Source organism: Mycolicibacterium canariasense, from assembly GCF_002101555.1.
In the GTDB taxonomy this organism is placed as follows: Bacteria; Actinomycetota; Actinomycetes; order Mycobacteriales; family Mycobacteriaceae; genus Mycobacterium; species Mycobacterium canariasense.
Genome location: NZ_LQOL01000049.1, coordinates 385,180 through 440,414, shown reverse-complemented (window position 1 = coordinate 440,414; position 55,235 = coordinate 385,180). Strand labels below are relative to the sequence as shown.

The 55,235-nt window shown below is 70.0% G+C and carries 52 protein-coding genes (1 of these 52 running past the window's edge); 35 read left to right on the top strand and 17 right to left on the bottom strand.

All coding sequences use genetic code 11. The features are described 5' to 3' along the window. Positions 1-312 precede the first annotated feature (312 nt). Positions 313-1,176: a lysophospholipid acyltransferase family protein gene (locus tag AWB94_RS14855; RefSeq protein ID WP_062656164.1), complete on the bottom strand. Its 864-nt coding sequence runs from the start codon at positions 1,174-1,176 to the stop codon at positions 313-315. Between the two features lie 48 nt (positions 1,177-1,224). Here AWB94_RS14855 and AWB94_RS14850 point away from each other — a divergent pair, with 48 nt between their 5' ends. Continuing rightward, a complete protein-coding gene (locus AWB94_RS14850; RefSeq protein WP_062656163.1) occupies positions 1,225-1,797 on the top strand; it encodes a TetR/AcrR family transcriptional regulator in 573 nt (190 codons plus the stop codon). Here the strand turns inward: AWB94_RS14850 and AWB94_RS14845 are convergent. Both AWB94_RS14845 and AWB94_RS14840 read right to left on the bottom strand, forming a co-directional pair. Beyond that, positions 1,794-2,165, bottom strand: coding sequence for a hypothetical protein (locus tag AWB94_RS14845; protein WP_062656006.1), 372 nt, complete (start codon positions 2,163-2,165; stop codon positions 1,794-1,796). The two genes, AWB94_RS14850 and AWB94_RS14845, sit on opposite strands and share 4 nt — an antisense overlap. Before the next feature lie 70 nt (positions 2,166-2,235). Beyond that, positions 2,236-4,011, bottom strand: coding sequence for a hypothetical protein (locus AWB94_RS14840; protein ID WP_062656005.1), 1,776 nt, complete (start codon positions 4,009-4,011; stop codon positions 2,236-2,238). 47 nt (positions 4,012-4,058) lie between these two features. Between AWB94_RS14840 and AWB94_RS14835 the strand changes: the two genes are divergently transcribed. From AWB94_RS14835 to AWB94_RS14825, 3 genes are read left to right on the top strand one after another with little or no spacing between them, the layout of a single operon-like run. Then, positions 4,059-4,991, top strand: a complete 933-nt coding sequence (locus tag AWB94_RS14835; protein WP_062656004.1) for an NAD-dependent epimerase/dehydratase family protein — start codon at positions 4,059-4,061, stop codon at positions 4,989-4,991. A gap of 49 nt (positions 4,992-5,040) precedes the next feature. After that, on the top strand, positions 5,041-6,825 hold the full coding sequence (locus tag AWB94_RS14830; protein ID WP_062656003.1) for an N-acyl-D-amino-acid deacylase family protein: 1,785 nt from the start codon (positions 5,041-5,043) through the stop codon (positions 6,823-6,825). Continuing rightward, complete coding sequence (locus AWB94_RS14825) at positions 6,825-7,409, top strand: TetR/AcrR family transcriptional regulator (protein WP_062656002.1); 585 nt, start codon at positions 6,825-6,827, stop codon at positions 7,407-7,409. Before AWB94_RS14830 ends, AWB94_RS14825 begins: the two co-directional genes overlap by 1 nt. On the opposite strand, the gene AWB94_RS14820 is transcribed toward AWB94_RS14825, so the two are convergent. Genes AWB94_RS14820 through AWB94_RS14800 form a run of 5 tightly spaced genes read right to left on the bottom strand, consistent with a single transcriptional unit; the run spans position 7,403 to position 14,946 of the window. Further along, a complete protein-coding gene (locus AWB94_RS14820) occupies positions 7,403-7,744 on the bottom strand; it encodes a DUF2304 domain-containing protein (protein ID WP_062656001.1) in 342 nt (113 codons plus the stop codon). The genes AWB94_RS14825 and AWB94_RS14820 overlap by 7 nt on opposite strands. Then, positions 7,741-8,448, bottom strand: coding sequence for a polyprenyl-phospho-N-acetylgalactosaminyl synthase PpgS (locus AWB94_RS14815; protein WP_062656000.1), 708 nt, complete (start codon positions 8,446-8,448; stop codon positions 7,741-7,743). The genes AWB94_RS14820 and AWB94_RS14815 overlap by 4 nt, the downstream gene beginning before the upstream one ends. Before the next feature lie 12 nt (positions 8,449-8,460). Then, entirely contained in the window at positions 8,461-9,690 is a 1,230-nt protein-coding gene (locus AWB94_RS14810; protein ID WP_036397693.1) for a polysaccharide biosynthesis protein, read from the bottom strand. Between the two features lie 7 nt (positions 9,691-9,697). Continuing rightward, on the bottom strand, positions 9,698-11,053 hold the full coding sequence (locus tag AWB94_RS14805) for a M1 family metallopeptidase (protein WP_062655999.1): 1,356 nt from the start codon (positions 11,051-11,053) through the stop codon (positions 9,698-9,700). After that, the gene (locus tag AWB94_RS14800) at positions 11,050-14,946 is read right to left on the bottom strand and encodes a Pls/PosA family non-ribosomal peptide synthetase (protein ID WP_062655998.1); all 3,897 of its coding nucleotides are present in this window, start codon (positions 14,944-14,946) and stop codon (positions 11,050-11,052) included. The genes AWB94_RS14805 and AWB94_RS14800 overlap by 4 nt, the downstream gene beginning before the upstream one ends. A gap of 121 nt (positions 14,947-15,067) precedes the next feature. Here AWB94_RS14800 and AWB94_RS14795 point away from each other — a divergent pair, with 121 nt between their 5' ends. The 4 genes from AWB94_RS14795 (at position 15,068) to AWB94_RS14780 (ending at position 19,364) form a co-directional block, all read left to right on the top strand. After that, on the top strand, positions 15,068-15,454 hold the full coding sequence (locus tag AWB94_RS14795; protein ID WP_201029520.1) for a hypothetical protein: 387 nt from the start codon (positions 15,068-15,070) through the stop codon (positions 15,452-15,454). A 123-nt stretch (positions 15,455-15,577) separates the two neighbouring features. Next, a complete protein-coding gene (locus AWB94_RS14790) occupies positions 15,578-17,134 on the top strand; it encodes an aldehyde dehydrogenase (NADP(+)) (protein WP_062656161.1) in 1,557 nt (518 codons plus the stop codon). A gap of 32 nt (positions 17,135-17,166) precedes the next feature. Next, on the top strand, positions 17,167-18,072 hold the full coding sequence (locus AWB94_RS14785) for a 5-dehydro-4-deoxyglucarate dehydratase (RefSeq protein WP_062655997.1): 906 nt from the start codon (positions 17,167-17,169) through the stop codon (positions 18,070-18,072). After that, positions 18,072-19,364, top strand: a complete 1,293-nt coding sequence (locus tag AWB94_RS14780; RefSeq protein WP_085122446.1) for a glucarate dehydratase family protein — start codon at positions 18,072-18,074, stop codon at positions 19,362-19,364. Before AWB94_RS14785 ends, AWB94_RS14780 begins: the two co-directional genes overlap by 1 nt. On the opposite strand, the gene AWB94_RS14775 is transcribed toward AWB94_RS14780, so the two are convergent. After that, positions 19,348-20,010: a TetR/AcrR family transcriptional regulator gene (locus AWB94_RS14775; RefSeq protein WP_062655995.1), complete on the bottom strand. Its 663-nt coding sequence runs from the start codon at positions 20,008-20,010 to the stop codon at positions 19,348-19,350. The two genes, AWB94_RS14780 and AWB94_RS14775, sit on opposite strands and share 17 nt — an antisense overlap. Before the next feature lie 56 nt (positions 20,011-20,066). Here AWB94_RS14775 and AWB94_RS14770 point away from each other — a divergent pair, with 56 nt between their 5' ends. After that, on the top strand, positions 20,067-20,990 hold the full coding sequence (locus AWB94_RS14770) for a LysR family transcriptional regulator (protein ID WP_062655994.1): 924 nt from the start codon (positions 20,067-20,069) through the stop codon (positions 20,988-20,990). Positions 20,991-21,001: 11 nt separating this feature from the next. On the opposite strand, the gene AWB94_RS14765 is transcribed toward AWB94_RS14770, so the two are convergent. Beyond that, entirely contained in the window at positions 21,002-22,015 is a 1,014-nt protein-coding gene (locus AWB94_RS14765) for a 2-hydroxyacid dehydrogenase (RefSeq protein WP_062655993.1), read from the bottom strand. Between the two features lie 330 nt (positions 22,016-22,345). Between AWB94_RS14765 and AWB94_RS14760 the strand changes: the two genes are divergently transcribed. From AWB94_RS14760 to AWB94_RS14720, 9 genes are read left to right on the top strand one after another with little or no spacing between them, the layout of a single operon-like run. Continuing rightward, positions 22,346-23,914: an ABC transporter substrate-binding protein gene (locus AWB94_RS14760; protein ID WP_062656160.1), complete on the top strand. Its 1,569-nt coding sequence runs from the start codon at positions 22,346-22,348 to the stop codon at positions 23,912-23,914. A 6-nt stretch (positions 23,915-23,920) separates the two neighbouring features. Then, positions 23,921-24,850, top strand: a complete 930-nt coding sequence (locus AWB94_RS14755) for an ABC transporter permease (protein ID WP_062655992.1) — start codon at positions 23,921-23,923, stop codon at positions 24,848-24,850. Positions 24,851-24,902: 52 nt separating this feature from the next. Continuing rightward, complete coding sequence (locus AWB94_RS14750; protein ID WP_234811743.1) at positions 24,903-25,829, top strand: ABC transporter permease; 927 nt, start codon at positions 24,903-24,905, stop codon at positions 25,827-25,829. Continuing rightward, positions 25,830-26,858 (top strand): ABC transporter ATP-binding protein, encoded by a 1,029-nt coding sequence (locus AWB94_RS14745; RefSeq protein WP_062655990.1) that lies wholly within the window; start codon positions 25,830-25,832, stop codon positions 26,856-26,858. Further along, positions 26,855-27,847 carry an ABC transporter ATP-binding protein gene (locus tag AWB94_RS14740; RefSeq protein ID WP_062655989.1) on the top strand — a complete coding sequence of 331 codons (993 nt, stop codon included), beginning with the start codon at positions 26,855-26,857 and terminating at the stop codon, positions 27,845-27,847. Before AWB94_RS14745 ends, AWB94_RS14740 begins: the two co-directional genes overlap by 4 nt. 5 nt (positions 27,848-27,852) lie before the next feature. Further along, positions 27,853-28,575: a sulfite exporter TauE/SafE family protein gene (locus AWB94_RS14735; RefSeq protein ID WP_062656159.1), complete on the top strand. Its 723-nt coding sequence runs from the start codon at positions 27,853-27,855 to the stop codon at positions 28,573-28,575. Beyond that, entirely contained in the window at positions 28,572-29,372 is an 801-nt protein-coding gene (locus AWB94_RS14730) for an IclR family transcriptional regulator (protein WP_062655988.1), read from the top strand. The genes AWB94_RS14735 and AWB94_RS14730 overlap by 4 nt, the downstream gene beginning before the upstream one ends. Next, positions 29,369-30,730, top strand: a complete 1,362-nt coding sequence (locus tag AWB94_RS14725; RefSeq protein ID WP_062655987.1) for an enolase C-terminal domain-like protein — start codon at positions 29,369-29,371, stop codon at positions 30,728-30,730. The genes AWB94_RS14730 and AWB94_RS14725 overlap by 4 nt, the downstream gene beginning before the upstream one ends. 1 nt (position 30,731) lies before the next feature. Beyond that, positions 30,732-31,700 carry a 2-hydroxyacid dehydrogenase gene (locus AWB94_RS14720; protein ID WP_062655986.1) on the top strand — a complete coding sequence of 323 codons (969 nt, stop codon included), beginning with the start codon at positions 30,732-30,734 and terminating at the stop codon, positions 31,698-31,700. On the opposite strand, the gene AWB94_RS14715 is transcribed toward AWB94_RS14720, so the two are convergent. From AWB94_RS14715 to AWB94_RS14700, 4 genes are all read right to left on the bottom strand, one after another. Continuing rightward, positions 31,685-32,821, bottom strand: a complete 1,137-nt coding sequence (locus tag AWB94_RS14715) for a serine hydrolase domain-containing protein (RefSeq protein WP_062655985.1) — start codon at positions 32,819-32,821, stop codon at positions 31,685-31,687. The genes AWB94_RS14720 and AWB94_RS14715 overlap by 16 nt on opposite strands. Positions 32,822-32,841: 20 nt before the next feature. Continuing rightward, positions 32,842-33,861 carry an allantoicase gene (gene alc, locus AWB94_RS14710; RefSeq protein WP_234811740.1) on the bottom strand — a complete coding sequence of 340 codons (1,020 nt, stop codon included), beginning with the start codon at positions 33,859-33,861 and terminating at the stop codon, positions 32,842-32,844. A 46-nt stretch (positions 33,862-33,907) separates the two neighbouring features. Continuing rightward, entirely contained in the window at positions 33,908-34,384 is a 477-nt protein-coding gene (locus tag AWB94_RS14705; RefSeq protein WP_409365963.1) for a 2-oxo-4-hydroxy-4-carboxy-5-ureidoimidazoline decarboxylase, read from the bottom strand. A gap of 74 nt (positions 34,385-34,458) precedes the next feature. Then, positions 34,459-34,947, bottom strand: a complete 489-nt coding sequence (locus AWB94_RS14700) for an inorganic diphosphatase (RefSeq protein ID WP_062655983.1) — start codon at positions 34,945-34,947, stop codon at positions 34,459-34,461. An 84-nt stretch (positions 34,948-35,031) separates the two neighbouring features. On the opposite strand from AWB94_RS14700, the gene dacB reads away from it, so the two are divergent. Genes dacB through AWB94_RS14675 form a run of 5 tightly spaced genes read left to right on the top strand, consistent with a single transcriptional unit; the run spans position 35,032 to position 41,318 of the window. Then, positions 35,032-36,417: a D-alanyl-D-alanine carboxypeptidase/D-alanyl-D-alanine endopeptidase gene (gene dacB, locus AWB94_RS14695; RefSeq protein ID WP_062655982.1), complete on the top strand. Its 1,386-nt coding sequence runs from the start codon at positions 35,032-35,034 to the stop codon at positions 36,415-36,417. After that, on the top strand, positions 36,414-37,496 hold the full coding sequence (locus AWB94_RS14690) for an Rv3626c family coenzyme F420 biosynthesis-associated protein (RefSeq protein ID WP_062656157.1): 1,083 nt from the start codon (positions 36,414-36,416) through the stop codon (positions 37,494-37,496). Before dacB ends, AWB94_RS14690 begins: the two co-directional genes overlap by 4 nt. Beyond that, entirely contained in the window at positions 37,475-38,443 is a 969-nt protein-coding gene (gene tilS, locus AWB94_RS14685) for a tRNA lysidine(34) synthetase TilS (RefSeq protein ID WP_062655981.1), read from the top strand. The genes AWB94_RS14690 and tilS overlap by 22 nt, the downstream gene beginning before the upstream one ends. Before the next feature lie 43 nt (positions 38,444-38,486). Continuing rightward, positions 38,487-39,077, top strand: coding sequence for a hypoxanthine phosphoribosyltransferase (gene hpt / locus AWB94_RS14680; RefSeq protein WP_201029519.1), 591 nt, complete (start codon positions 38,487-38,489; stop codon positions 39,075-39,077). 18 nt (positions 39,078-39,095) lie between these two features. Then, positions 39,096-41,318 (top strand): molybdopterin-dependent oxidoreductase, encoded by a 2,223-nt coding sequence (locus AWB94_RS14675; RefSeq protein WP_062655979.1) that lies wholly within the window; start codon positions 39,096-39,098, stop codon positions 41,316-41,318. Here the strand turns inward: AWB94_RS14675 and AWB94_RS14670 are convergent. Continuing rightward, positions 41,315-42,049 carry an SIMPL domain-containing protein gene (locus AWB94_RS14670; protein ID WP_062655978.1) on the bottom strand — a complete coding sequence of 245 codons (735 nt, stop codon included), beginning with the start codon at positions 42,047-42,049 and terminating at the stop codon, positions 41,315-41,317. The two genes, AWB94_RS14675 and AWB94_RS14670, sit on opposite strands and share 4 nt — an antisense overlap. 53 nt (positions 42,050-42,102) lie before the next feature. Continuing rightward, entirely contained in the window at positions 42,103-43,026 is a 924-nt protein-coding gene (locus AWB94_RS14665) for an alpha/beta fold hydrolase (protein WP_062655977.1), read from the bottom strand. Between the two features lie 148 nt (positions 43,027-43,174). Between AWB94_RS14665 and ftsH the strand changes: the two genes are divergently transcribed. From ftsH to AWB94_RS14610, 11 genes are all read left to right on the top strand, one after another. Further along, positions 43,175-45,436: an ATP-dependent zinc metalloprotease FtsH gene (gene ftsH, locus AWB94_RS14660; protein WP_062655976.1), complete on the top strand. Its 2,262-nt coding sequence runs from the start codon at positions 43,175-43,177 to the stop codon at positions 45,434-45,436. Next, positions 45,433-46,032 (top strand): GTP cyclohydrolase I FolE, encoded by a 600-nt coding sequence (gene folE, locus AWB94_RS14655; RefSeq protein ID WP_062655975.1) that lies wholly within the window; start codon positions 45,433-45,435, stop codon positions 46,030-46,032. Before ftsH ends, folE begins: the two co-directional genes overlap by 4 nt. A gap of 32 nt (positions 46,033-46,064) precedes the next feature. Further along, the gene (gene folP, locus AWB94_RS14650) at positions 46,065-46,862 is read left to right on the top strand and encodes a dihydropteroate synthase (RefSeq protein ID WP_062656156.1); all 798 of its coding nucleotides are present in this window, start codon (positions 46,065-46,067) and stop codon (positions 46,860-46,862) included. Continuing rightward, the gene (folB, locus tag AWB94_RS14645; protein ID WP_062655974.1) at positions 46,855-47,235 is read left to right on the top strand and encodes a dihydroneopterin aldolase; all 381 of its coding nucleotides are present in this window, start codon (positions 46,855-46,857) and stop codon (positions 47,233-47,235) included. The genes folP and folB overlap by 8 nt, the downstream gene beginning before the upstream one ends. Further along, the gene (gene folK, locus AWB94_RS14640) at positions 47,232-47,747 is read left to right on the top strand and encodes a 2-amino-4-hydroxy-6-hydroxymethyldihydropteridine diphosphokinase (RefSeq protein ID WP_062655973.1); all 516 of its coding nucleotides are present in this window, start codon (positions 47,232-47,234) and stop codon (positions 47,745-47,747) included. The genes folB and folK overlap by 4 nt, the downstream gene beginning before the upstream one ends. Continuing rightward, positions 47,747-48,223 carry a DUF3180 domain-containing protein gene (locus AWB94_RS14635; RefSeq protein ID WP_062655972.1) on the top strand — a complete coding sequence of 159 codons (477 nt, stop codon included), beginning with the start codon at positions 47,747-47,749 and terminating at the stop codon, positions 48,221-48,223. The genes folK and AWB94_RS14635 overlap by 1 nt, the downstream gene beginning before the upstream one ends. A gap of 77 nt (positions 48,224-48,300) precedes the next feature. After that, positions 48,301-49,599, top strand: coding sequence for a DUF6779 domain-containing protein (locus AWB94_RS14630; RefSeq protein ID WP_201029518.1), 1,299 nt, complete (start codon positions 48,301-48,303; stop codon positions 49,597-49,599). An 81-nt stretch (positions 49,600-49,680) separates the two neighbouring features. Continuing rightward, a complete protein-coding gene (locus tag AWB94_RS14625; protein ID WP_062656155.1) occupies positions 49,681-50,643 on the top strand; it encodes a Rossmann-like and DUF2520 domain-containing protein in 963 nt (320 codons plus the stop codon). Beyond that, complete coding sequence (gene panC, locus AWB94_RS14620; RefSeq protein ID WP_062655970.1) at positions 50,640-51,575, top strand: pantoate--beta-alanine ligase; 936 nt, start codon at positions 50,640-50,642, stop codon at positions 51,573-51,575. The genes AWB94_RS14625 and panC overlap by 4 nt, the downstream gene beginning before the upstream one ends. After that, positions 51,575-51,982 (top strand): aspartate 1-decarboxylase, encoded by a 408-nt coding sequence (gene panD / locus AWB94_RS14615; protein WP_062655969.1) that lies wholly within the window; start codon positions 51,575-51,577, stop codon positions 51,980-51,982. Before panC ends, panD begins: the two co-directional genes overlap by 1 nt. Continuing rightward, positions 51,982-52,791, top strand: a complete 810-nt coding sequence (locus AWB94_RS14610) for a type III pantothenate kinase (protein ID WP_062655968.1) — start codon at positions 51,982-51,984, stop codon at positions 52,789-52,791. Before panD ends, AWB94_RS14610 begins: the two co-directional genes overlap by 1 nt. Positions 52,792-52,804: 13 nt before the next feature. On the opposite strand, the gene AWB94_RS14605 is transcribed toward AWB94_RS14610, so the two are convergent. Continuing rightward, positions 52,805-54,013 (bottom strand): alanine racemase, encoded by a 1,209-nt coding sequence (locus AWB94_RS14605; RefSeq protein ID WP_062655967.1) that lies wholly within the window; start codon positions 54,011-54,013, stop codon positions 52,805-52,807. Between the two features lie 23 nt (positions 54,014-54,036). Between AWB94_RS14605 and lysS the strand changes: the two genes are divergently transcribed. Further along, positions 54,037-55,235, top strand: the 5' portion of a protein-coding gene (gene lysS, locus AWB94_RS14600; RefSeq protein WP_062655966.1) for a lysine--tRNA ligase. The gene runs 337 nt beyond the window's last position; the window shows 1,199 of its 1,536 coding nt (coding positions 1-1,199); its start codon is at positions 54,037-54,039; the stop codon falls past the right edge of the window.

The following is a 55,235-nucleotide window of genomic DNA, read 5'->3' as shown; positions in this document are numbered from 1 at the left end:
TAGATAGTGAACCGTTAGACCGCCTGCTGGGGGCCTTGTAATGAGAAGGTCGGGGGTTCGATTCCCCCAGGCGGCTCCACCCGGCCCACACCCGCCAGATTGCGGTTGTTGCGGCGAAATTCGACTGATGTCCGCAACAACCGCAATCTCGTGTACGGCCGGCAGCGTGTCCTCTTGGGCCCCTCGTCCCAAAAGGCTCCCCGGTGGCAAGTGCCCTTCGCACGCCAGGCCCTTCGCACGCTAGGTGCTGAGAGTCTGCGTGTAGCGAGTAGTCGACTACTCGATCTGACGGTGAGGCTCGCGGGTGCGAGGTCAGGCGGGCTGCACGGCCCGTCGCCAGGCCAGCGGGTTCAACTCCCGGTAGGGGTCCTGGGCGCGGATGTCCTGCAGCTCCTGCAGCGTGCGTTCCAGCGTCTTCTTGGTCTCGTCGCGCACCGTCGAGACCCACGTCTGCTCATCGACTCCGGCCGGCCGGCTGGTGTCGATGGGCGCGGCGAAGCGCAGGTACATCCGCTGCGGGCGAGGGATCAGCGTGGGGCCGACACCCCGCAGCAGCGGCATGGCCATGTCCGGCTTGCCGCCGAACCTTTCGGCCAGCCTTTGGCTGAACCGGCCCCACCGGCCGTCGCGCCGCGTCAGGCTGGTGTAGACGTCGTCGCCGCCGAGCAGGGCCGCCGGCACGATCGGGTAGTCGTGCTCCACCGAGAGCCGCGCGAACCCGGCGCGGCCCTCCCAGCGCAGGGTGTTCTGTTCGCCCTTGAACTTCGCGATCTCGCGGCCGCCGCCGGGGAAGACCAGGATCGGCTGATCGTGGCGCATCAACTCCCGCGCCGACTCCGGTGCGCCGACGGTGGCACCGAAGGCCGCCATCACATCACCGGCGGGGAACGGCATCTTGGCGAAGCCGCGGTCGGTGAGCGGACGGACCAGCACGCCGAGTTCGCGGCGGACCGCGAAGGGAATCAGGAAGCTCTCGACGCCGGCCTGAGAATGGTTGCCCACCAACAGGAATCTGCCGTCACGCGGCAGGTTGTGCAGGCCGTCGAGGTACGGCCGGTACAGGTCGACCAGCGGGGTCGCCGCGTCGACCACGGTCTCGGCGGCACGCCGAATCGTGCGGATGTGCGCCGGCGGGTCGATGAGGGCTGTCACGTCGGTCATGATGTGCGCGGACATGTCCACCACGGTACCGAACGAACTGGTTTGTACGGCTATGATCCGGCTGTGAGAACCACGACGGAGCTGCGCGACGAGATCCTCACCGCGGCGCGCGCCGAATTCGCCCGGCACGGCCTCGCGGGCGCGCGCATCGACCGCATCGCGAAAGCCGCCAAGGCCAGCAAGGAGCGCCTGTACGCCCATTTCGGCGACAAGGAGACGTTGTTCCGCGAGGTGGCCCTGACCGACGCCGCGGAGTTCTTCCGATCGGTCACCATGACGCCCGAGGATGTCGCCGAGTACGCGGCCGGCGTGTACGATCTGGCCGCCCGCCATCCGGAGCATCTGCGCATGCTCACCTGGGCCCGGTTGGAGGGCTTCGCGCTGCCCGAACCCGACACCGACGGCCATCCGATCCCCGCCACGGTGCTCGCCGCCATCGGAGCGGCCCAGGCCGACGGCCGGGTGGATCCGTCCTGGAAACCCGAGGACCTGATCGTGCTGCTGTTCGGGGTGGGGCTGGCCTGGGCGCATCTGCCCGACGCGGTCGCCGGCGCGGCGGACGAAGCGACCATCGCACACCGCCGGACCGTCGTCATCGAGGCGGCGCGCCGGATCGTCGCCGCGCCGAGCGGTTAACCGGCCTCGGCGCGCAGCGCCTCCCGGCGCACCGCCAGGCGCTGGAACAGATCGTCGAGGTCGATGTCGTTGGCCTGACGTGGCCGGCGCCGGTAGTGCCGGGAGTCGTCGTAACTGTCCGGGCACCCGAACCTATGCAGGCTCAGACAAGTTGCCGGCCAGCGGGATTCGAGGACATTGTCCAGATCGACCACCTGGCGCGAGCGGCGCTGGATGGCGAACCTGTTGCCCGGCGCGCTGTCGTTGATCGGCTGCATCTTCGCGTCGAACAGCTGCCAGCCCCCGTGCACCGTCTGCAGCCACACCGTCTCGGTGTCGCAGTGCGGGCACGGCGCGACGACCGACGGTCGGGAATCTGGCCAACTCATGGGTATGAGCGTAGGCAAGGGCACCGACAAGTCCCGGCGTCACACGCCGGGGATCACCTCGGGGCCCACATCACTTCGGCGCCACGAATCCGACCGGACCCGACGCGATACACACCGACAGCGCCGCGGTGTTGGCGCGCACCCGGATGGCCGCACCCGCGCCCGACAGCCGGACGAAGACCCGGTTGAGCCCGGGGCGCACCGGCACCTTCGCCGGTACCCCCTCGGGCAGCGTCATCGTCAGTGAGCCGTCGTTGTTGGCCAGGTAGTTGATCTCGGCGGTCCAGTCCGCGGGCAGCAACGGCCCGTCCAGCGCCATGGTGACCTCGTCATCGGGCTGCACCAGATAACCGCAATGCGGCGCCGGCCCCTCGACAATGGTGCGCACCCAGGTGACCTGGGCGTCCAGCAGCCGTCCCGCGCTGTCGAACATTCGCAGTTCCGTTGTGGCGGAGGCGAACTCCGGCCGCGGTCGGGCGAGCGCGAACATATGGCTGGCCAGGTTCTCCGGTGCGGCCACCCGCTGCAGGATCAGCGGGTCCACCTCTTGATCCAGCAGGGGGGTGTCGACCGCGGCCAATCCGGCCCGGGCATTGGCCAGGTAGGCGGGCACCGGGCTGTCCCGCCACACCTGCAGGAAGGTCACCGTCGAATACAGGCTGCTCGCCACGAACGCCACCGCCACGGCAGCCACGGCCACCGAACGCGGTACCGAGGCGTCCAGGCGCGCAGACGGTCGGTTCGGCGCGCAGAATGCGATGGCGGCCAACAGCGCGAGCACCACGACCAGGTCCGGCAGATAGCGCAACGTCTGGGCCAACTCCAGCGCGGTGAACCGGGAGGACCGCATGAGATAGATGGGCACCTGACAGGCCACGGCGTAGCCGACGGCGGCCGCCCACACCCAACCGATGCGCCGTTTGCGCGCAAGCGACACGGCCAGCACCGCCGCCAGCACCAACCAGCCCAGCGCCATGGCGCTGACCGGGGGAGTGGCCCATGGCGACGCCGGCGCCCAGCGCTGCCACTCCCATGGCCCGCCGGCCAGGCTCGGGACGATGGCATGGGTCACCGAGCGGCGCAACAGGTCCCACGTCATCACCGGGTCGAGCGTCCAGCGCTTCTGATCGACGACGAGCAGGTACACCCCGACCCAGGCCACGGTGATCACCAGCAGCGACACCCACAGGGCCCGGCCGCGCATCCAGACCGCGCGCACCGAGTCGCCGCGCACGTGCGCCAGCAGGGCGGCCACCGCGAACGCGACGAACGGGATCACCGCCGACTTCTCGAAGAACAGCAGTGCGCCGAAGTACGCCGGCACCGCCGACCAGAGGTGGCGCCGATCGCCGGTGCGCACCAGCAGGATTGCCGACCCGCACACCCAGGCCAGCGCGGCCTGCAGTGGCAGTGAATTCAGCCCGGCCGCCCACCACGCGAACGCCGGCACCGTCAACGGGGTGAACAGCGCGAACGTCAAGGGCACCAACAACACCGGGCGCCACCCGAGGATCACGTGCAGCGCCCGCAGCAGCGCCAGCGACGCCAGCAGCTGCAACACCAGCAGGCTGGCGGCCGGCCACACCCAGGAAAACGGGGCCAACCGGGTGATGACGCCGGCCACCAGGAACGCCCCCGGCATCACGTGCCCGTCGTGGTCGTCGAACAGATAGCCCGGGGACAGCAGGCCCTGGGTGCCGGCCCGGCCGATCAGGATCAGGTCGTCCCAGTAGAAGTACCCGCCGAAGGCCACCACGGCGCGGATCGCCAGCTGTGCCACGATCAGCGCGACCGCGGCGCGGAGCCATTTCCCGTCGCTTCGCTCGCCCAGGCCGATCCACTTCATCGTCGCCGACTGTACGGACGCACAAATCTGCTCGTTAGAGTGAGCCCGTGCGCACACTCGTCACCGGGGCAGCCGGATTCATCGGATCAACCCTCGTCGATCGTTTGCTCGCCGACGGGCACACCGTGGTGGGGATCGACGATCTCAGCACGGGCCGGCGGCCCAACCTGACCTCGGCTGAAGCCCATCCGGACTGCACCTTCGTCGAGGCCGATATCGTCGACGCCGACCTCGATGCCATCGTTGCCGACGCCAAGCCGGAGGTCATCTTCCACCTGGCCGCGCAGATCTCGGTGCGCCACTCGGTGGACAACCCGCAATTCGATGCGACCACCAACGTGGTGGGGACCATCCGGCTGGCCGAGGCGGCCCGGGCGCACGGTGTCCGCAAGATCGTGCACACCAGCTCAGGCGGTTCGGTGTACGGCACCCCGCCGGTGTACCCCACCGGCGAGGAGGTGCCCACCGACCCGGCGTCGCCGTACGCGGCGAGCAAGGTGGCCGGCGAGGTGTACCTCAACATGTTCCGCAACCTGTACGGGCTGGACTGTTCGCATATCGCGCCGGGCAATGTCTACGGGCCGCGCCAGGACCCGCACGGTGAGGCCGGCGTGGTGGCGATCTTCGCCAAGGCGCTGCTGGCCGGGCAGCCCACCAAGATCTTCGGTGACGGCACCGACAGCCGCGACTACGTCTACGTCGACGATGTGGTGGACGCCTTCGTCAAGGCTGCGGGGGAGGCCGGCAGCGGGCAGCGGTTCAACATCGGCACCGGTGTCAGCACCAGCGTCCGCGACCTGCACACCGCGATCGCCAAGGCGGCCGGCGCCGCCGACGATCCGGAGTTCCTGCCGCCGCGGCTGGGGGATCTGCGCAAGTCGCAGCTGGACATCAGCCGTGCGGCGCAGGTACTGGGCTGGCGCCCGCAGGTCGGCATCGACGAGGGCATCGAGCGGACGGTCGACTACTTCCGTAACTGAATACCGTCAAAAGATTGTGAGCGCTCGCTATCTAACCTAGGCTCACGTGATGTCCTATGACGTGATCATCCGCGACGGCCTGTGGTTCGACGGAACGGGACGCGTCCCGTTGGTCCGCACGCTCGGGATCCGCGACGGCGTCGTCGCCGACGTGTCGTCCGGGCCGCTCGACGAGACCGGCTGCCCCGACGTGATCGACGCTGCGGGCAAGTGGGTCGTCCCCGGCTTCATCGACGTGCACACCCACTACGACGCCGAGGTGCTGCTCGACCCCGGCCTTCGCGAATCCGTGCGCCACGGCGTCACCACCGTGCTGCTGGGCATGTGCTCGCTGTCGACGGTGTACGCCGACGGCGAGGACGCCGCCGACCTGTTCAGCCGCGTCGAGGCCGTTCCGCGCCAGTACGTGCTCGGCGCCCTGCAGGGACACAAGACCTGGTCAACCCCGGCCGAATACGTGGCCGCCATCGACGCGCTGCCGCTCGGCCCGAATGTCGCGTCGCTGCTGGGGCATTCGGACCTGCGGGCCTCGGTGCTCGGCCTGGACCGCGCCACCACGCGCGGTGTCGAACCGACCGACGCCGAACTGGAGACCATGGCCGCCCGGCTGGACGCGGCGCTGGAGGCCGGGATGCTGGGCCTGTCCGGGATGGACGCGGCCATCGACAAGCTCGACGGCGACCGGTTCCGGTCCCGTGCGCTGCCGTCCACCTTCGCCACCTGGCGGGAACGCCGGCGGCTGATCAAGGTGCTGCGCAAGCGCGGGCGCATCCTGCAGAGCGCGCCGAACGTCGCGAAAGTGCAAGAGGCGCTGAACTTCTTCCTGGAGAGCAGCACGCAGTTCGGGCGGCGCCGCGGTGTGAAGATGAGCCTGCTGGTCTCCGCAGATGCCAAGTCCTCGCCCGGTGCGGTGCACGTGCTGGGGCCGGGCACCCGGCTGCTGAACCGGCTGCTGGCCGCCAAGGTCCGCTTCCAGCATCTGCCCGTCCCCTTCGAACTGTATTCCGACGGTATCGACCTGCCGGTGTTCGAGGAGTTCGGCGCCGGCACCGCGGCCCTGCACCTGCGCGACCAACTGGAACGCAACAAGCTGCTCGCCGATCCGGAGTACCGCAGGCGCTTCCACCGCTCGTTCGACCGGCGCAAGCTCGGACCTGCGCTTTGGCACCGCGATTTCCACGACGCCACCATCGTGGAATGCCCCGATACGACACTGGTCGGCAAGAGTTTCGGGCAGGTGGCCGACGAGCGCGGCATCCACCCGCTGGACGCCTTCCTGGACGTGCTCGTCGAGAACGGCGAACGCAACGTGCGGTGGACCACCATCGTGGCCAACCACCGGCCCAGGCAACTGGACAAGCTCGCCAAGGAACCGTCGGTGCACATGGGGTTCTCCGATGCCGGTGCGCACCTGCGCAACATGGCCTTCTACAACTACGCGCTGCGGCTGCTCAAGCGGGTGCGCGACGCCGACCGCGCCGGCCGGCCGTTCCTGACCACCGAGCACGCCGTGCACCGGCTCACCGCCGAGGTGGCCGACTGGTTCGGCCTGGACGCGGGCACCCTGCGCCGCGGCGACCGGGCCGACTTCGTGGTGATCGACCCTGCCGCCCTTGATGATTCGGTGAACGAGTATCACGAGGAGACGGTGCCGTTCTACGGCGGGCTGAGCCGCATGGTCAACCGCAACGACGCCACCGTCGTCGCCACCGGCGTCAACGGGCAGGTGGTGTTCCGCGCCGGTGAGTTCCGCGACGGCTACGGAACGACCGCCAAATCCGGTCGGTACCTGCGTGCCGGCACCGGGGCCACGCAGTACCCTGCCACGGTCTGATGGCCCGCACCCAGCAGCAGCGACGCGAACAGACCGTCGCCCGATTGCTCGACGCCAGCATCGAGACGATCATCGAGATCGGTTACGCCAGAGCGTCGGCCGCGGTCATCTGCAAACGGGCCGGACTGTCGGTGGGGGCGCTGTTCCGGCACTACCCGACCATCGGGGACTTCATGGCCGCCACCGCCTACGAGGTGCTGCGCCGCCAACTGGAACTGTTCAGCAAGCGGGTCGCCGAAATCCCCACCGGGGAACCGCCGCTGCCCGCCGTGCTGACCGTGCTGCGCGACGTCACCGGCAACGACACCAACGCCGTGCTCTACGAATTGATGATCGCGGCCCGCACCGACGACAAGCTGCGTGCCACCCTGGCCGACGTGCTCACCGAATACCGCGCCAAGATCATCGAGGCGGCAAGCTCGGCACCCGCCGCCGAACACTTCCCGGCCGAGGGCCGCGGCGTCGTCACCGCACTGCTCACCAACACCTTCGACGGGGCCGCCATGCTGCGCCCGGTGCTGCCCGACCCGGAGCTGGAGGCCCGCAAGATCGCCCTGCTGACCAAGCTGCTGGGCGGCTACTGATCTTCGGGGACGCGGGCTCCCTCCAACGCCACCGCCCGCGCCAGCCGCGCGTACCGCAGCTCCAGGTCCTTGAACCGCATATAGGTGCTGATGGTGGTGAACAGGAACGCGATGATCAGGGCGTACTCCAGCAGGTCGGCGCCGCGTTTCACGCCGAGCCAGTTGGCCACCACGGTGGTGTCGTCGGGCCGCACGATCGCGTAGATGGCGGCGATGACGAACAGCAGATAGCCCAGCTTCACCCACGCCTTGGCCTGGGCGCTGCGCCGGGACCGCAGCAGGTACACCAGCAGGGTGATGATCGAGGCGATCAGCAGCACCTGGATCCAGTTCATCGCGGCATCCTTCCGCGCAGCAGACCGTCGAACAAGATGTTGACCCCGTTGAGCAGCGGCTGGCCCTTGGACTTCGAATAGTCGGTGTAGAGGATCTCGACCGGTTCTTCGGCCACCCGCCAACGGTTTTCGACCGCCAGCGCGATGAACTCACCGGCATGCGACATCCCGTTCATGGTGATGTTGAGTTCGTCGGCGACCTTCTTGTTGAACACCCGCAGCCCGTTGTGCGCATCGGTCAGGCCCAGGCTGCGGCTGTGCGGGCTGACGACGGCCGCCACCCGCAGGATGATCCGTTTGAGCGGCGGGGTGTGGGTGACCGTCCCGCCGAACCGGGTGCCGATCACCAGGTCGACCTCGTCGGACCGGCCGGGCGCCAGCCGGTCGATCATCCGGATCACGTCCTTGACCCGGTGCTGCCCGTCGGCGTCGAACGTGACGAACACCGCCGCGCCGGGCCGTGACCGGGCGTACTCCACCCCGGTCTGGATGGCCGCGCCCTGGCCGAGGTTGACCGGATGGCGCACCAGGTGCGCACCGGCGGCGTGCGCGGCCTCGGCGGTGCCGTCCCGGCTGCCGTCGTCGACACACACCACGTTGGGAAAGGTGGTGCGCAAATCGGCGACGACGTCGGCGATGACGCTCGCTTCGTTGAAGGCGGGGACGATGATCCAAACGTCCTGGTACGGGGTATCGATGCGCACCAGACTACAAGCTCAGGATGCCGATGCCCGCGCCAGCGCGGTCAGGTGCACGGCGATTCCCACCACCGGGCCGCACAACAGCGCCACCACCGTCCGGGTCTCCAGCTCGACCGGCAGCAGCAACAGCAGGGCGGCGGCCACCGTGGCGCCGACCCAACCGGCCGCATAGGCGCGCTGCAGGGCGGCGGCCACGGTGGCCGCGCCGGTCAGCGTCAACAACGCGATGGCCACCGCGCCGGCGGTCAGCCAGGCCAACAGCGGCCCGCCGGCCACGTAGTCGGGGCCGAACGCGGTGCGCAGCAGCCACGGCCCGGCCAGCCCGGCCGCGACCACGCCGAGCAGCCCGATTCCGGCCACCGCCACCGCCGGGGTGATCAGGGCACGCATCCGCTCGTGCGGTTTGTCGACGAAGTAGGCGATCAGGTTGCCCTGCAACGCGGTGAGCGGAACCAGCAGCGGTGCCCTGGTCAGGGTGACGGCCAGGATCACCACCCCGCCGGTGGCGCCCAGATGCGGGGTGGTGGCCTTCAGCAGCACCGGAAACCCCATGATCAGGATTGCGCTGGCGCCCGCGGCCGCGATCGAATGGGTGGCGCCGGCCAGGAAGGTGCGCACCCCGCCCGGTGTCGCGAGTCCCGCCGCGGCCCGGCTCGCCGGTGAGGCCGACAGCAGGATCAGCCACGCCACCGAGCCGGCGACCGTCGCCCACAGATAGCCGGTCAGCCCCCACCCGGCCAGGAAGCTCGCCACCGCGACCACCACCCGGATGCCGGCGTCGGTCACCATCAGGGCGCCGTACTGGCTCCAGCGGTCCACCCCGGCCAGCATGCCCAGCAGCGTGGCGTGCAGACAGAAGCCGGCCAGCCCGACACTCAGCAGCACCACCGACAGCAGCCTGGACTGCACGAACACATGCGCCGACCACAACGGTGCGCTCACCGCGATGACGACGGCTGCCGCCACACCCACCCCGGCCGCCACCCGCATCGGGTGGGTGCGCGGACCGGTGTGCACGGCGGTGTGCCGGGCCGCCCGAACCTCCCTGGTGGCCTCCTGCAGCAGGCCGAAGGCGGCGCCGGTCACCAAACCGAACGCCCCCCAGAACACCCCGAACAGGGAGAACCCGGCCGGTTCCAGACTGCGGGCCGCCAGATACAGCACGGCGTAGCCGCACAGCGCGGACAGCACCGTGGCCGCCCCCACCCTGGCGACGCTGTTCCGCGTGACCGGCCCCTCCGTCATCCGACCGTCACAGGTCCGGCACGGCCGTCGAATACAGCCAGGCATCCCACAGTGGGCGCAGGGACACGGTGGCGTGGTTGGCGGCCAGCCCGGTGAAGTCGTCGGTGACCGCGGTGCTGTGCCGGTACCGCGTCGTCCAATCCTTCAGCAGCGCAAAGAAACTGGCATCACCGATGGCTTTCCGCAGGGCGTGCAGCGTCAGCGCGCCCCGTTTGTACACGCGGTCGTCGAACATGTCGGCCGGCCCCGGATCGGTCAACAGCAGGTTCTGCGGGGAGTGCTGCAGGCGTTTGTGATACGAGCGGGCCCGCTCGTCGGCGCTGGGCCCACCGGACTCCTCGGACCACAACCACTCGGCATAACAGGCGAATCCCTCGTGCAGCCAGATATCGCGCCAGCGCCGGGCCGTCACCGAATTGCCGAACCACTGGTGGGCCATCTCGTGGGCGATCAACCGCTCGGCCCCGCGTCTGCCATCGCAATGGTTGGCGCCGAAGATCGAAAGACCTTGCGCCTCAAGGGGTATTTCCAGATCATCCTCGGTGACCACGACGGTGTAGCCGTCGGCCAACGGATACGGGCCGAACAGCCTGATGAACAGCTTCATCATCTCCGGCTGACGGCTGAAGTCGTGATCGAAGTTGCGGCGCAACCGGTCCGGTAGCACCGCATACATCGACACCGGGCTCTTCTGCAGCCGCAGCCGTTCGTACATCCCGATCTGCAGGGTGATCAGGTACGTGGAGGTGGGCTCGGCCAGCTCGTAGGTCCAGATGTTCAGACTGGCCCGGCTCTGCCGGGAGACCAACTCGCCGTTGGCGATCGCATAGTAGGGGTTGTCGGTGGCGATCCTGACCCGGAAGCTGGCCTTGGCGGCCGGATGGTCGTCACAGGGGAACCAGGACGCCGCCCCGTTGGGTTGACCGGCCACCAGCGCGCCGTTGGTGAGTTCCTCGAAACCCACCTCGCCCCAAACACTGCGGATCGGCCGGGGGTTCCCGCCGTAGCGCACGGTGATGGTCATCGCCGCGCCGGCGCGAAGTTTGGCCGGCAGCGTGATGTGCAACTTGCCGTTCGAACATCGGAACTGATCCGGCCGGCGCCCATTGACGGCGACCTTTGTCACGCTCAGGGCGTCGGCCAGGTCCAGGGTGAAGGTGCGCAGCTCGGCCAGTGTCACCGCGGTGATGGTGGCCGACCCGGTGAGCCGGTTGCTGGACACCTTGTACTCCAGGTCCAGTTCGTAACGGGACACCCGGTACCCGAAATTACCGTTGCCGGGCAGGTACGGATCGATGACCGGCGGACGGGACGCGGCCGGCCCGGCGGTCTTCTTCGCGGCCTTCCTGGCGTTCGACCTCATCCGTTCTTCTTCTTGCGCGAGGGATCCCACACCGCGATCGGGTTGCCCTGCCAGCGAGTGGACGCCGGCACCTCGTCACCGCGCATCACCAGCGATGCCGGGCCGACGGTGGCCCCGGCGCCGATCCGGCTGGCCGGCAGCGCCACGCAATGCGGACCCAGGGTGGCGCCGGCATCCAGGATCACGGTGTCCATCCGCATGATCCTGTCGTGGAACAGGTGCGTCTGCACGACGCAGCCGCGGTTGACGGTGCTGGCGGTGTCCAGGCGCACCAGGTCGGCCTCGGGCAGCCAGTACGTCTCACACCACACCCCGCGGCCGATCTTCGCGCCCAGCCCGCGCAACCAGATGTTCATCACCGGCGTGCCGGTCGCCGCCCGCGCGAACCACGGCGCCGCGACGGTCTCGACGAAGGTGTCCGACACCTCGTTGCGCCACACGAACGATGACCACAACGGATGCTCGACGGCCCGGATACGGCCGATCACAAGCCATTTGGCGACCACCGCGATGCCACCGGCGACCGCCCCGGCGAGCAGCAGCACCAACCCGCCGGCCAGTGCGGCGACGCCGAACCCGTAGCCGCCGGCCAGCGCCTGCAGCGCGCCCAGCACCGCCACCCCGATCCCGAACGTCACGATGACCGGGATGATGCGGCAGGTCTCCACCACCGAACGCATGATCTTCAGCCGCGCCGACGGATGGAAGGTGCGCATCGCGTCCGCGTCGGTGGGGTTGCGGCGCAACCGGATCGGTGGGCTGCCCAGCCACGACGAGCCGGCCTTGGCCTTGTGCGGCGCGGCGGACAACACGGCCACCAGGCCGTCGTCGGGCACCCGGCGCCCGGGCTGGGTGATGCCGGAATTGCCCAGGAACGCGCGCTTGCCGATGGTGGCCCGCGCGACGTGGATCCAGCCGCCGCCGAGCTCGTAGGAGGCGACCATGGTGTCGTCGGCCAGGAAGGCGCCGTCCTCGACGACGGTGAACTTCGGCGTCAGCAGGGCCGTCGAGATTTCGGTGCCCTTGCCGACCTTGGCGCCCAACACCCGCAACCACCATGGGGTCAGCAGGCCGGCGTAGATCGGGAACAGATAGTTGCGGGCGGCGTCCATCAGGCGCTCGGTGGCCCACAACTGCCAGCCCACCCGGCTGCGCACCGGATGGTAGCCCTCGTGCAAGCCGATCGAGAGCAGGCGCACCCCGACGACGGTCAGGGCGGCGTAGGCGACCATGGCCGCCACCGCGGCCACGGGCGTCCAGATCAGCGCCGGCACGATCGCCGCGGTGGGCGTGGTGGTGCCGCGGACCGCCCAGGCCAGCACGGCCAGCCCGGCCCCGACACCCGCCAACGGCAAGGCGCCCAACAACATCGACGTCACCGCGTAGACGGCCATCCACACCGTGGAACGCGGCGGCCGTTGGTCGGGCCAGGGGTGACGGGCCTTACCGGATTTCGCCGCAGGCGAGCCCTTCCAGTACTGCCCGTTCTTCACCTTGCCGACCACGCCGGAACCCGGCGCCACATCCGCGTTCTTCCCGACGCTGGCGCCGGGGAACAGGGTGGTGCGCGCGCCGATGGTGGCGTCGTTGCCGACGCTGATCGGCCCGACGTGGAACAGGTCACCGTCGATCCAGTGCCCGGTGAGGTCGACCTCGGGTTCGATGGAAGCGCGGTGCCCGATGGTGAGCATGCCGGTGACCGGCGGGGCCGAATGCAGGTCAACCCCCTTACCCACCGAATTGCCGAGGGCGCGCGCGTAATAGACCAGCCACGGGGCGCCGGCCTGATTCTCCGCGCCGCTGGCGTCGGCGAGACGTTCGGCGAACCACACCCGCAGGTGCTCCGGCCCGCCGCGCCGGTAGGTGCCAGGCTGGAGATTGGACAGCAGGGTCCGGGCCCCCAGCACCGCTATGCCCATCCGGCCCAGTGGGGTGATGAACACCGCGAAACCGGCCAGGACGATCCACCAGTTCAGGTGTACGGCCCAGGGCACCAGGTGCGTCGCGGCGGCCATGTTGTTGAGCACGGCCAGCCACACCACCCATTGCAGGCCGCTGAGGGTGGCCAGCGGAACCGACAGCAGCACCTGGGCGATCTGGGTGCGCAGCGGGGTGGGCGTGACCGTGCGGGTCTGCACCTGCGGCGGGGGAGCCAACTCGTCGAGATAGCCGGCCAGCGAACCCAGCCGGGGATGGTCATAGAGGTCGGCGACGGTCACCTGCGGATAGCGGGCCCGCACCGCGGTCACCAACTGGGCGGCCGACAGCGAGCCGCCGCCGAGTGCGAAGAAGTCGGCCTCCGGCCCGTCGATCGTCGCACCCAGCACGTCGCGCCACAGCCCGGCCAGCCAGCCGGTGGTGCCGGTGCCCAGATCGGGTTCGTCCTGCGCGGCGGCGCCGGGCGGTGGCCAGGGCAGCGCGTTGCGGTCGACCTTGCCCGAGGTGCGGGTGGGCAGTTCGTCGAGCAGCACCAGCCGGGGCACCAGCGCAGCGGGCAACGCGGCGGCCAGCGCGGTGCGCGCGGCGGCGAGGTCGAACGCCGGGTCGGCGCTGGCGATGTAGCCCACCAGCAGTGGGGTGCCACTGGCGGTTCTGCGGACCGCCGCCGCGCCACCGCTGACGCCGGGCAGATGTACCAGGGCGGCGTCGACCTCGCCGAGTTCGATCCGCCGACCGCCGACCTTGACCTGATCGTCGGCGCGGCCCTGGAAGTACAGGCCGTCGGCTTCCAGCCGGACCAGATCGCCGCTGCGATACGCCCGGTCCCAGCCGAGGGTGGGCATCGGCGCGTACTTCTCGGCGTCCTTGTCCGGATCCAGGTAGCGGGCCAGCCCCACCCCGCCGATCACCAGTTCGCCGACGTCGCCGTACCCGACCGGGGCGCCCTCCTTGTCGACCACCACCAGGTCCCATCCGGGCAGCGGCAGCCCGATGCTGACCGGACCTTTCCCGTCCAGGCGTGCCGCGCAGGCGACCACGGTGGCCTCGGTGGGGCCGTAGGTGTTCCACACCTCGCGGCCGACGGCATCCGGCCCGGTGGCCAGCCGCTCGGCCAGTTCCGGCGGGCAGGCCTCACCACCGAAGATCAGCAGCCGCACCGCCTCCAGCGCCTCGGCCGGCCACAGCGCGGCCAGTGTCGGGACCGTCGAGACGACCGTGATGTCGCGGGACACCAGCCACGGGCCCAGATCCATGCCGCTGCGCACCAGCGACCGGGGTGCGGGCACCAGGCATGCGCCGTGCCGCCAGGCCAGCCACATCTCCTCACACGACGCGTCGAAGGCCACCGACAACCCGGCCAGCACCCGGTCCCCGGGCCCCAGCGGATTGGCTTGCAGGAACATCCGCGCCTCCGCGTCGACGAACGCCGCCGCGTTGCGGTGTGTCACGGCCACCCCCTTGGGGGTGCCGGTCGAGCCGGAGGTGAAGATGATCCAGGCGTCATCCCTGGTGAGCGGTGCCGCGGCGCGCCAGCCGCGCGACGAGCCGGGGCCGCGCACCAGGCCTTTCTCGGTGATCACCGCGACCACATCGGCCTCGCCGAACACCAGGGCGGCGCGCTCGTCGGGATCGTCGGCGTCCACCGGGACGTAGGCGGCGCCGCTGGCCAGGGTGGCCAGGATGGCGGTGTACAGCGCATAGCTGCCCGAGGGCATCCGGATGCCGATCCGGTCGCCGCGGCCGATACCGCGGGCGGCCAGCCAGGCCACGCTCTCCTCGATATCGCCGATCAGCTCGGCGTAGGTCAGCTGGATCTCGCCGTCGTCGATGGCCGGCGCGTCGGGGTGACGGCGCGCGGTGTCGTAGAGGATGTCGATCAGCGTGCGGGGCTCCGGTGCCGAGGACGACAACAGGTACTGAGGGGGAATCACCGGGACCGGTTCCGCTGTCACCCGTACAAACTACTAAGCGTCGGTGACGGGCCGGTGACGGCGCACGGGCCCGGCGCATTCCCATTCGGTCTCGCTGATCGCAACCATGTGCACACCCACCTACGGCGCCTAGCGTGACCCCGTGCGGCTATTTCTGGCAGACGACGCGTGGAGCGAGTTGACCTCCGGTGCCGAACCGGCGGTGCGGGTGGCGGCCGCGGACCTGGCCCAGGCCAGGCGTGCGAGGGCGCGACTGCGCGGCGGGTCGGAGCGGGTTGCGGTGATCCTCGATATCGAGGTGGCGGTCGCCGGCGACGTGCGCGCGGCGTATGCCTCGCTGGGCGGCAAGACCGCGGGCGTGCGCTACGCCGGCACCGTCGACGGTCTGGCCGGTCTGATCGCCGATATCGAGTCGGCCGAGGTGGCCGACGGGGTGACGTTGATCGCGTCGGCATCCCCGCAGGACCTGCGCGGTCTCGGCGAGGACGTGCTGCGCCGGCTGACCGAGCGGGGCCGCATCTCCGCCTGACCAGGGTCCACGCCCATTCAATTCGCGCATCAGTATGTGCCAAATCGGTCTTGGACATGAATTGATTGGGGTCCTAGCGTTGGACGCGTGACCACTCAACTGACCGCCCGCCCGACCGGCCAGATGATCATCGCCGGGACGCCCGTCGCCGGAACCGGCACCGAGGTCCGCGGATTCAACCCGGCCACCGGCGAGACACTCGAGCCCGCCTTCCACTACGGCGACGAGTCGCACGTCGACGCCGCCTGCGTGGCGGCCGCCGAGGCGTTCGGTCCATACCGCGCCACCACCGCCGAGCAGCGCGCCCGATTCCTGGAGTCGGTCGCCACCGGCATCGAGGCCATCAAGGCCGAACTGGTACAGCGCGCCGTCGCCGAGAGCGGCCTGCCCGAGGCCCGCATCACCGGAGAGGTGGGCCGCACCACCGGCCAGCTGCGCCTGTTCGCGGCGGTGCTGCGTGAGGGCAGTTGGAACGGCGCCTGCATAGATCCCGCCCAACCCGATCGCAGCCCCCTGCCGCGCCCCGACATCCGCCAGCGCGCGGTGCCGCTGGGCCCGGTCGCGGTGTTCGGCGCGAGCAACTTCCCGCTGGCGTTCTCCGTCGCCGGCGGCGACACCGCTTCCGCGCTGGCGGCCGGTTGCCCAGTGGTGGTCAAGGCGCACGACGCGCACCCGGGTACCTCCGAATTGGTCGGGGCGGCCATCACCCGCGCGGTGGCCCAGGCCGGGATGCCAGCGGGCACCTTCTCCCTGCTGTTCGGTTCCGGACCCGGTCTGGGGACCGCACTGGTCACCGATCCGCGGATCAAGGCCGTCGGATTCACCGGATCTCGTTATGCGGGAACGGCATTGGTGGCCGCGGCGGCGGCGCGTCCGGAACCCATCCCGGTGTACGCCGAGATGAGCGCCGTCAACCCGGTGTTCCTGCTCGACGGTGCGCTGCGTACGCGCGGCGCCGAGATCGGCACCGCGTTCGTCGGGTCGCTGACCATGGGATCCGGGCAGTTCTGCACCAATCCCGGGTTGGTGCTGGCCGTGGACGGCCCGGGCCTGGCGGACTTCCTGACCGCCGCCCAGGCCGCGCTCGCCGGGGTCGCGGCCACCCCGATGCTCACGCCCGGCATCGCCGCCGGCTATGCGAAGGGCGTGGCCACCCTGAGGGCCGAGTCCACCCTGCTGGCGCAGGGCCGGCCCGCTGACAACGAAACCGCGTGCCAGGCAGCGCTGTTCAGCGCCGATGCCAAGACGTTCCTGGCCTCGGAGGCGTTGCAGGCCGAGGTGTTCGGTGCCGCCAGCGTGCTGGTCCGGTGCGCCGACATCGACGAGATGGTGCGCGTCGCCGCCGCGCTGGAGGGGCAACTGACGGCCACCGTGCACGCCGAGGAGTCCGACTACGGGGTCGCGGCCACGCTGCTGCCCGTGCTGGAACTCAAAGCCGGACGCATCCTGTTCAACGGCTGGCCCACCGGCGTCGAGGTCGGGTATGCCATGGTGCACGGCGGGCCGTACCCGGCCACCTCGGACGCGCGCACCACCTCGGTGGGCGCCCGCGCCATCGAGCGTTTCCTGCGTCCGGTGTGCTACCAGGACGTCCCATCGGCGTTGCTGCCCAACGCCATTGCCGACGGCAACCCGGACCGCATCTGGCGCCGGGTCGACGGCCAACTGTCCCGCGACTGACCGCCCACCCCGATTCCGCTAGGAGTACACCCATGCTTGACGGCGTCCTGTTCTTCCCCGTCACCCCGTTCACCGGCACCGGCGAGGTGAACCTGGAAGCGCTCGCCGCGCACGTCGCCAAGGGCGTGGACGCCGGACCCGGCGGGGTGTTCGTCGCCTGCGGCACAGGCGAATTCCATGCCCTGGAGGCCCAGGAGTTCGGCGCGGTGGTGCGCACCGCGGTGGCAGCCACCGCGGGCCGGGTTCCGGTGTACGCGGGCGCGGGCGGGTCGGTGGCCCAAGCCAAGGTCTTCGCGAAGACGGCCGCCGCCGCCGGTGCCGACGGGCTGCTGCTGCTGCCCCCGTATCTGGTCACCATGCCGCAGCAGGGTCTGATCGACTACACCCGCGAGGTCGCGGCCGCCACCGGCCTGCCGGTCATCGTCTACAACCGGGGTAATGCCCGCTACACCGAGGCGTCCGCGGCCGAGGTGGCCCAGATCCCGAATGTGGTCGGATTCAAGGACGGCACCGGCGATGTCGACAGGGTCGCGCGCATCGTGCGGGCCGTCACCGACGTCCTCGCCCCGTCCGGCAAGGCCTTCCAGTTCTTCAACGGCCTGCCCACCGCCGAGGTGTCCCAGCAGGCCTACCGCGCCATCGGGGTGACGCTGTACTCGTCGGCCACCTTCGCCTTCGCCCCGGAGCTGGCACTGGCCTACTACCGGGCGCTGGAAGCCGGCGACGAGGAGGCGCTCGGCGCGTTGCAGCGGGAGTTCTTCCACCCGTTGGTCCGCCTGCGGGACACCGTGCCGGGTTACGCCGTGTCCTTGGTCAAGGCCGGTGTGACGATGGAGGGCATCGACGCCGGGCCGGTGCGCCCGCCGCTGGTCATGCCCTCGGCCGAACACCTCACCGAACTGACCCAGATCATCAAAGCCGGTCGCGCGGTGCTGTGATGGCGCCCGCGTCCATCCGGATCACCGGGGCCCGCATCACCCCGGTCGCCTTCGTCGACCCGCCGCTGCTCAACACCGTGGGGGTGCATCAGCCCTACGCGCTGCGGGCGATCATCGAGCTGGTCACCGACGCGGGCCTGGTCGGCCTCGGCGAGACGTACGCCGATACCCGCCACTTGGCCCGCCTGCACGCGGCCGCCGAGGCGATCACCGGACTGGATGTGTTCGCGCTCAACGCCATCCGGGCCGCTATCGCCGACCGGCTGCGCGGCGACGACGCCGCCGTCGGCACCGCGGGGATGATCACCTCGGCCAGCGCCGTCGACCAGGTGTTCTCGCCGTTCGAGGTGGCTTGCCTGGACGTGCAAGGCCATGCCGGTGGCCGGCCGGTGGCCGATCTGCTCGGTGGCGCCGTGCGGGATGCCGTGCCGTTCAGCGCGTACCTGTTCTACAAGTGGGCTTTTCACCCACATTCCCCGTCGCTTCACTCGCCCCACCCACAGGAGCCCGATCCTTGGGGCGAGGCGCTCGACCCGGCCGGGCTGGTCGCCCAGGCCCGCCGCATGGTCGACGAATACGGTTTCACCGCAATCAAACTCAAGGGCGGGGTGTTCCCGCCCGAGGAGGAGATGGCGGCCATCGAAGAGCTTCATTCGGCGTTTCCGCACATCCCGTTGCGGTTGGATCCCAACGCCGCCTGGACCCCGCAGACCTCGGTCAAGGTGGCCTCCGGGTTGGCCGGCATCCTGGAATACCTGGAGGACCCGACCCCGGGCATCGCCGGCATGGCCGAGGTCGCGGCGCAGGCGCCGATGCCGCTGGCGACCAACATGTGCGTGGTGGCCTTCGACCAGCTGGCGCCCGCCGTCGCCGCTGGTGCGGTGAAAGTGGTGCTCTCCGACCATCATTACTGGGGTGGGCTGCAACGCTCGCGCCTGCTCGCCGGTATCTGCGACACCTTCGGGCTCGGCCTGTCCATGCACTCCAACTCGCACCTGGGCATCAGCCTGGCCGCGATGGTGCACCTGGCCGCGGCCACCCCGAACCTGACCTACGCGTGTGACACGCACTGGCCCTGGAAGACCGAAGACGTGGTCAAGCCGGGAGTGCTGAGCATCCGGAACGGCAGCGTCGCCGTCCCGGCCACCCCGGGACTCGGGGTCGAACTCGACCGTGACGCCCTGGCCGCGCTGCACGAGCAATACCTGCGCTGCGGGATCCGCGACCGCGACGACACCGGTTACATGCGCAGGATCGACCCGGCCTTCGAGGCGATCAGCCCGCGCTGGTAGTGGTCCGCACGGCCGCGAACAGGGCCACCAACACGTCGACGAGGTGGGCGCGCTCCACCTGGACGTCGCCCAACAGCACGGCACCCACCGTGCTGATCATGCCGCCGACCAGGAATTGCGCGATCAGCCGGATGTCGGCGGGCAGGCTGTCGGGCTCCAGCCCCGGATCACCACCGCTGGCGGCCGACGATGCCAGCATGCCCGCGAACCGGCGGGACTCGGCCAGGCTGCGCCGGCCCAGTGCCGGTGAGGCGGTGGCCTCCAGCACCAGGATTCGGCCCTTGCGCGGGTCGGCGAGGATCAGGTCCACCATCTCCGCCAGCACCGCCCGGATGCGGGCCCGGTCGTCGGCGGGTGCGTTGGCCAGCGCGGCCACCGACCGCTGGGCACCCTCTTCGATCACCTCGCCGTACACCGCGAGGTGCAGCGCCTCGATATCGGCGAAGCTCTCGTAGAAGTATCTGGGTGCCACCCCCGACAGTTCCGTCACGCCGCGCACCGTCGTTCCCGCCACACCGCGGGTGCCCATCAACTCCAGGCCGGCGGCCAGTAACCGGCCGCGGCGCTCGGCCACCCGGTCGGCGGCCTCCTGGCCGCCGTAGCGCCGGCGGACGCGGGGTGCGCTGTCGGGCCTGGGATCGGACATCGAATCATCTTGACACAGACGCCCATCCGATTGGCCGGCGCGCATAGACTGCAGCGATGTTCTCGTTGGCCCGGCTGTCCTGCTTCATCGCCGTCGCCGAGGAACTGCATTTCGGCCGCGCCGCCGAACGCCTGCACATGACCCAGCCACCGCTCAGCCGGCAGATCCAGCAGCTGGAGACCGAACTGGGGGTGCAACTGATCGACCGCACCACCCGCTCGGTCACCCTCACCCCGGCAGGCGTTGCGTTTCTGCCCGACGCCCGTCGCATCCTGCAGCTCGCCGAGAGTGCGGCCATGACCGTCAAGCGGGTGCCGGCCGGTGACTTGGGCACCGTGGTTGTCGGATTCACCGCGGCCTCGGCCCATGCGGTGCTGCCGCGGCTGCTCGAACGCACCAGGGCCAAGCTGCCGGATGTGAAACTGGAGCTGCGCGAGATGGTTTCGGCCGCCCAGATCGAAGGCCTGATGACGGGCGAGATCGATCTGGGGATGGCTCGGCCGCCGCTGAAGCGCCCCGGCATCGTGTCGCGGCCACTGCTGCACGAGCAGCTGGTGGCCGCGCTGCCCGCCGAGCATCCGCTGGTGGCCCAAGCCCGCCAGCTGACCCTCAACGACCTGGACGGCCAAGACGTCATCATGTACTCGCCGATCGAGGCGCGCTATTTCAACGAGCTGCTCATCAGCGCCTTCACCATCGCCGGCGCCACGCCGCGGTACGTGCAGTTCGTGACGCAGGTGCACACCATGCTGGTGCTGGTGCGCTCGGGCATCGGGATCGCGCTGGTGCCGGCCTCGGCCGCCACGCTGCATCCCGAGGGCGTGGTGTTCCGGTCCATCGGTGCGTTCCGGGAGCGGCCGGTCGAACTCGACGCCGCCTGGCGTCAGGACAGCACCAACCCCGCGCTGCTGCGCCTGCTGCGTGATGTGTTGCCCGCTCGGGAGTGGACCACCGACGACCTGGTGGAGCTGCACCCCTGAGCGGCTGGGTGTCAGACCCGCGCCGCGGGTTGCAGCACCGGCGTCACCAACCGCCCGGTGGCCAGGAACTCGTCCAGGTTGCGTAGCGTGAGCGCCTCCATCGCGGCCCGGGTTTGCACGGTGCCGCTGCCGACATGGGGCAGCAACACGACGTTGTCCATGCGCAGCAACTCGACAGGTACATTCGGTTCGTCGACGAACACGTCCAGACCGGCCCCGGCCAGCCGGCCTTGCTGCAGAGCGGTCACCAGCGCCCCCTCGTCGACGACGCTGCCGCGCGCGATGTTGATCAGGTAACCCTCGGGCCCGAGCGCGTCCAGCACGTCGGCGCCGACCAGGCCGCGGGTTCCGCTGCCACCGGCCGCGGCCACCACCAGCACGTCGACGTCGCGGGCCAGGTCCACCGGCGTCGCGGCATAGCGGTACGGCGAATCGGGCACCCGATGGCGGTTGTGGTAGCTGATGGTGCATCCGAAAGCGCTGAGCCGCTTGGCAATTGCTCCGCCGATCCGTCCCATGCCGATGATGCCGACCCGGGTGTTGCTGACCTGCCGGGTCAGCGGGTAGTTGCCGTCGACGGTCCAGCGGCCGGCGCGCAGGTAACGGTCGGCGTCGGTGAACCGCCGCAGCACGTCGATCAGCAGACCGACGGCGGTGTCGGCGACGCAGTCGGTGAGCACGTCGGGTGTGTTGCTCACTCCGACCCCGGCGGCCGCCGCCGCATCGATATCGGTGGTGTCATAGCCGACCCCGAAGTTGACGACCGCGCCCAGCGCCGGCAGCGCCGCCATCAGCGCGGCGTCCACGCCGGTGCGGCCCGAGGTCACCACCACCGTCACGTCGGCACCGTGTGCGGCCAGGAACTCGGCGCGCTCGGCTGCTCCCGCGTCCCCGGAGGGCAGAACCAGGGCGTCGTACTCGGCCCGCAACGTCTCGGCGAGCGAGTCCTTCAGCGGGCCGACCTGCAGAACACGCGGCGTGGCGGGAACGGTGTGCGGTGCGGAACCGGGCCTCGAAACGGACATGGGCACTCCTCTTTCGCTCATCACGCTAAGGATGCCCGCGAATACCTGTCCAACACGGAAATAGCATGGGTTGATGCCGAACCGGCATAACGTCCCGGGCGCGCGCCGATGCCGGGTATCAAACGTCCCGTCCGGTCGATAAAACCGCACGTCAAGCGCTACATCGCCGGCTCCGGTGCGGTGCCGATGCCCGCCGAAAACCCCCGAAACCGCCCGTTTGGACAGGCTTGACGCCGTTCGAAGCGCGCTCCTACCGTGTGTCTACCGTCACAGAATCCGTCCACATACATGGACGTCACACGGAACAGCCTTTCCGAACCGGAGGACCAGATGGTCGCACCAGTGACGCCTGCCGTCGCTTCCCTCGCCGCAGCCGGCGCCGTTCTGCTGACCGGTGGCTGCACGGTGGCCAACACGGGTCACGGCGGGTACGACCCGAACACCCTGCGCCTGGTGATCTCCCAGGAGCCACCCACGCTGGAGCCCTGCGAGAGCTCGCTGACCTCGACCGGCATCGTCGTCCGCTCCAACATCACCGAGCCCCTGATCGAGCGTGACCCCACCACCGGCGACCTGCAGCCCCTGCTGTCCACCGGCTGGCGGCAGGACGCGCCCGACCGGTGGACCTTCGCCATCCGGTCCGGGGTCACCTTCTCCAACGGGGCGCCCTTCACCGCGGCCGACGCGGCCTTCGCCATCGACCGCGCCGTCAACTCGGATCTGGGTTGCAACGTCGACGGGTACGTGTTCGGCGACGAGAAACTCGAACTCGCCACTCCCGACGACGCGACCCTGACCGTCACCACCGAGAAGCCGGATCCGATTCTGCCGCTGCGTATCTCGTTCGTGGAGATCGTCCCGCGCGGCACCAGTACCACGGAGAAGGTGCGCGAACCGATCGGCACCGGACCCTATGCCATCGCCGGCTGGGACTACGGCCAGAAGCTCACGCTGAGCCGCAACGAGCGCTACTGGGGACCAAAACCGGCCTTCGCCCGCGCCGAATACCAGTGGCGCAGTGAGGGCAGCGTGCGTGCCGCCATGGTCACCAACGACGAGACCGATATCGCCACGGGCCTCGGGCCCGAGGACGGCGCGGGGCAGCTTGGGGTGGAATTCCCCAACAACGAGACCACCGCGCTGCGCATCGCCTGTACCGATGCTCCGCTCGACGACATCCGGGTCCGGCAGGCCATCAACTACACCGTCAACCGCAACGGCATCGTCAAGGCGCTCTTCCGGGGAATGGGTCAGCCCGCCGCCCAACTGATCCCCGACGGCGTGGTCGGTCACAACTCGGATCTGACGCCGTGGCCGCACGACATCGAGAAGGCCAAACAGCTGGTGGCCGAGGCGAAAGCCGCCGGCGTGCCCGTCGACCGACAGATCCGGCTGATCGGGCGCACCGCCCAGTTCCCCAACATCAGCGAGACCATGGAGGTCATCCAGAGCGAACTGACCGAGATCGGCCTGAACCCCCGCATCGAGATGATGGACACCGCCGGTCAGCTGCAGTACCAGTTGCGGCCGTTCCCGGTCGGCGCCGGCCCCTTCGTCGCGATGATCCAGCACGGCAACCAGGCCGGGGACGCGGCCTTCAGCGTGGACCAGTACATGCGCACCGACGGTGCCCAGAGTTCCTGCGGTACGGCCGCTTTCGACCGAAAGATCGAGGCTGCCGGGCAACTGACCGGCGCGCGACGCCAGGACGCCTACGCCACGCTGTTCGCCGAGGAGCCGACCGAGGTGGCCCAGTTCGCCTATGTCGCGCACATGACCGGCATCCTCGGGAAGTCGCCGCGCGTCGAATACACACCCAACTCCGCCACCGGTGACGAGATGCGGCTCGCCGAGATGACCAAGGCCGGCAACGGCTCTGACCAGTCCGACAGGAGCTGAGCCGATATGTTCCCCTTCGTCCGGCGCCGGATGTACACCAGCACCATCCCGCTGATCGTCGTGCTGCTGGGTGTGTTCCTGCTGGCCCGTCTCACCGGCGACCCCACCAATCTGTACCTGCCCGAATCGGCCACGCAGGCCCAACGTGCCGCGTTTGCCCAATCGCACGGATTCGACCGGCCGCTGATCGTGCAGTTGCTGGACTACTTCAAAGGCGTGCTGCACCTGGACTTCGGCACCTCGCTGCGCACCGGCGAATCGGCGTCGGCGATGGCGTTGCGCGCCTTCCCGGCCACCCTGCAGCTGGCGGTGACGACGATGGCGCTCGCGATCGTCGGTGCCGTGATCGTCGGCTGCTGGGCGGCGTACCGGCCCAATTCGCTGGCCGATCGGTTCTCCAGCCTGCTGTCCATGACCGCCGCCAGCATCCCCGACTTCTGGTTCGCCATCACGGGGGTGTGGCTGTTCGCGGTCCTGCTCGGCGTGCTTCCCACCTCGGGCACCGACGCCGGCATGTTGTCCTGGATCCTGCCGATCGCCACCCTGATGATCCGCCCGCTGGGCGTGCTGACGCAGGTGGTACGCGGGGCCATGGTCGCGGCCCTGTCGGCGCCCTACATCAGGCTGGCCCGCAGCAAGGGCGCCGGCGACTTCCGCGTGGTCACCCACCACGCCCTGCGTAACGCCGCGGCGCCCGCGCTGACGGTGGCCGGTGACCTGGCCGTCGGCCTGATCAACGGCGCGGTGGTGGTCGAGGCGATCTTCGGCTGGCCGGGCATCGGCAAACTGATGATCGACGCGATCCTGCAGCGCGACTTCGCGGTGCTGCAGGCCGCGGTGCTGCTCACCGCGGTCAGCATCTTCGTGCTCAACATCCTCATCGACGCCTGTTACGCGCTGCTGGACGCGCGCGTGCGGGAAACCGCGAAAGTGTAGGTCCATCACCATGACTCAGATCGACCTCGTCCCGGCCAAACCCAGCACCACCATGCTCGGGGAGCCCGAAGCCCAACCGCCTGCGGCGCGGTGGTCGTGGCTGCGCCTACTGGTCAACGACAAGGTCGCCACCGCCGCCGCGGCGGTCCTGGGCCTGGTGGTGCTCACCGCGGTCTTCGGCCCGATGCTGGTGGGCGGTTCGGCCACCCACATCGACCTGGACAACTCGAACCAGCCGCCGTTCACCCTGGCGCACGGCTGGGCCAACATCCTGGGCACCGATCCGCTGGGCCGCAGCATGCTCGCCCGGCTGGTGGTGGCCTGCCGCACCACACTGTCGGTCGCGATTCCCGCCGTCGTCATCTCCGCCGTCGTCGGATCGGCGATCGGCATGTGGGCCGGATACCACCGCGGCTGGCGGGAAACACTGGCGATGCGGGTGGCCGACGTCATCATGAGCTTCCCGTCGCTGCTGCTGGCCGTCGTCGTGCTCTACGTCTTCTCGCCCAGTGCGGCCAATATCGTTCTGGTGCTGGCGATCACCCGCATCCCGGTGTACCTGCGCACCGCCCGCGCCGAATCCGCCGAACTGTCCAGTCGCGTCTTCGTCGACGCCGCACGGACGTTCGGCGCCAGCGGATCCTCGATCATCGTCCGGCACGTGCTGCCGATCGTGCTGCCGACCCTGCTGACCGTCGCCACCCTGGACTTCTGCTACGTGATGCTGGCCGAGAGCTCGCTGAGCTTCCTGGGTATCGGCATCCAGCCGCCCGACGTCAGCTGGGGCCTGATGGTCTCGCAGGGCCGCAGCTACCTGCACACCGCGTGGTGGCTGTCCTTCTTCCCCGGCCTGGCCATCGTCATCACCACCGTGTCGGCCACCATCCTGGCCGCTTGGGCCCGCATCGCCACCGACCCCGCGCAGCGGTGGCGGCTCACCGTGCCGTCCCGCCTCGGCAAGACCGGAAAGGCCATCTGAATGACCGTGCATCTGGATAGCGAAGTCAGCGAACCTGCCGCCGACCGCCGGGACGCCGACCCGGCACTGGATGTCGACGGCCTGACCGTCGACATCCGCACCATCGCCGGCACCGTCCGCGCCGTCGACCACGTGTCCTTCGCCGCCCGTCGCGGCGAAACACTGGCCCTGCTCGGTGAATCGGGCTGCGGCAAGTCGATGACGGCCACCGCCTTGGTCGGACTGCTGGAACCGGTCGCCGAGGTGGTCGGGGGTTCGGCGCGGGTCGGCGGAACGGATGTCCTGGCGGCCGACCCCAAGACCCGGCGCAAGCTGGCCGGGCCGGAGCTGGCCATCGTGTTCCAGGACGCGCTCACCGCGCTCAACCCGCTCTACACCGTCGGCACCCAACTGGCCGAACCGTTCCGCATCCACCACGGGATGAAAGCCAAGGAGGCCAAGCGCAAGGCCGTCGAACTGATGGCCCGGGTCGGCATCCCGCACCCCGAGGAACGGGTGAACGCGTATCCGCACCAGTTCTCCGGCGGTATGCGCCAGCGGCTGCTCATCGCGATGGCCGTCGCCCTCAACCCGCGGGTGCTGATCGCCGACGAACCCACCACCGCGCTGGATGTCACCGTGCAGGCGCAGATCATGGCGCTGCTGAAAAGCCTTCGCGCCGAATACGACATGGCCGTCGTGCTGATCACCCACGACCTGGCACTGGTGGCCGAGGAGGCCGACCGGGTCGCGGTGATGTACGCCGGAAACGTCGTCGAGACCGGGCCGGTGGCCGAGGTGTTCGCCGACCCGAAGCACCCCTACACCAAGGGCCTGCTGGAATCGGTGCCGGTGAGCGCCGAGTGCGGTGCCGAGCTGAAGTCCATCGGCGGGGCGCCGCCGGATCTGCACTCCATCCCGAAAGGTTGTGTGTACCAGGATCGCTGCCCCAAGGCGGCGGATCGGTGCCGGCAGACCCGGCCCGGACTGACGGCCGTGACGGCCACCCGTACAACCGCGTGTCACTTCCCGGAGGGCGGCCGACCATGAGCGACGAACTGCTGTCCGTGCGCGGGCTGGCCAAGAGCTTCCGGGTGGCCGGCGGCAAGAAACTGCACGCGCTGGACGGGATCGACCTGGATCTGCGGCGCGGTGAAACGCTGGGCCTGGTGGGGGAATCCGGCTGCGGCAAGTCCACCCTGGCCCGCACCCTGATGATGCTGGAGCGCCCGGACGCCGGCACCGTCAGCTTCGACGGTATCGACCCGTACGGCCTGCGCGGCAAGGACCTGCTGCGGTTCCGGCGCCGCGTGCAGATGGTGTTCCAGGATCCGTACGCCTCGCTGAACTCCCGGATGACGGCGGCCGAGATCATCGCCGAGCCGTGGCGCACGCACAAGACGCTGTACCCGTCCCGTAAGGATCGCGAGATGCGGGTACGCGGGCTGCTCGACATGGTCGGTCTGGGGCCCAAGGCGTTCGGCAAGTACCCGCAGGAGTTCTCCGGCGGTCAGCGCCAGCGGATCGGCATCGCGCGCGCCCTGGCGCTGAACCCCGACGTCATCATCTGCGACGAACCGGTCTCCGCGCTGGACCTCTCGGTGCAGGCGCAGGTGCTCAACCTGCTCAACGATCTGCAGCGCGAACTGCAGATCTCGTACGTCTTCATCTCGCACGACCTGTCCGTGGTGCGTCACGTGGCCGACCGGGTCGCCGTGATGTACCTGGGCCGGATCATCGAAACCGGGACCACCGAAGCGGTATTCGACAGCCCCGACCATCCCTACACGGCCGCCCTGATGTCGGCCGCGCCGAAACTGCACGCCGAGCACCGCGCCGAACGCATCCTGCTCACCGGCGAGGTGCCGTCACCGTTGAACCCGCCGTCGGGGTGCCGGTTCCGCACCCGCTGCGCGCACGCCACCGACATCTGCGCGCAGCAGCGGCCACCCGTGTCCGGCGACCCACGGGGAGCCGGGCATGCGGTGGAATGCCATCACCCGCTCGGTGCGTCAACCCGGTTGTCCCACAGCGCATGAGCGAAGTGAGCGTGTCCGGTTACGCGACCATCGCCATCGCGGTGTTGATTGCGTCCTGTCTGCAGGCCTCGATCGGCTTCGGGCTCGGCATGCTGGCCGCACCGATCGTCGCACTGGTGGACCCGGCGCTCATCCCCGGCACCCTGATCATGTTGGCGGCCGTCGTCACCCTGATGGTGGTGGTGCGGGAGCGGACGGCGATCGACGTGAAGGGCACCGGCTGGGCGTTGGCCGGCCGGGTGCCCGGCACCGTCGTCGGCGCGCTGATCCTCACTGCCCTACCGCATCAGGCCCTGGCGATGCTGATCGCGGCCGTCGTGCTCGGCGGCGTCGCGCTGACCAGCTTTGGCTGGATACCCGCGCCGCGGCGCCGCAACCTCGTGCTGGCCGGGGCCACCTCCGGGATGCTGGGCACGGCCACCTCGATCGGCGGCCCGCCGATGGCGCTGGTGTGGCAGCGCAACAGCGGACCGCGGCTGCGCGGGACGATGTCGGGCTTCTTCCTGATCGGCTCGCTGATGTCGTTGACGATGCTGACCGTCACCGGCGCGGTAGACCGGCACACCCTGGTCATGTGCGCCATGCTGATACCGGCCACCGTGGGGGGATACGTGTTGTCCCGCTACGCGAATCGGTTGCTGAACCCACGCCGGCAGCGGTGGACGGCCATCACCGCCTCGGCCGTCGGAGCCGTCGTCCTCGTCGTCCAGCAGATGGGACTGCTATGACCGAACACACCGTGCGCAAGATCACCCCGACCGGCGTGAAATCCGCCGCCCGCACCGTCGAACTGCTGGAGTTCCTGGCGGCGCGGCAGGATCAACCGGCCCGCGTCCGGGAGGTCGCCACCGCGCTCGACATGCCGCGCAGCAGCGCCCACGCGCTGCTGCGCACCCTGATCGCCCAGGGCTGGGTGCGTTGCGACGAGTCGGGCACGTTGTACAGCATCGGAATTCGGGCACTGCTGGTCGGCACCAGCTACCTGGACACCGACCCGTACCTGCCCAGCATCACGCCCTTCCTGGACGAGCTGCGCGGCAGCTGGGACGAGACCTTCCACCTGGCCCGCCTGGACGGCTACGACGTCGTCTACCTGGCCACCCGGGAATCCCGGCAGTACCAGCGCACCACCAACCGGGTCGGCAGGCGGCTGCCCGCGCACACGACGGCGCTGGGCAAGGCACTGCTGGCCGAACGCGTCGGCGCGGAGCGCGACGCCCACATCCCGGCCGAGCTGACCGCCCTCACCGAGCGGACGGTGACCGACCGCGCCGAGTTGGACGAGGCGCTGGACAACGCGCGGATCCGCGGCTACGCCACCGACGACGGGGAGAACACCGTCGGAGTGCGGTGTTTCGCGGTGCCGCTGCGCTACCGCTGGCCGGCCCAGGACGCCATCAGTGTCTCGGTCCCGGTCGCCCGGTTGACGCCCGAGCGGGAAGCCGGCCTCATCGAGGCACTGTGCGCGGCCGGCGACAAGGTGAGCCGGGTACTCCGGCCAGTGGCAGAGAAGGTGAATTCATGACTACCCGCAAGACCCCCCACCGGACACCCACTGTCACCGAGATGCGGGTGGTCCCCATCGCCGGGCACGACAGCATGCTGCTCAACCTCAGCGGCGCCCACGGGCCGTACTTCACCCGGAACCTGTTGATCCTCAAGGATTCCGAAGGCAACACCGGAGTCGGCGAGGTGCCCGGCGGGGCGGCCATCCAACGCACTTTGGAAGACGCCCGCCCGCTCGTCGAGGGCCGCGGCATCGGGGATTACCACGCCGTGCTCGGGGATGTCCGCCGCGAGTTCGCCGGCCGGGACTCCGGTGGCCGCGGTGCCCAGACCTTCGACCTGCGGGTCACCGTGCACGCCGTGACCGCGGTCGAATCCGCACTGCTGGACCTGCTCGGCCAGTATCTCGGGGTGCCCGTCGCGGCCCTGCTGGGCGACGGCCAACAGCGCAGCCGGGTGCAAGCACTGGGGTATCTGTTCTTCGTCGGGGACCGCACCAGGACCGATCTGGCGTACCGCTCGGCGGCCGACGAGGCGCCGGGAGCCGACGAGTGGCTGCGCATCCGGCACGACGAGGCGATGACGCCCGAAGCGGTGGTGCGGCTGGCCGAGGCGGCCCGCGACCGTTACGGCTTCCGGGATTTCAAACTGAAGGGCGGTGTGCTGCCGGCGGCCGAGGAGGCCAAGGCCGTGATCGCGTTGGCCGACCGGTTCCCGGACGCCCGGATCACTCTGGACCCCAACGGCGGCTGGCTGCTCGCCGATGCCGTGACGACCTGCCGGGAGCTCGCCGGGGTGTTGGCCTACGCCGAGGATCCGGTGGGCCCGGAAGCCGGCTTCTCCGGCCGCGAGGTGATGGCCGAGTTCAAACGCGCCACCGGGCTGCCGACGGCGACCAACATGATCGCCACCGACTGGCGTGAGATGGGGCATGCGATCCGGTCCGGTGCCGTGGACATCCCGCTGGCCGATCCGCACTTCTGGACCATGAGCGGGTCGGTGCGGGTGGCGCAGCTGTGCGATGCGTGGGGTCTGACGTGGGGATCGCACTCCAACAACCACTTCGACGTGTCGCTGGCGATGTTCACCCACGTCGCGGCCGCCGCGCCCGGCGCCATCACCGCGATCGACACGCATTGGATCTGGCAGGACGGTCAGCGCATCACCACGGCGCCCTTCCGCATCGTCGACGGCTATCTGGACGTCCCGGACGCTGCCGGCCTCGGTGTCGAACTGGACGAGGACCGGGTGGCCGCCGCGCACGAGCTGTACCTCGCCGAGGGACTGGGTGCCCGCGACGACGCGGTGGCCATGCAGTACCTGATCCCCGGCTGGACCTTCGACAGCAAACGCCCCGCCCTGCAACGGGGTATCTGACATGCAGATCCTGGTCGCCGACCGCAATCTGGTACCGCATCGCGCCCGCTTGGAGGCCGCGCTGCCGGCCGGTGCCCGCGTCGCCTGGGGTGACGAGCGCGCGCTGCGCACCGCGGAGGTCTACGTCGGCGGCCGGTTCACCGCCGAAATGGCGGCCGTCGCCGAGAAGCTGCGACTCGTCCACGTGGCAGGAGCCGGTACCGACCGGGTCGACTTCACCGCTCTGGGTCCGGACGTCCAGGTGGCCAACACCTTCCATCACGAACGCTCGATCGCCGAGTACGTACTCGGTGCCGCGATCACCCTGCGCCGGGATTTCCTGGCGCAGGACCGCGCATTGCGGCGCGGGGTGTGGGCCACCTCGGTGTACGACGACACCATCACCCAACCGTCCACCGTGGCGGGCGCGCGGGTCGGCTTCGTCGGGTTCGGGCATATCGGCCGACGGTCGTGGGAGTTGTTGCGCGCGTTGGGCTGCACCGGTGCGGCCGTCACCGGGACGGGACGGGTGGACCCGGCGCACGGTCTGGCTTGGGCGGCCGACACCGCATCGGCCCTGGACCGGCTGATGGCCGAATCCGACGTGGTGGTGGTCTCGGCCCCACTGAGCGCCGCGACCACCGGCATGATCGGTGCCGCGCAGCTGGCGGCTCTGGGCGCCGACGGTGTGCTGATCAACGTCGGCCGCGGCCCGCTGGTCGACGAGCACGCCCTCTATGATGCGTTGCTGCACCGCAGCATTCGCGCCGCGGCCATCGACGTGTGGTACCGGTACCCGGCGCCGGGAACGGGCGGTTGTGCACCTGCCGGGCTGCCGTTCCACGAGCTGACCAACATCCTGATGACCCCGCACTCGTCGGGGGTCACCGCGGACACCTTCGCCGGCCGGGCCGACGATATCGCCGCCAACATCGGCCGCCTCGGCCGGGGCGAACAGCTGCGCAACGTGGTGGCTCAGAGCGCGTCGTAAATCAGGCGGAAGTACCGGTCGGTGCGCGCCGATCCTTCCACGCCCGGACCCATCTTGTTCATCACGTAGGCGACGGTCGCGCGGCGGTCGGGGTTCATGGTCTCCCACGACCCGCCCCAGCCGCCCCAGAAGCAGATCTTCTCGTCCGGCACGTAGGGAATCGTCTCCGGTTTGGGCAGCCCGAACCCCAGGCCCCAGCGCAGCGGGTGGCCGGCCAGCACCAGATCGGGCCCGTCGAGCTGCACCTCGAAGATCTTCTCGACGGTCTCGGGGCGCAGCAGGGTGACGCCGTCGACGGTACCGCCGAGCGAGATCGCCGACAGGATCCTGGCCAGGGCCCTGGCATTGGTGTGCCCGTTGACCGCGCCGATGTCGGCGGCCCGCCACGCCGCGGTGTTGGCGATGGCCGGATCGGGCGCCGGGCCGGTGAAGGTCTTCAGCATCGGCGCCGGCCACTGATCCATCGGCGGCAGGTCGAAAGGCTCGGTGGCCGGGATGATTTCGGCGATCCGGTCGGTATCGTCCGGGGAGGCGCCGATCTGGAAGTCGGCCCCGAGTGGGCCGGCGATCTCGTCGCGCACGAACTCCTTGAGCGGGCTGCCGGTGACCCTGCGCACCACCTCGCCGATCAGATGGCCGTAGGTCAGGGCGTGATAGCCCGACGCCGTGCCCGGCTCCCACCACGGTGCCTGCGCGGCCAGCGCGGCGGTGGATTTCGCCCGGTCCAGGATGTCCTCGGGTACGACCGGCTGCTCCCACCCCGAGACGCCCGAGGAATGGGTGAGCAGATGGCGGATCCGCACGTCCTGTTTGCCGTTGGCGGCGAACTCCGGCCAATGCTCGGCCACCCGGTCGTCGGCATCGATCAGCCCGCGGTCGATGAGCATCAGCGCGGCCAGGCTGGTGACCGTCTTGGTCGACGACCACACGTTGACGATGGTGTCCCGGGTCCACGGCGTCGTCCGGGCGGCATCGGCATGGCCCGCCCACACGTCCAGTACCAGCTCACCGTCGATGTCGACGGCGATGGCGGCGCCCACTTCGGCGCCGCTGCGTATCTCCTCGGCCAGGGCGTCGACGAGCTTGTCAAAGCGGTTGTCCCAATGTCCGTGCACGGTCATCGGGACATCATCCGCCCGATTCAGGCGCTGGCCTCCCAGATCTGGCGAACCTGTTGGCGCCCAAGGTCGGTCAAGTGGCCGTAGAGCCGCAGCCGGGCCATCCCGCCGTCCGGGTAGATGTCCAGCCGGGCCTCGGTGACCGGACGGTCGTCCTCGATCAGGAAGCGATGCCGGGTGTCGGCCTGCAGATCGGTGCGCGGCAGCACCTCGAACCAGTCGCCGTCACCGCTGCGCCCGGACAACCGGGCCCAGCCCGGCGCGTTACCGACGAAATAGCTGGTGTCCAGTTCCGCGGCAGCGAGCAGCCCCTGCCCGGCCAGCCGCACCTGCACCCAGTCGTTGCCGGCATCGCGGCGGCGCGACGTCTCCCAGCCCTCGCCCATGTGCCGCGGGGTTCCGGGTAGCAGCAGATTGTTCGGCGAACTGTAGAACATGTTGGAACACGCCGTGATCCGGCCGCCGTTCTCCAGCGCGGCCAGGTCCAGCGGCAGCGCGGCAGCGAAACCGGGATCGAGCACGCCCTGGCCGTGCACCCGCAACCGGGCGATACCGCCGTCGGGGTACATCGAGAGGCGCACATGCGTCCACCGCCGAGTCGACTTGACCGGGAACGGATTACGGGTGTCGCCGTTGACCGCGGCGCGCTCCACGATGGTGGTCCACTCGGTCTTGTGCACCAGCTCCTCGACGGAGGGATGACCCGCCACGTTGGCGGCCTCGACCGAGATGTGCGGCGGGTAGTTGCCGGTGAACCAGGCGGTGTCGACCACCACGCCGTGCACCAGGGCCGGCGCCCCGAGCCTGATGATGGCCGAATCGCAGGAATCCGGGGTGGCCCCGCGGCGCCTGCGCGTCTCCCAGCCGTCGTAGATCTGGCCCTTGTGACCGAAGGTGGCCGGCCGGTGTTCGGCCGGGGCCGGGGTGATCAGGTTCTCCTTCTCGGCGAACACCTCGTCGTTGGCCCAGAGCACGGCACCGCCCGCGGCGCGCGACGCCAGATCGGGGAAAGCCAGGAAGTGGGGAGGGGTAGCACTGCTCACCAGAAGAGCCTAATGCTCTTCGCGCAAGCGCCCATCGCGAGCCCGACTACCAGTTGTCGAACCCGCCCTCCGGCCCGAGCATCCGCTCCAACCGGGTCCGGTTGATCTTGGCGAGCTCGTTGCGCACCACCTTGCGCTCGGTCTCCACGTCGTGGTGCATGCGGTCGGCGATCGTGGTGAGCACGTCGGGCGCACACAGGCCCGCGACGTACATCACGTAGTCGAAGCCGAACTTGTCGGTGTAGCGCTGCTCGGCGGCCCGCAGCGCGGACCGCTCCGCGTCGTCACAGGGCCGCACCGAACAGGGGTAGGCCTGCAGGATCGCGTCGACCGACTGCTCGGACAGGCCGAACAGCAAGGCGTCGGCCCGGCGGAACAACGCGTCGTGGTTCGGGTAGGGCCGCCCGGCGACGAGATCCCCGGCCAGCGTCACACAGTGCACGCACTCGTACACGGCGTGCATGGCGCGCCGCTGCGGCATGGCATTGAACGCTTCGAGGCCGATCCCCTGATGCATCAACACGCCTCCATGATCGAAGGCGCAGGACACACCCGGGTTACCGCGTGTTACGACGGTGCAAACTCAGGCACCAGGGTTCAGTGCGCCTTGAACCGCTCGATCGAGCGCGCCAGCTCGGCCACCGCGGCATCCCGGCCCGCCCAGTCGGCGGCCTTGACGAACTTGCCCGGTTCCAGGTCCTTGTAGTGCACGAAGAAGTGCTTGATGGCCTCGAGCTCGAACGGCGGCACGTCGGCCAGGTCCTGGATGTGGTCCCAGCGCGGGTCACCGGCCGGCACGCACAGCAACTTGTCGTCGCCGCCGGCCTCGTCGGTCATCTGGAACATCGCGACGGGCCGGGCCTCGACGATGACGCCGGGGAACACCGACTCGGTCAGCAGCACCAGCGCATCCAGCGGATCGCCGTCCTCGCCGAGGGTGTTCTCGAAGAACCCGTAGTCGGCCGGGTAACCGAACGAGGTGTAGAGGTAGCGGTCCAGCTTGACCCGCCCGGTCTCGTGGTCCACCTCGTACTTGTTGCGCGATCCCTTGGGGATCTCGATGACGACGTCGAACTGCTCGCTCAAAGCTCCTCCATGGGGACGGATGACGGCGCGGGCGCCGCCATCGCGACGCGGGTCCACCCTAGAGGTAGCGATACCCTGCTCTATATGCGGCCCGCTCGGTGGCGCCGATCCACCCACCTGGTGATCGGCCTGGTGGTACTGGTACTCGTGGCCGTCGTCGTCGGCGTCGCCGCGCTGATGGCCTCCGGGGACACCGCCGCCCGCAACACCGACGCGATCCGGCCGCAACCGGCCCCGGCCACCGCCGCCCCCGGCGTCCAGGCGCTGGGCAACGACACCGACGAGCCGTCGGCGGCCGGGTTGGCCGCCGCCCTGGCCGGTCCGCTGGCCGATCCGAACCTGGGCACGCTCACCGGGCGGGTGACCGACGCCGGCACCGGAGCCGAGCTGTGGGCCCAGGGTGCAACCGTGCCGATGCTGCCCGCCTCGACCAACAAGGTGCTCACCACCGTGGCGGCACTGGCCACCCTGGACCGCGGCGCCACGCTGAGCACCACGGTGCTGGCCGGGTCCACGCCCGGTCTGGTGGTGCTGCACGGTGGCGGCGATCCGACCCTGTCGGCGGCTCCGGCCGGCAAGCCGACCTGGTACAAGGGCGCCGCCCGGATCAGTGATCTGGCCGATCAGGTCAAGCGCAGCGGCATCACGGTGACCGCCGTGCAGGTCGACCTGTCCGCATACAGCGGGCCCACCATGGCACCGGGCTGGGATCCGGCCGATATCGACGGCGGTGACATCGCGCCGATGGAGTCGGTGATGCTCGACGGCGGCCGCACCCAGCCGGTATCGGTCGATTCGCGGCGGTCGCCGACCCCCGGCCTGGACGCCGGCCGCGCGCTGGCCACCGCGCTCGGCGTGGATCCGGCCACCGTCACCGTCGCCTCGGCGCCGATCCCGGACGCCAGGCAGCTCGCCTCGGTGGCATCGCCGCCGCTGCTGGAGCGGCTGCGGCAGATGATGAACGAATCCGACAACGTGATGGCCGAATCGACCGGTCGTGAGGTCGCCGCGGCGCTGGGCCGCCCGCAGAGTTTCGACGGTGCCGTGCAGGCCGTGCTGACCCAACTGCGCAAGGTGGGTGTCGACACCACCGGCGCGGTGCTGGTGGATTCCAGTGGGCTGTCCGTGGACGACCGGCTGACCGCCGACACGCTGGACGGGGCGGTGGTCGCCGCGGTGAGCGGGGATCACCCCGCGCTGCGCCCGCTGGTCGACGTGCTGCCGATCGCCGGTGGTAGTGGCACGCTGTCCAACCGCTACCTGGACACCGACGCCGGTAAGGCCGCCGCGGGCTGGTTGCGCGCCAAGACCGGGTCGCTGACCGCGGTGAACACGCTGGCGGGCATCGTCACCGACGTGAGCGGGCGGGTACTGACCTTCGCGTTGATGTCCAACAACGCCGGCCCGACGGGGCGGACGTCGCTGGACGCGCTGGCCGCGGTGCTGCGGTCGTGCGGGTGCGGCGGATGAGCCCGGCCGCCCGGTTGACCGTCGGCGGCGCCGTCGACTGGGAGTTCGCCGCCACGGTCGGCGCCAAGCTGACCAGGCCCGCCCCGGCCACCACCGACTACACCCGCGACCAGGCCATTGCCCAGCTCTCCGAATTGTCAAGGCGCGCTGAGCTTCCGGTGCGCGAAGTGACCGGGCTGAACGAGGGTGCCGACATCGCCGAGGCCCGGGTGGTGGACCGCCCGGAGTGGGTACGCGCCGCCACCGGGTCGATGCGGGTGATGACCGGCGGCACCGGTGCCCCGGGCGGATTCCTGACGTCGAAGATCACCGGGGCGCAGACCGGCGCAGTGCTGGCATTCGTCTCCTCCGGCATCCTCGGCCAGTACGACCCGTTCGCATCCGGCGGGCAGGAGCGCAGCGACCCGGGGATCGACACAATGGCCGGGGGGCTGTTGCTCGTCTATCCGAATATCATTGCGGTGGAACGGCAATTGCGGGTCGACCCCACCGACTTCCGGTTGTGGGTATGCCTGCACGAGGTGACCCACCGGGTGCAGTTCCGGGCCAACCCGTGGCTGCCCGAGTACATGTCGTCCGCGTTGGCCACGCTCACCCAGGATGCCGGCGAGCAGGTCGGCGAAGTGGTCGGCCGCATCGCCGAGTACGTCAAGGAACAACGCAATGGCGAAGCCGCCGAACAGCATTCGGGCGGTGTGGTGGGCCTGCTACGCGCCCTGCAGGCCGAACCGCAACGGCAGGCGCTGGACCGGCTGCTGGTGCTGGGCACCCTGCTGGAGGGCCACGCCGAACATGTGATGGATGCCGTCGGGCCGGCGGTGGTGCCGTCGGTGGCCACCATCCGTCGCCGGTTCGACGACCGGCGGCACCGCAGACAACCCCCGCTGCAACGGATCATCCGGGCCCTGCTGGGCTTCGACGCCAAGATGAGCCAGTACACCAGGGGCAAGGTGTTCGTCGACGAGGTGGTGGGCCGGGTCGGCATGGCACGGTTCAACACCATCTGGACCAGTGCCGAGACTTTACCGCTGCCCACGGAAATCGAAGAGCCGCAACGGTGGATCGACCGGATGCTGTAACACGGCTGCGCACCGCCGTCGGTGCGTTCGCGGCCGCGCACGGTGGCCGACGGTGGTGCGTCGCGCTGTCCGGCGGCGCCGACTCGCTGGCGCTGACCGCGGTCGCGGCGACGGTGCGGCCCACCGTCGCACTGATCGTCGACCATGGCTTGCAGCCCGATTCGGCCGAGATCGCCGGCGCCGCGCACCGGCAGGCAATGGATCTGGGATGCGTTGCAGCACAAGTCATCACGGTCGATGTCGGCACCGAGGGTGGCCCCGAGGCGGCGGCCCGGACGGCACGCTACCGGGCGCTCGACGAGGCCCGCGCCGGACTGCCCGTGTTGCTGGGACACACGCTGGACGACCAGGCCGAAACCGTGTTGCTCGGCCTGGGGCGCGGTTCGGGGGCCCGGTCGATCGCGGGTATGCGTGACTACGACGCGCCCTGGGGCCGCCCGCTGCTGGCCGTGCGGCGCGCGGTCACCCGGGCGGCGTGCGCCGAACTGGGCCTGCGGCCTTGGGAAGACCCGCACAACACCGACCCGCGCTTCACCAGGGTCCGGCTGCGCACCGAGGTGCTGCCCCTGCTGGAGGAGGTGCTCGGGGGTGGCGTGGCCGACGCGTTGGCCCGCACCGCCGCGGCGCTGCGTGAGGATTCCGAGGCGCTCGACGCACTGGCCGCCCGGACCCTGGCCGAGGCGCGGCGCGGCGACGGCCTGGACGTCACCGCGCTGTCCGGCCTGCCCGCCGCGGTGCGCCGCCGGGTGATCAGGCGCTGGCTGCTCGACGGCGGCGCGCGTGATCTCACCAGCGCCCAGATCCACCGCGTCGACGCGTTGGTCACCGGGTGGCACGGGCAGGGCGGGGTGGCCGTCACGTCGGCACCCCGACGCGGCGCGCGGCCGGCCCGGCTGTTCGCCGCCCGCCGCGACGGGATGCTGACGATGTACACCGAACCGGTCTGATCCACGGCCGACATTGGAACCGGGCGCGTTCACGTGGCACGCTGTGGGCGTGCCTGCGCATTCCGCCGCCGAGTCGTATTCCGGTGACATCAAGTCGGTGCTGTACACCGAGGAGCAGATCCAGACGCGCACCGCCGAATTGGCGGCCAGCATCGCCGAGCACTACCGCGACCTCGTTGCCGGTGAGGACGACCTGCTGCTGGTCACGGTGCTCAAGGGCGCGGTGATGTTCGTCACCGACCTGGCCCGCGCCATCCCGCTGCCCACCCAACTGGAATTCATGGCGGTCAGTTCCTACGGGTCGTCCACCTCGTCATCGGGGGTGGTGCGGATCCTCAAGGATCTCGACCGCGACATCAACGACCGGCACGTGCTGATCGTCGAGGACATCGTCGACTCCGGGCTGACCTTGTCGTGGTTGCTGCGCAACCTGGCCACCCGGCGCCCGCGTTCGCTGCAGGTGTGCGCGCTGCTGCGCAAACCGGAGGCGGTGCGCGCGGACGTCGACATCTCGTTCATCGGCTTCGACATCCCCAACGAGTTCGTCGTCGGGTACGGCTTGGACTACGCCGAGCGCTACCGTGACCTGCCGTTCATCGGCACGCTGGAACCCAAGGTGTACGAGCACCCGTAACCGGCGCAGAATGCGGTGATGACCGAAACAGCCCTTCGGATCTGTCCGCTCTGCGAAGCCACCTGCGGTTTGGTGCTCACCATCGAGGCAGGCCGTGTCACCCATGCCCGCGGTGACGCCGACGACGTGTTCAGCGCCGGATTCATCTGCCCCAAAGGTGCCAGCCTGCCGGGCCTGGACAACGATCCGGACCGGTTGAGCCGCCCGCTGATCCGCCGCGACGGCGAACTGGTCGAGGCCACCTGGGCCGAGGCGTTCGAGGCGGCGGCCGCCGGGCTCGGCGAGGTGCTGGCCGCGCACGGCGGGACGTCGGTCGGGGTGTACCTGGGTAACCCGAACGCGCACACCGTCGCGGGAGCGCTGTACGCGCCCGTGATCGCCAAGGCGCTCGGCACCAAACAGGTGTTCTCTGCCAGCACGCTGGACCAGATGCCCAAACATGTCGCCCTCGGCTACCTGTTCGGCAGCCCCGTCGCCTTCACCGTGCCCGATATCGACCGCACCGACCACCTGGTGATCATCGGTGCCAACCCGATGGTGTCCAACGGCTCACTGGCCACCGCGGCCGACTTCCCCGGCAAGCTGCGCGCACTGCGCCGCCGCGGCGGCCGGCTCACCGTCATCGACCCGGCCCGCACCCGGACGGCCGCACTGGCCGACCGGCACATCGCGCCACGCCCCGGCACCGATGCCGCTTTGCTGTTCGCGGTGGTGCACGTGTTGTTCGACGAGGGGCTCACCGATCTGGGGGCGATAGCGGATCTGGTCGACGGCGTCGACGAGGTGCGCGCACTGGCCGCGGGATTCGCGCCGGAGGCGGTGGCCGAACACTGCGGGGTGTCCGCCACCGAGATCCGTGAGCTCGCCCGCGAGGTCGCCGCGGCGCCGTCCGCGGCGGTGTACGGCCGAATCGGAACCTCCACAGTCGAATTCGGCACGCTGGGCAGCTGGCTGGTCGACGTGGTCAACGTCCTGACCGGGAACCTGGACCGGCCCGGCGGGGCGATGTTCCCGCTCGGTGCGACCGCCCCGGCACCGAAGAAGCCCGGGCCAGGACGCGGATTCGTCACCGGACGCTGGCGCAGCCGGGTCTCCGGGCATCCCGAGGTGCTGTCCGAACTGCCCGCGGCGGCGCTGGCCGAGGAGATCGACACCCCCGGCGACGGCCGGCTCAAGGCGCTGATCACCATCGCCGGCAACCCGGTGCTGTCCGCGCCCGACGGCGCGCGGCTGGACCGCGCGCTGGCGGGCATCGGGTTCATGGTGTCGGTCGACCCGTACCTCAACGAGACCACCCGGCATGCCGACGTCATCCTGCCCCCGCCCCCACCGTCGGCCAGCCCGCATTTCGACTTCGCGCTGAACAACCTGGCGGTGCGCAACAACGTGCGCTACACCCCGCCGGTGCTGCCCGCCGCGGACGGCAGGCCCGACGAGGCCGAGATCCTGTCCCGGATCGCCCTGATCGTGTTCGGGGTCGGCCCGCACGGTGACCCCGGCCTGGTCGACGACCAGATCATCGCCGCGACGTTGGCCAAGGCCATCGCCAACCCGAACTCGCCCGTGCACGGCCGCCCCGCCGAGGAGCTCGCCGCGGCGCTGACCGGCACCCGGGGCTACGAGCGCCGGCTGGACATGATGCTGCGCCTCGGTCCCTACGGCGACGGTTTCGGGGCCGACCCGGACGGGCTCACGCTGGCCCGGCTACTGCAGGCGCCGCACGGTATCGACCTGGGTCCACTGAAACCCCGTCTGGCACAAGTGCTTTCGACTCCTTCGGGCAAGGTGGAGCTGGCGCCGGGCCCGCTGGTCGCCGACAGCGCCCGGCTGCGCGAGTCGATCGGCCGGACCGCCGAGGCGTATGTACTGATCGGCCGTAGGCATCTGCGGTCCAACAACAGCTGGATGCACAACGTGGCGACGCTGACCGGCGGGACCAACACGTGCACGCTGCAGGTGCACCCCGAGGATGCCGCCGAGCTGGGCCTGACCGACGCGGCCAAGGTGCGTGGGCCCGGGGGAGAGCTGATCGCCCCGGTCGAGCTGACCGCGGATATGCGCCGCGGCGTGGTGTCCCTGCCGCACGGCTGGGGTCACGACCGCGAGGGCACCCGGCTGGGTGTCGCCGCGGCGGAACCCGGGGTGAACGTCAATCAGCTCAACGACGGTGCCGCGCTGGACCCGCTGTCGGGAACCGCCGTGCTCAACGGCATCCCGGTCGACATCGCCCCGGCCGGTTAGGTCAGCTCCCAGACCACCGTCACCGAGAACCCGACGGTCTGCTGCCCGGGCTCCAGCGGCACCGCCTCGGCCATCGCCGCGCGCGGCATCGGCGTGGGCGGCGGCGGTGGGGTGCCACCGGCCGGCACCTCGGAGATCGAGATGACCTTGCCCAGCGCCAGCCCGGACAGCTGCGCGTACTGGTCGGCGCGGTCCTTGGCATCGTTGAAGGCGCGCGCCCTGGCGTCCTTCACCAGCTGCGAGTCGTCCTCGATCGAGTAATTGATCGAGTTGATCCTGGTGGCCTCACCGCCGGTATTGGCGATGAGCGACAACACGTTCGACGCGGTGTCGATCTTGCGGATCTTCACCTCGATGGAGTTGCTGGCCCGATAGCCCGAGATGGTGGAGCCGTCGATGTTGTACTGCGGCTGCAGCGACACCTGTGACGTGCTGATGTCCTTCTTCTCCACACCGGCCCCGCCCAGCGCGGTGATCACCGCCTGCTGGCGCTGGCTGGTCTGGTTCAGCGCCGCGGTGATATCGGGTGCGGTGGCCTCCATCGACGCCGATACCGTCAGCGTGTCGGGGGTGCCCTGCACCTTCCCACTGCCGATCACCGTCACCTGACGCGGCGCGTTCTCGCCCGCCTGCGGAGCGGGTTTCGAATCGCAGGCGGCGCTGCCGATGGCGAGAGCCGCGGCGATCGCGGTGAGACCGATCCGGACCTTTACACGTCGCGCGAGGGGCATGTTCGCACCCTAGCGGCTGAAAGCAACTGTCCAGGTGAGGATTGCGCCCGGGCTCAGCGCACGTCGGCGAGGAACTGCGCCAGTACGGCGTTGACCTCGGCGGGGCGTTCCTGCTGCAACCAGTGCCCGGCCCCGTCGAGCAGCACCTCCCGGTAGTGGCCGGCGACCACGTCGTGCACGCGGTGCCGCGGCGTGAAGCTCAGCACCGGGTCGGCGCTGCCGGCCAGGAACAGGGTGGGAACCGTGATGGTGCGGGCCGGGGTGGTTTCGGTCAGCTCCCAGTTGCGGTCGAAGTTGCGGTACCAGTTCAGCGGGCCGGTGAACCCGGTCCGCTCGAACGCCGCCACATACCGTTCGAACTCGTCGGCACCGATCCACTCCGGCAGCGGCGGCAGCGGATCGCCCGCGAGATCGGCCGCGGGCGCGGTGAACCCCTGCATCGCGAACATGCGCGTCATGGTGGCGCGGACATCGCGGGCCAGCTGTGCGTCGGCGACGCCCGGCTCCTGGAAATGCAGGATGTAGAAGAAGCCGTCGCCGACCAGCCTGCGCCAGATCCGGGTGGGCGGTTCCGTCGCCCGCGGTACGGGCGGCACACTCAGCGCGGCCACCGCCGTCACCCGCTCCGGGTACAACAGGGCGAAACTGCACACCACCGGTGACCCCCAGTCGTGGCCCACCATCACCGCCCGCTCGGCACCGACATCGTCGAGCAGGCCGGCCAGATCCCCGGTCAGCGCCACGATGTCGTAGTCCTCGACCGCCGGCGGGCACGACGACCCGCCGTAGCCACGCTGGTCGGGGGCGATGACGTGATAACCGGCGGCCGCCAGCGCCGGAATCTGATGCCGCCACGAGTACGCCAGCTCCGGGAATCCGTGGGCCAGCACCACCACCGGCGCACCCCGCTCGCCGGCCTCGGTGATCCGCAGCGTCACACCATTGGTCGCGACTGACCGCTCGGTCGGTGTCAGCACGCACCCACCCAAGCACACGGGCGGGGCAAAAGGTGAGTTTGATCCCACGGCGGGAACTGCCGATCGTTGGTCTAGCGGTAGCCTGAAAGTTCTCATACTGCGCACATTGGAAGGACCGGGTCGGCCACCGCGCCGGCGGAAGACATCGATGAACCGTAAAAACGTGATCCGCACAGTCACCGCGATCGCGGTCGTGCTGCTGCTGGGTTGGTCCTTCTTCTACTTCAGTGACGACACCCGCCAATATCACCCGGTGGACACCTCCGTGGCGGTCTCCCAGATCAACACGGACAACGTCAAGAGCGCCCAGATCGACGACCGGGAACAACAGCTGCGGCTGGAGTTGAAATCCGGCAACGGCGACACCGAGAACAACGACAAGATCATCACCAAGTACCCGACCGGGTACGGGGTCGACCTGTTCAACGCGCTGACGGCGAAGAACGTCAAGACCAACACCGTGGTCAACCAGGGCAGTGTGCTGGGCTCCCTGCTCATCTACCTGCTGCCGCTGCTGCTGCTGGTCGGCCTGTTCGTGATGTTCTCCCGCATGCAGACCGGCGGCCGGATGGGCTTCGGTTTCGGCAAGTCGAAGGCCAAACAGCTGGGCAAGGACATGCCCAAGACGACGTTCGCCGATGTCGCGGGCGCCGACGAGGCGGTCGAAGAGCTCTACGAGATCAAGGACTTCCTGCAGAATCCGAGCCGCTATCAGGCGCTCGGCGCCAAGATCCCGCGGGGCGTGCTGCTGTTCGGCCCGCCGGGCACCGGTAAGACCTTGCTGGCGCGTGCTGTGGCGGGTGAGGCCGGGGTTCCGTTCTTCACGATTTCGGGCTCGGATTTCGTCGAGATGTTCGTCGGCGTCGGCGCGTCCCGGGTCCGCGACCTGTTCGAGCAGGCCAAGCAGAACAGCCCGTGCATCATCTTCGTCGACGAGATCGACGCCGTCGGTCGGCAGCGTGGCGCCGGCATGGGCGGTGGCCACGACGAACGCGAGCAGACCCTCAACCAGCTGCTCGTCGAGATGGACGGCTTCGGTGACCGGCAGGGCGTCATCCTGATCGCCGCCACCAACCGGCCCGACATCCTGGACCCCGCGCTGCTGCGTCCCGGCCGATTCGACCGCCAGATCCCGGTCTCCAATCCCGACCTGGCCGGCCGGCGCGCCGTGCTGCGGGTCCATTCCGAGGGCAAGCCGATCGCCCCCGACGCCGACCTGGACGGCCTGGCCAAGCGCACCGTCGGGTTCTCCGGCGCCGACCTGGCCAACGTCATCAACGAGGCCGCACTGCTGACCGCCCGGGAGAACGGCACCATCATCACCGGACCGGCCCTGGAAGAGGCCGTCGACCGGGTGATCGGTGGACCGCGCCGCAAGGGCCGCATCATCAGCGAGCTGGAGAAGAAGATCACCGCCTACCACGAGGCCGGTCACACGCTGGCCGGCTGGGCGATGCCGCACCTGGATCCGGTGTACAAGGTCACCATCCTGGCCCGCGGCCGCACCGGCGGGCATGCGGTCGCCGTCCCCGAGGACGACAAGGGGCTGCAGACCCGGTCCGAGCTGATCGCCCGGCTGGTGATGGCCATCGGTGGCCGGGCCGCCGAGGAACTGATCTTCCGCGAGCCGACCACGGGTGCGGTATCCGATATCGAGAACGCCACCAAGGTGGCCCGGGCCATGGTCACCGAGCACGGCATGAGCCCGAAGCTGGGTGCGGTGCGCTACGGCACCGAACACGGCGACCCGTTCCTGGGCCGCACCATGGGCACCCAGGCCGATTTCGGTCACGAGGTGGCCCGCGATATCGACGACGAGGTGCGCAAGCTGATCGAGGCCGCCCACACCGAGGCGTGGGAGGTGCTCACCGAGTACCGCGACACCCTCGACGTGCTCGCCGGTGAGCTGCTGGAGAAGGAGACCCTGCACCGCCCCGACCTGGAGCGCATCCTCAAGGATGTGAAGAAGCGGCCGCGACTGACCATGTTCGACGACTTCGGTGGCCGTATCCCCTCGGACAAGCCGCCCATCAAGACGCCCGGCGAGATCGCCATGGAGCGTGGCGAACCGTGGCCGCCCCCGGTGCCCGAACCGGCGTTCAAGGCCGCGATGGCCAAGGCGAACGCGGCCGCCGAGGCCGCCGCAGGCCAGAACGGCAACGGTGTCGGTGGTCATGCCAATGGCAGCAACGGGACACCCAACGGTGCCCAGCCCGCACAGCCTGACTACGGCGCCCCGGCCGGTTGGCACGCCCCCGGCTGGCCGCCGCGCCAGCCCGGCGGGCAGCCGCCGCAGCAGGGTTACTGGTACCCCCCGCCGCAGCAGCCGGGGTATCCGCCGCACCAACAGCAGCCGTATCCGCCCTACCCGCCGGCCCACGGCGAGCCGGCGCCGGAGGAGCGCCGGTGACGGCCAGCCAGGCCAACGCGGCGCTGCGCGATTTCGATCAGCCGCGTGCCGAGGCCGCCGTGCGGGAACTGCTGCTCGCGGTCGGCGAGGACCCGGACCGGCACGGCCTGGTGGACACCCCGGCCCGGGTCGCCCGTGCCTACCGGGAGATTTTCGCCGGCCTGTACACCGATCCGGACGCGGTGCTCAACACCACCTTCGACGAACAGCACGACGAACTGGTGCTGGTGAAGGAAATCCCGATGTACTCCACCTGTGAGCACCACCTGGTGTCCTTCCACGGGGTGGCACACGTCGGGTACATCCCCGGTCTGGACGGCCGGGTGACCGGGCTGTCCAAGATCGCCCGACTGGTCGACCTGTACGCCAAGCGTCCGCAGGTGCAGGAGCGACTGACCGCGCAGATCGCCGATGCCCTGATGCGCAAGCTCGACCCGCGCGGGGCGATCGTCGTCATCGAGGCCGAGCACCTGTGCATGGCGATGCGCGGGGTGCGCAAGCCCGGCGCCGTGACCACGACATCGGCCGTGCGCGGACAGTTCAAGACGGACAAGGCGTCCCGGTCCGAGGCACTGGAACTGATCCTGCGGAAGTGACCGACAGCACGCTGCCTCCCGCCCCCGTGGTGATGGGCGTCGTCAACGTCACCGACGACTCCTTCTCCGACGGCGGACAGTTCCTGGATCGTGACCGCGCCGTGGCGCACGCCCTGCAGCTGGTTTCCGACGGGGCCGCGATCATCGACGTCGGTGGGGAGTCGACCCGGCCCGGAGCCACCCGGGTGGACGCTGCGGTGGAAACCGGCCGGGTGGTGCCGGTCGTCAAAGAGCTTGCCGCCCATGGCCTCACCCTCAGCATCGACACCATGCACGCCGCGGTCGCCGAGGCGGCGCTGGCGGCCGGCGCGCGGATCGTCAACGACGTGTCGGGCGGTCGGGCCGACCCGGCGATGGCCGGCGTGGTCGCCGAGGCCGGGGTGCCGTGGATCCTGATGCATTGGCGTTCGGTCGGCGCGGACCGCCCGCACGAGGTGCCCCCCTACACCGATGTGGTGACCGAGGTGCGCGAGGAACTGCTGCGCAGCGCGGATGCCGCGGTGTCGGCGGGGGTGTCCGCCGACAACCTCATCATCGATCCCGGCCTGGGCTTCGCCAAGACCGCCCAGCACAATTGGACGTTGCTGCGGGCACTACCGGAATTCGTCGGCACCGGCCTGCCGGTGCTGGTGGGTGCCTCCCGCAAGCGGTTCCTCGGCACGTTGCTGGCCGGCGCCGACGGCCGGCCGCGCCCGCCGGCGGGCCGGGAGACCGCGACCGCCGTGATCTCCGCGCTCGCCGCGCGGGACGGCGCATGGGGAGTGCGCGTGCACGACGTGCGGGCGTCGGTCGACGCGCTGGCAGTGGTGGAGGCTTGGCAGCATGGCTGATCGAATCGAGTTGCGCGGCTTGACCGTCCGCGGTCATCACGGGGTCTTCGAGCATGAGCGTCGCGACGGTCAGGACTTCGTCGTCGACCTGACGGTGTGGGTGGACCTGGCGGCGGCCGCCGCCAGCGACGAACTGGCCGACACCCTGGATTACGGCGCGCTGGCCCAGCGGGCCGCCGATATCGTCGCCGGTCCGCCGCGCAACCTGATCGAGACGGTGTCGGCCGAGATCGCCGACGACGTGATGACCGATCCCCGGGTGCATGCGGTCGAGGTCGTCGTGCACAAGCCCGGTGCGCCGATCCCGTTGACGTTCACCGATGTTGCGGTGGTGGCGCGGCGATCCCGACGCGGGATGCGGGAGCGATCATGACCCACGCCGTGCTGTCCATCGGTTCCAACCTGGGCGACCGGCTCGCCCACCTGCAGTCGGTGGTCGACGGCCTCGACGGCTGCGTGCGGGCGGTCTCGCCGGTCTATGAGACCGACGCCTGGGGTGGGGTGGAGCAGGGCCCCTTCCTCAACGCCGTCGTCATCGCCGAACATCCGGACCGCAGCCCGGCCGACTGGCTGCGGCTCGGCCAGGAGTTCGAGGATGCCGCCGGCCGGGTACGCGAAATCCATTGGGGACCAAGGACCCTGGATGTCGACATCGTCATCTGCCGGGACGGGTCCGAGCAGATCCGCAGTGACGACCCATGGCTGACACTGCCGCATCCGTACGCGCATCTGCGTGCCTTCGTGCTGATCCCATGGCTGGCCGCCGAACCCGACGCGCGGCTGTGGGTGGCCGGCGCCGAACAGCCGGTGCCCGCATTGCTCGCCGAACTGGACGCCAGGGAGCGTGCCGGTGTCCGGCCGACCGACCTGGTGCTGAGTCGCTGATGGGCCTGACCCGCAAACGCGATCTGGTGGTGGCCGCGGTGATCGCCGCCGTGGTGAGCTATCTGCTGGTGGTCGGGTTGTACAAATGGTTCCCGCCGATCACCTTGTTGACCGGGGTTTCGCTGTTCGCGGTGGCCGGCGTGGAAGCCGGCTGGGGACACTACGTGCGGGCAAAGATCCGCGACGGGCGCATCGGGGTGGGCGGCGGCAGGCTGCATCCGCTGGCGGTGGCCCGCTCGGTGGTCACCGCCAAGGCGTCCGCCTGGGTGGGCGCGCTGGTGTTCGGCTGGTGGGTGGGCGTTCTCGGCTATCTGCTGCCACGCCGGGGCGCGTTACGCGTCGCCGGTGAGGACACCCCGGGCGCGGTGGTGGCCGCACTGTGCGCGCTGGCCCTGGTGATCGCGGCCCTGTGGTTACAGCATTGCTGCAAGTCGCCCGACGAGCCGGAGGAGCCGCGGGGGGCGGCACCCGAGTAGCCGATGGGCGCCGAATCCCGCTCGAATCGCCGGAGCGGTCGACACGCGATGTGACCTGTGAACGGTACAGTCGGCCCATGACCGATCCGTCCCGCGGCATGCGTGTTCGGCGCGCGTCCCGCAGGCCGGGATGGATACTGCTGTCGGTGTTGCTGGTGCTGGCCATCGTGGCCAGTTCGGTGCTGGTGTTCACCAATCGGGTGGAACTGCTCAAACTCGCGGTGGTGCTGGCGTTGTGGGCGGCGGTGGTCGCCGCCTTCGTCTCGGTCATCTATCGCAGGCAGAGCGATGTCGACCAGGCCAAGGTGCGCGATCTCAAGCTGGTCTACGATCTCCAACTCGACCGCGAGATCTCGGCGCGGCGCGAATACGAACTCGCGGTGGAGGCGCAACTGCGCCGAGAGCTGACCGCGGAACTGCGCGCCCAGGCCGCCGACGAGATCGCGGCCCTGCGGGCCGAGCTGGCGGCGCTGCGCAACAATCTGGAGATCCTGTTCGACACCGACCTCGACCAGCGGCCCGCGCTGGAAACCGATCGCCCGGCCGGCCGTGTCATCGCCAGCCGCATCGACGAGGGGGAGCGGGCCGAGCCCTTCGTACCGTCGTTCACTCCGCCCCGGCCCGCCGCGGAGCCGCGCACCGAGGAAAGCCCCATCATCGACGTGCCCGCCGAACCGCCGGTACCGGAGCCGCCGTGGGCGCCGTGGCAGCCCGCCGGCGGAGCGCACCGCCGGGCCGGTGAAGCCGAGCAGCCGCCACCGTGGAGCGAGCCACCCCCGCAGCCCCAGCCGCCCGTCGCGCCGCCGGTCCGGGAATCGGTGTGGCAAGCCCCGCCGCCACCCCAGCCCGAACCCGAGCCGGCGCCGCCGCCGATGTGGACACCGCCGCCGGCCCAGCCGCGGGAGCCGGCCGCCGGTTGGCGGCCCGCGCCGGCGGAGGGCCACTTCATTCCGGCCGGCGCCCCCGGGAGCAACTGGGTGTCCGCCCCGGCCAACGGCACCCCGCCGGTGGCTCCGGTGCATCCCGAACCCGCCATGACCCCGCCGCCGGTGGAAACCCGGCGCGGGCGGCACTCCAGCACCGGCGAGCCCGAGGTGCCGCCGCGTTCGCGGCATGCCGCAGCGTCCGAAAGTCCGGCCCCGCCGACGCTGGCGACGCCGCCACTGCCGCAGGAACCCGTACGGCCGAGCGAAGCGACGGGGGACAGTGCGGGACGTCCGGCCCGGCACCGCGGCCCCGGAGAGCCCCAGCCCGCTCCCGAAACCCCGGAGGAAAGCGCAGGTCAGCACGCGGGTGGCCAACCCGTTTCGGAGCTGCTGTCGCGGTTGCAGGCCGGTCAGACCGGAGGTGGGCGGCGTCGCCGCCGCGAGGAGTGAGCTACGCTCTTGGCGACCGTCCGGTACCTGCAGGGCAGGACCGGAACGACCGAATCTCAAGAAATGTGCGAGGTCACTGCGATGGTGCAGTCCCCTTCGGCTTCGTGGTCTGCCAGCGGCGGGCCCGACGGCCTGCGCCCGGCCAGGTTGACGGTCGGCGTGGTGTCGGCCGGGCGGGTCGGGTCCGCGCTGGGGGTGGCGCTGGAGCGGGCCGGCCACGTGGTGGTGGCCTGTAGCGCGATCTCCCGGGCGTCCCGCGACCGCGCGGCCCGGCGGCTGCCGGACACCGCGGTCCTGCCGGTCCATGACGTCGCCGCCCGCGCCGAACTCCTGGTGCTCGCCGTCCCGGACTCCGAGTTGGGCGCACTGGTTTCCGGTCTGGCGGCGACCTCGGCGGTCCGGCCCGGCACGATCGTCGCGCACACCTCCGGCGCCAACGGCGTCGGTGTGCTGGCCCCGCTGACCGAGCAGGGTTGCATCCCGCTGGCCATCCACCCGGCGATGACCTTCACCGGATCGGATGAGGACATCAGCCGGTTGCCCGACACCTGTTTCGGTGTCACCGCCGCCGACGAGGTCGGCTACGCCATCGCCCAGGCCCTGGTGCTCGAGATCGGCGGTGAGCCGTTCCGGGTCCGCGAGGATGCCCGCACGCTGTATCACGCGGCCCTGGCGCACGCCAGCAATCATCTGGTCACCGTGGTGCTCGACTCGCTCGCCGCGCTGCGTCATGCCTTGCGCGGCAACGAATTGCTCGGCCAGGAACTGGTCGGCGACGCACCGGGCGGGCTGGCCGAACGGATCGTCGGCCCGCTGGCCCGAGCGTCGCTGGACAACGCGCTGCAGCGCGGGCAGTCCGCGCTCACCGGTCCGGTGGCGCGCGGTGACGCGGCCGCGGTGGCCGGTCATCTGCTCGCCCTTATCGAGTCCGATCCTGAACTGGCACAAGCCTATCGGGCAAATTCACTGCGTACCGCCCAGCGCGCGCACGCACCCAAGGAAGTGTTCGACGTGCTCGCACGAAAGGTGACGGATCAGCAGTGAACGCGACCAGACCGCCCAGCTTCACCGCCGGTGAGCTCAACGTCTACACCCGCCCGTCGGATGTCGCCGACCTGACGCGCGCGCTGCGGGCCACCGGCCGCCGGGTGACGCTGGTGCCGACCATGGGCGCCCTGCACGACGGGCATCTGAGCCTGGTGCGCACGGCCAAGCAGGTACCGGGTTCGGTGGTGGTGGTGTCGATCTTCGTCAACCCGTTGCAGTTCGGCGCCGGGGAAGACCTGGACGCCTACCCGCGCACCCTGGAGGCCGACCTGGCGGCGCTGCGCTCCGAAGGTGTCGACGTGGTGTTCACGCCGACCGTGGCGGACATGTACCCGCACGGGCCGCGGACCAGTGTGCACCCGGGTGCGCTCGGGTCCGAACTCGAAGGTGGCTCGCGGCCAACGCATTTCGCCGGAATGCTGACCGTCGTGCTGAAGTTGCTGCAGATCGTCCGGCCGGACCGGGCCTACTTCGGCGAGAAGGACTACCAGCAGTTGGTGCTGATCCGGCAGATGGCCGACGATTTCAACCTGGACACCCGCATCGTCGGGGTGCCCACGGTGCGGGAAGCCGACGGCCTTGCCATGTCCTCGCGCAACCGCTACCTCAGCGACAGCGACCGGGAACAGGCGAGCGCGCTGTCGGCGGCGCTGCTGGCCGGGATGTACGGCGCCGGCGAGGGCGTGCAGTCCGCACTGGACGCGGCGCGGGCGGTGCTCGACGAGGTGCCGGCCATCGAGGTCGATTACCTAGTGGTGCGCGACGCCTGGCTGGGCCCGGCCCCCGAGCAGGGCCGGGCGCGAATGCTGGTGGCGGCCAGACTCGGCGGCACCCGACTGCTGGACAACATCGCCATCGATATCGGCGTGCCATCCGGACTCGGCCCGGACGTCGAGTACGACGAGCATGAATTACCTTGGAGGAATTGATGTTACGCACCATGCTCAAATCGAAGATCCATCGCGCCACGGTGACGCAGGCCGACTTGCACTATGTCGGATCGGTGACCATCGACGCCGACCTGATGGACGCCGCCGACCTGCTCGAGGGTGAGCAGGTGACCATCGTCGACATCGAGAACGGCAACCGCTTGGTCACCTACGCCATCACCGGCGAACGGGGCAGCGGGATCATCGGGATCAACGGTGCGGCAGCGCACTTGGTGCATCCGGGTGACCTGGTCATCCTGATCGCGTACGGCACCATGGAGGACGCGCAGGCCCGCGAACACCAGCCGAGAATCGTCTTCGTGGACGCCGCCAACCGGCAGATCGACCTCGGGTCGGATCCCGCCTTCGTGCCGGCAGACGCGTCCGGCCTGATGTCGCCGCGCTGATGCTGCTCGCCATCGACGTCCGCAACACCCACACGGTGGTCGGACTGGTCTCCGGTTCCGGTGATCACGCCAAGGTGACCCAGAACTGGCGCATCCGAACCGAATCCGAGGTCACCGCCGACGAGTTGGCCCTCACCATCGACGGGCTGATCGGCGATGCCACCGAGCAGCTGACCGGGGCCACCGCCCTGTCCACGGTGCCGTCGGTGCTGCACGAGATCCGGCTGATGCTCGATCAGTACTGGCCGTCGGTGCCGCATGTGCTGATCGAACCGGGCGTGCGCACCGGCATCCCACTGCTCGTGGACAACCCGAAGGAAGTTGGCGCGGACCGAATCGTCAACTGCCTGTCCACCTTTCACAAGTACGGCTCGGCGGCCATCGTGGTCGATTTCGGATCGTCGATCTGTGTCGACGTGGTGTCGGCCAAGGGTGAATTCCTCGGCGGTGCCATCGCCCCCGGTGTGCAGGTGTCCTCCGATGCCGCCGCCGCGCGGTCGGCCGCGCTGCGCCGGGTGGAACTGACCCGGCCGCGCTCGGTGATCGGCAAGAACACCGTGGAGTGCATGCAGGCCGGGGCGGTGTTCGGGTTCGCCGGCCTGGTGGACGGCCTCGTCAGCCGGATCCGTTCGGATGTGGACGGTTTCGCGGGCAGTGACGTGGCCGTCGTGGCGACCGGGCATTCGGCCCCGTTGGTGCTGCCGGATCTGCGCACCGTCGAACACTACGAACCGAACCTGACGTTGGACGGTTTACGGCTGGTGTACGAACGCAACCGGGACAACCAGCGGCTGCGCCGCTCCAACTAGAAGGCCGCCCCAACTAGAAGAACGTCCGCACCAGGTCAACCACCCGGTCCGCGTCGTCGAGCACCGGGATCAGCTGCCATTTGTCGAATGTCGTGCAGGGGTGCGAAATCCCGAATCCGAGCCGGTCGCCGACCGTGACGGTGTGTCCGGCGGTCTCCAGGTAGGCGTGCTGGTCGTTGAGTTTGGTCACCGTGGCCCCCGGCAGGCTCAGCGGGACGGGCAGGCCGGCGTCGAAGGAGACGTCGCGCCGGCCCATGCCGACCAGCGCCAGGCCCGGTTCGGGGTGGGACAACACCGGGGCCCACACCTGCATGGCGGGACGCATCGGCAGGGGCGAGGTTGCCGCGTACAAGCCGTGGTCATGGGTCAGATAACAGCCGCTGCGCAGGATCACCCGCTGCGCCGCGCCGGCCAACTCGTCGGCGACCACGTCCGGGTAGCTGCTGCCGCCGGCGGTGACGATCACCTCGTCGGTCCCGAACAGCGGGGCCAGCCGGGTCACCGCCGCACGCATCTCGGCCAGATAGGACCGCACCCGGGCGGTCGCCCCGTCGCTGCGCTCGCCGCCCAGAGCGGCCTCGTAGCCGGCCACCCCGACCAGGCGCAACCGCGGCGATGCCGCGGCCGCCCTGGCCACCTCGTCCACCTCGGCCGCGGTCCGAGCGCCGGTCCGGCCGCCCGGCATGCCCACCTCGACGCACACGTCCAGCGCACGCGTGGCCCCGGCGAGCGCATCGGTCATCAGCTGCACCCCGCGCACCGAGTCCACCCAGCACACCGCGCCGAAACCGGGGTCGGTGTCCAGCTCGCGGGCCAGCCAGGCCAATCCGGCCGGTTCGACGAGTTCGTTGGCCAGCACGACGGCGTCCACCCCGAACGCCCGGTACACCCGCGCCTGCGCGATGGTGGCCACCGTGACGGCGCACGCACCGGCGGCGGACTGCCTGGCGAACAGCTGCGGCGACATGTGGGTCTTGCCGTGCGGCGCCAGCAGCACGCCCCGGTCCCGGCACCACGTGGCCATGGCGGCGAGGTTGTGGGCGAGCGCGGCCGCCCGCAGCACGCACACCGGACCGGTCGGACCCGCTTCGAAGAGCACCGGCGCGGCGGCCAGGATCTCGGCCACCGTGGCGTCCTGCCAGTCCGGCGGGACGCCCTTGAAACGCCAGTCCAGGCGCTCACCGGCAAGGGCGGCGAAGGCAGCGTGCGGCGGCGGGTTCACGTGTTCATTTAAGCTGGCACGTCGTGAGTTCTTCTGATGCTTCCGCCCGGCCCGCCGCGAACTCGGCCGACTCCGACGACATTCCGGAGCAGTACCGCATTCGTCAGGCCAAGCGGGAGCGCCTGCTCGCCGAGGGGCGCGATCCGTACCCGGTGCAGGTGGCCCGCACCCACTCGCTGGCCGAGCTGCGCGCGGCCTACCCGGACCTGGAGGTCGACACCCAGACCGGCGATATCGTCGGGGTGGCCGCGCGGGTGGTCTTCGCCCGCAACTCGGGCAAGCTGTGTTTCGCCACGCTGCAGGACGGTGACGGCACCCAGCTGCAGGCGATGATCAGCCTGGCCGAGGTCGGGCAGGAATCGTTGGACGCCTGGAAGGCCGACGTCGATCTCGGCGACATCGTCTTCGTGCACGGCCAGGTGATCAGTTCACGGCGCGGTGAATTGTCTGTGCTTGCCGATTCCTGGCAAATCGTTTCCAAGGCGCTGCGACCGCTGCCGGTGGCGCACAAGGAGATGAGCGAGGAGAGCCGGGTCCGGCAGCGCTACGTCGACCTGATCGTCCGGCCGGAGGCGCGGACCATTGCCCGGCAGCGCATCGCGGTGGTGCGGGCGGTCCGTTCCGCGTTGGAGCGCCGGGGTTTCCTCGAGGTCGAGACGCCGATGTTGCAGACGCTGCCCGGCGGTGCGGCGGCCCGGCCTTTCGTCACCCACTCGAATGCCCTCGATGCCGATCTGTACCTGCGCATCGCCCCGGAGTTGTTCCTCAAGCGGTGTCTGGTCGGCGGTTTCGAGAAGGTCTTCGAGTTGAATCGCAACTTTCGGAACGAGGGCGCGGATTCCACCCATTCGCCCGAATTCGCGATGCTGGAGACATATCAGGCTTATGGCACCTACGACGATTCGGCCCGGGTCACCCGCGAAATTGTTCAGGAGGTAGCCGACGAGGCGATCGGCACGAGGCAGGTGCCGCTGCCGGATGGCACTACGTACGACCTGGACGGTGAATGGCCGTCGCTGCAAATGTACCCGTCGCTGTCGGAGGCGCTGGGGGAGGAGATCACGCCGGAAACCGGTGTCGGGACCTTGCGCGCAATTGCCGATCGGCTCGGGCTGGAGATACCGACGGATCGCGGCTACGGACACGGGAAACTGGTCGAGGAACTGTGGGAGCACACCGTCGGCGAGCAGCTGTGGGCGCCCACCTTCGTGCGGGATTTCCC

Excerpts from the sequence above, each read along its gene's own strand:
- AWB94_RS14855 (WP_062656164.1), bottom strand. The coding sequence starts at position 1,176 with ATGTCCGCGCACATCATGACCGACGTGACAGCCCTCATCGACCCGCCG.
- AWB94_RS14845 (WP_062656006.1), bottom strand. The coding sequence starts at position 2,165 with ATGAGTTGGCCAGATTCCCGACCGTCGGTCGTCGCGCCGTGCCCGCAC.
- AWB94_RS14840 (WP_062656005.1), bottom strand. The coding sequence starts at position 4,011 with ATGAAGTGGATCGGCCTGGGCGAGCGAAGCGACGGGAAATGGCTCCGC.
- AWB94_RS14830 (WP_062656003.1), top strand. The coding sequence starts at position 5,041 with ATGTCCTATGACGTGATCATCCGCGACGGCCTGTGGTTCGACGGAACG.
- AWB94_RS14825 (WP_062656002.1), top strand. The coding sequence starts at position 6,825 with ATGGCCCGCACCCAGCAGCAGCGACGCGAACAGACCGTCGCCCGATTG.
- AWB94_RS14820 (WP_062656001.1), bottom strand. The coding sequence starts at position 7,744 with ATGAACTGGATCCAGGTGCTGCTGATCGCCTCGATCATCACCCTGCTG.
- AWB94_RS14810 (WP_036397693.1), bottom strand. The coding sequence starts at position 9,690 with ATGACGGAGGGGCCGGTCACGCGGAACAGCGTCGCCAGGGTGGGGGCG.
- AWB94_RS14805 (WP_062655999.1), bottom strand. The coding sequence starts at position 11,053 with ATGAGGTCGAACGCCAGGAAGGCCGCGAAGAAGACCGCCGGGCCGGCC.
- AWB94_RS14790 (WP_062656161.1), top strand. The coding sequence starts at position 15,578 with ATGATCATCGCCGGGACGCCCGTCGCCGGAACCGGCACCGAGGTCCGC.
- AWB94_RS14785 (WP_062655997.1), top strand. The coding sequence starts at position 17,167 with ATGCTTGACGGCGTCCTGTTCTTCCCCGTCACCCCGTTCACCGGCACC.
- AWB94_RS14780 (WP_085122446.1), top strand. The coding sequence starts at position 18,072 with ATGGCGCCCGCGTCCATCCGGATCACCGGGGCCCGCATCACCCCGGTC.
- AWB94_RS14775 (WP_062655995.1), bottom strand. The coding sequence starts at position 20,010 with ATGTCCGATCCCAGGCCCGACAGCGCACCCCGCGTCCGCCGGCGCTAC.
- AWB94_RS14770 (WP_062655994.1), top strand. The coding sequence starts at position 20,067 with ATGTTCTCGTTGGCCCGGCTGTCCTGCTTCATCGCCGTCGCCGAGGAA.
- AWB94_RS14765 (WP_062655993.1), bottom strand. The coding sequence starts at position 22,015 with ATGTCCGTTTCGAGGCCCGGTTCCGCACCGCACACCGTTCCCGCCACG.
- AWB94_RS14760 (WP_062656160.1), top strand. The coding sequence starts at position 22,346 with ATGGTCGCACCAGTGACGCCTGCCGTCGCTTCCCTCGCCGCAGCCGGC.
- AWB94_RS14755 (WP_062655992.1), top strand. The coding sequence starts at position 23,921 with ATGTTCCCCTTCGTCCGGCGCCGGATGTACACCAGCACCATCCCGCTG.
- AWB94_RS14750 (WP_234811743.1), top strand. The coding sequence starts at position 24,903 with ATGCTCGGGGAGCCCGAAGCCCAACCGCCTGCGGCGCGGTGGTCGTGG.
- AWB94_RS14745 (WP_062655990.1), top strand. The coding sequence starts at position 25,830 with ATGACCGTGCATCTGGATAGCGAAGTCAGCGAACCTGCCGCCGACCGC.
- AWB94_RS14740 (WP_062655989.1), top strand. The coding sequence starts at position 26,855 with ATGAGCGACGAACTGCTGTCCGTGCGCGGGCTGGCCAAGAGCTTCCGG.
- AWB94_RS14730 (WP_062655988.1), top strand. The coding sequence starts at position 28,572 with ATGACCGAACACACCGTGCGCAAGATCACCCCGACCGGCGTGAAATCC.
- AWB94_RS14725 (WP_062655987.1), top strand. The coding sequence starts at position 29,369 with ATGACTACCCGCAAGACCCCCCACCGGACACCCACTGTCACCGAGATG.
- AWB94_RS14720 (WP_062655986.1), top strand. The coding sequence starts at position 30,732 with ATGCAGATCCTGGTCGCCGACCGCAATCTGGTACCGCATCGCGCCCGC.
- AWB94_RS14715 (WP_062655985.1), bottom strand. The coding sequence starts at position 32,821 with ATGACCGTGCACGGACATTGGGACAACCGCTTTGACAAGCTCGTCGAC.
- dacB (WP_062655982.1), top strand. The coding sequence starts at position 35,032 with ATGCGGCCCGCTCGGTGGCGCCGATCCACCCACCTGGTGATCGGCCTG.
- AWB94_RS14690 (WP_062656157.1), top strand. The coding sequence starts at position 36,414 with ATGAGCCCGGCCGCCCGGTTGACCGTCGGCGGCGCCGTCGACTGGGAG.
- AWB94_RS14675 (WP_062655979.1), top strand. The coding sequence starts at position 39,096 with ATGACCGAAACAGCCCTTCGGATCTGTCCGCTCTGCGAAGCCACCTGC.
- AWB94_RS14670 (WP_062655978.1), bottom strand. The coding sequence starts at position 42,049 with ATGCCCCTCGCGCGACGTGTAAAGGTCCGGATCGGTCTCACCGCGATC.
- ftsH (WP_062655976.1), top strand. The coding sequence starts at position 43,175 with ATGAACCGTAAAAACGTGATCCGCACAGTCACCGCGATCGCGGTCGTG.
- folP (WP_062656156.1), top strand. The coding sequence starts at position 46,065 with ATGGGCGTCGTCAACGTCACCGACGACTCCTTCTCCGACGGCGGACAG.
- folB (WP_062655974.1), top strand. The coding sequence starts at position 46,855 with ATGGCTGATCGAATCGAGTTGCGCGGCTTGACCGTCCGCGGTCATCAC.
- folK (WP_062655973.1), top strand. The coding sequence starts at position 47,232 with ATGACCCACGCCGTGCTGTCCATCGGTTCCAACCTGGGCGACCGGCTC.
- AWB94_RS14635 (WP_062655972.1), top strand. The coding sequence starts at position 47,747 with ATGGGCCTGACCCGCAAACGCGATCTGGTGGTGGCCGCGGTGATCGCC.
- AWB94_RS14630 (WP_201029518.1), top strand. The coding sequence starts at position 48,301 with ATGACCGATCCGTCCCGCGGCATGCGTGTTCGGCGCGCGTCCCGCAGG.
- AWB94_RS14625 (WP_062656155.1), top strand. The coding sequence starts at position 49,681 with ATGGTGCAGTCCCCTTCGGCTTCGTGGTCTGCCAGCGGCGGGCCCGAC.
- panD (WP_062655969.1), top strand. The coding sequence starts at position 51,575 with ATGTTACGCACCATGCTCAAATCGAAGATCCATCGCGCCACGGTGACG.
- AWB94_RS14610 (WP_062655968.1), top strand. The coding sequence starts at position 51,982 with ATGCTGCTCGCCATCGACGTCCGCAACACCCACACGGTGGTCGGACTG.